The sequence below is a fragment of the Bradyrhizobium sp. ERR14 genome (assembly GCF_014198235.1).
Lineage (GTDB): Bacteria > Pseudomonadota > Alphaproteobacteria > Rhizobiales > Xanthobacteraceae > Bradyrhizobium.
Map to the genome: position 1 here is coordinate 1 of NZ_JACIHD010000022.1, position 57,671 is coordinate 57,671.

The window sequence follows — 57,671 nt, forward strand, 5'->3', positions numbered from 1 at the left end:
CTCGCACCTTCGCAAGGACTTGACCGTAGCAACGACGGCCAGGACCACACGGTTTTGCCGTACGCGCGGCCCGCCATTTCGCCGCAGTTTTCCCGGGCCCCGTCGACGAAGCCGGAAACTTACAGACGAGACGAAGCCTGGCAGCGCCGTCGTCCGCACGAAGCCTCGGGCTCACAGGGACTACCCGCCCTGCCCGCGCCTCTCGTGCCGACGCTGCCGCGTCCACCGCAGACCCGGCTCGCGACAGTGACGACCACATAGTCGCCCCTCTTGGGTGAGCCGGGATGGGCGACACATACGCCGAAACCGAATTTCGGTAAAGTGGAATATTTTTAGCGAAGCGGATTGACAGAGAGCGACACAGGTACCGTCCCGTAGCCCGGATGGAGCGCCAGCGTAATCCGGGACGGTGCGAAATGCGGGCGAGCGGCCCCGGATTGCGCTTCGCTCCATCCGGGCTACACGCAGACAGTCTGCACCGGTTCCAACGATCGAACGCAACGATCGAAGCGCGGCACCTCATGCGCACCACAGACATAAAGTCGCGACAATCGTCGGGCTTGTCGATCGCCCTGCCCCGCTTTCCCGGAGTTTCCATGTCTTCCGCCGACCGGCCTTCGACCCGCCTTGCGACCCGGCTTGCCTTCCTCGTTGCGGGTTTCGGCATCTCGTGCTGGGCGCCGCTGGTGCCGTTCGCGAAGACGCGGCTCGGCGTCGATGATGGCGTCCTCGGACTGCTACTGCTCAGCCTCGGCATCGGCTCGGTCATCGCGATGCTGGTGACTGGGATCGTGAGCGCGCGCTACGGCAGCAGGCCGATCATCATCGCGGGCGGGTTCGGTCTGGCGCTGGTTCTGCCCCTGCTCGCGATTGCGGCTACGCCCGCAACGCTGGCGCTGGCGCTTTTCGCATTCGGCGCCGCGCTCGGCTCGATCGACGTCGCCATGAACATCCACGCCGTGGAGGTGGAGCGCGCCGCGCACCGCCCGCTGATGTCCGGCTTCCACGCCCTGTTCAGCATCGGGGGCTTTGCCGGATCCGCGCTGATGACGGCGTTGCTCTCGCTGCAATTCGGAACGCTCGCCTGCACGCTGATCTGCTCCGTCCTGATGCTGATCGCGATGGTCGCGACCTCGCCGCGCCTGCTTCGCTCCGTGCAGGTGCAGGAGGGCCCGCTGTTCGTGCTGCCGCACGGATCGGTGCTGCTGCTCGCGCTGCTCGGCGCCATCACCTTCCTGGTCGAAGGTGCGATGCTGGATTGGGGCGCGCTGCTCGTCATCGGCGCAGGTCTGGTCACCGAGGCGCAAGGCGGCGCCGGCTACATCGTGTTCTCGATCGCGATGACTGCGGGCCGGCTCGGCGGCGACGCCGTCGTTGCGCGCATCGGCGATCGCGCGACATTGCTCTGGGGCAGCCTCATCGCGATCGCCGGTTTCGTGGTCCTGTTGACGGCGCCCATTGCGGCGGTCGCCATCGGCGGATTCCTGCTGATCGGGCTCGGCGCGTCGAATCTGGTGCCGGTGCTGTTCCGCCGGGCGGCGCGGCAAACGGTGATGCCCACCGGCCTTGCGGTCGCGGCGATCACGACCGCGGGCTACGCAGGGATTCTCATCGGGCCCGCCGGCGTCGGCTTCGTCGCACGTTTTGCCGGGTTGCCCTTGGCGTTCTGGCTGCTGGCTGCGCTGATGGGTCTGGTCACGCTATCGGCGCACATCGTCACGAAGGACCCGGGTAAGACCACGGCGACCTAACCCCTTCCATTTCCGGCATGATTCAGGCGGGGCCGAAGCCGACCCACGCCATCTGCGCAGGTCTGCCAGTCATGCTGCTTTCGGCCAGTTTACTGGACGCCTCGTTCTGCTAGACCACAACAATACCTTTTGACTCCCGTTGCGGGGGGCAATGGCACGTGCCAGCTCACAATAACAACCAAGACTCGGCCATTTCATTCGGGCCATTTCGGCTGTTTCCCAAGTCCCGGCTCCTGGAGAAGGAAGGGGAGCCGCTTCATGTCGGCGGCCGCGCGCTCGATATTCTCATCCTGCTTGCCGAGCGCCCCGGAGAAGTCATCGACAAGAGAGAGCTGGTCAAGCGCATCTGGGCCGACGTGAATGTCGACGAGGGCAGCCTGCGCTTCCATGTCGCAGCGTTGCGCAAGGTGCTCGGCGATACCGGTAAATCGGCCCGTTATGTCCTCAATGTGCCCGGCCGCGGCTATTGTTTTGTCGCCCCGTTCGCCCAAACCGCCTCGCAGGTCGCGCCAGCCGCCGCCGAGATCATTCCTCCTCGCTCGCTGCCCACGCAGCTTGCGAAGATGGTCGGACGCGAGGAGGTCATCGAGAAGATTTCAAACGGCCTGACGCTCTATCGCTTCATGACCCTGGTCGGCCCGGGCGGCATCGGCAAAACGGCGGTCGCCGTCACGGTCGGGCATCGGCGCTCGGCGGATTTCGACGGCCGCGTCTTCTTCGTCGATTTCGGTCCGCTGCGGGATGCGAGCCATGTCCCGACCACCATCGCCTCCGTCCTCGGACTGACCGTCAGCGCGGAGGATCCGACGCCGGCCGTGCTGACATTTTTGAAGACCGGGCCGGCCCTGCTGATCTTCGACAGCTGCGAGCATGTGCTTGATACGCTGGCGCCTCTCGTCGAGCGCATCGTTCGCGAAGCGCCTCAGCTTCGTGTTCTCGCCACCAGCCGCGAGTCGTTCCGGAGCGAAGGCGAGCGGATATTCCGGCTGTTTCCGCTGGATTGTCCGCCCGAGCGCGAGGGCCTCGACGTCGCAGAGGTTCTTGCCTATCCCGCCGCCCAGCTCTTCGTCGAGCGCATCGCGCAGAGCTCCGGGCCGTTCCAGCTCAGCGCGGAAGAGGCGCCGCTTGTCGCCAGCATCTGCCGGCGGCTCGACGGCATTGCGCTGGCGATCGAGCTCGCGGCGGGCCGTGTCAATGCGTATGGCATCGCCGGCACCGCCTCCCTGCTCGACAGCCGCTTCTCGCTGCAATGGCGCGGACGGCGCACCGCCGTCCCGCGGCACCAGACGCTCGCCGCCGCCCTCGACTGGAGCTACGACCTCCTGTCTCCGGCGGAAAGCGCCACCTTGCGACGATTGTCGGTGTTCGCAGGGCCGTTCGCGCCGGAGGCGGCCGCCGCGGTCGCGTCGGGCGACGGCCTCAGCACCTCGGAGACGCTGGAGGCGATCGACAGCCTGGTCACCAAATCGCTGATCTCGCCATCCGGCTCGCGGGCGCTGCGCTATCGCCTGCTCGACACCACGCGCACCTACGCGCTCGGGAAACTGAACGAGCTCGGTGAAACCAGGCAGTTCGCGCGGCGTCATGCGGAGCATTTTCGCGATTTCTTCGAGCGCGCGGGGGCCGACACGTCGACGCCGCTGCCCGAATGGCTCAGCACCTATGGCGGCGAGCTCGACAATGTGCGCGCGGCGCTGGATTGGGCCTTCGCGCCCGACGGCGACACCAGGCTCGGCATTGCGCTGACGGCCGCCGCCGTCACCCTGTGGGTGCGTCTGTCGCTGTTCGCCGAATGCCGCGAGCGCAGCAGAACGGCACTGGCGGCGCTCGGAGACGACGGCGACAACGACCGCATCCGCATGCAGCTCCTGTCGGCACTCGGCTGGTCGCTGATGTACGGCGAGGGTCGCGCGCGCGAGGCGCGCCCGATCCTCGAGACGACGCTCGAGCTGGCTGAGAGCCTCGACGACAAGGACTTCCGGCTGCGCGCACTCTGGGGCCTGTGCATCGACCAGTTCAACAACGGGCAGTTCGGCAAGGCCCGCGGGCTCGCCGAGCGCTTTGCGAACGTGGCAGCGAATTCGCCCGACAGCACCGATCTCATGCTGGGCGACCGCCTGATGGCCGTCGCGCTGCATTATCTCGGGGACCAGAACGACGCGCGGCAGCGCATCGACCGGGTGAACGCCTCGCTGCATGTGCTGGTGGCGAAGCCGAAAATCTTCCCGCTCGATCTCAGGATATCGACGCAATATTTCCGGGCCCGCATCCTTTGGCTTCAGGGCCTCGCCGATCAGGCCCAGGCGCTCGCCGCTGAGAACATCGAGGAAGGCCGCGCCAACGGCCATGCGCTGACCTTCTGCAGCGTGCTGGGACAGGCCGCCTGCCCGATCGCGTTCTGGTCCGGCGATTTCGAGGCCGCCGAGCGCCACGGCGCCGAGCTGCTCGAACACACCGAACGCCACGGAATCCGGCTGTGGGGCCTATGGGCACGCGCCTTCAACGCCGCGGTCGTGGCCAGGCGCGGCGACATCGCCACCGGCCTGCCGCTTTTGCGCGAAGAGCTCAACCGCGCCGGCGATGCGCGCTTCCTGCCGCGCTTTCTGCCGCTGCTCGGCGAGCTCGCCGCGTGCTTCCTCGAAGCCGACCAGGTCGACCGTGGCCTCGACACGATCGAGGACGTCCTGACCCGCTGCAACGACCGGCAGGAGCGCTGGTATCTGCCGGAGCTGCTCCGCATCAAGGGGGAATTGATGCTCAGGAGCGCGCGGCATTCAGCAGACGCCGAGGCGCACTTTCGCGAGGCCATCGACATTGCCGTCGAGCAGGGCGCGCGCTTCTGGGAGCTCCGCTGCGCGACCAGCCTCGCGCGGGCCATGATCGGAGCCGGCCGGGGCGCGGAAGCCCGGGTGGTTCTCGACAATGTCTGCAGGACGTTTGCCGAAGGCTCCGACATCGCCGACCTGCGCATGGCCCGCGATCTGATCGCGCGATCGCGGGCCTGACGGCGCCTGGCGTCTTGATCTAGCCTCCCACCGCAGCAGCGCGGCGCGGCAGCTTCCAGCCGGGCCGGATGAAGTGGCAGGTGTAGCCGTCAGGATAGCGTTCGAGATAGTCCTGATGCTCGGGCTCGGCCTCCCAGAACTCGCCTGCGGGCGCGACCTCGGTCACCACCTTGCCGGGCCACAGGCCGGACGCCTCGACGTCGGCGATGGTGTCTTCGGCGATCTTCTTCTGCTCGTCGCTCGCATAGAAGATCGCGGAGCGATAGCTGGTGCCTCGGTCATTGCCCTGGCGATCGAGCGTGGTGGGATCGTGGATCTGGAAGAAGAACTCCAGCATGGTCCGGTAGCTGGTCCTGGCGCGATCGAACATGATCTCGATCGCCTCGGCGTGGCCTTCGTGGTTGCGGTAGGTCGCGTTCTTCACCTTGCCGCCGGTGTAGCCGACGCGTGTGGAGATCACGCCTGGTTGCTTGCGGATCAGATCCTGCATGCCCCAGAAGCAGCCTCCGGCCAAAACTGCGCGTTCCGTCGTCATTTGTCCGCTCCCAATTGACCGCTCTGTCGGTCCTGCATCTGCCACATCCTATGCCTTCCGCAGCCCTGCCGAAAGCCGGGCATACCCTGTACGACCATCCGGGTCGTCCACCCGGATGGCACGAACTGTCCCTCGCCGCTAGCCCAGCTTGGCGTCGAGCGTGATCGCCGCGTTGAGCACCTTCGACACCGGGCAGTTCTTCTCGGCCTCGCCGGCGAACTTGGCAAAACCTGCCTCGTCGAGGTTCGGCACCTTGGCACGCAAGGTCAGCGCGGACTTGCTGATCTTGAAGCCCTTGCCTTCGGGCTCCAGGGTCACCGCGGCTTCGGTCGAGAGCTCGTCCGGCGTGAAACCTGCCATCTGAAGACCGAAGGCCAGCGCCATCGTAAAACAGCCGGCATGGGCCGCAGCGATCAATTCCTCGGGATTGGTGCCCTTCTCGTTCTCGAAGCGGGTCTTGAACGAATAGGGCGTCTCGGCCAGCACGCCGGACTCGCTCGTCAGATGGCCGGTGCCGTCGCGGCCGGTGCCCTTCCATACTGCTTTCGCTTTGCGGATCATCTCAACTCTCCTCGTTTGTTTTGCGCACCGGCGCTCTGTACCGGTGGAAGGCGGCATCGGCGTGACCGCCCGCCGCCGCTCCAACCGGCCGCGCGCCGCAACGGTTCCGTTAGCTGCCGATTTGACCAACGTGGAAGCCGAGCCGGTTCTCGACGTCCCCGGCGCGGTGGAAGCCCCGCGCCATCAGCGCCTTGATCCTGGTCTGGCTCGCGGGGCGGCCGAGCGAGGCCAGGAACGCGTCCCACTCCGGCTTGATTTCGGCGTCCGGCGGCAGGCTTGCGACATCGACAAGACGCTTGGTCTCGGCGATCGCCTCCTTGTCGAACGAGGCGATGCGCATCGCGAGTGCCTCGACGAAACCGTCGAGCTCGGCATCCGGCAACGACCGGTTGACGTAACCGTAGCGTTCGGCGAGATCGCCATGGATGTCGTCGGCGCCGAGCAGGACTTCGAGCGCACGGCCGCGGCCCATCAGGCGCGGCAGCCGCGCCATCGGCCCGCCGCCGGGCACGAGGCCCGCGCCGACCTCCCATTGCGACAGGATCGCCTTCTCGCGGCTGGCAAAACGCATGTCGCTCGCGAGCGCGAGCTCGCTGCCGACACCGGTCGCGCGGCCCCGGATCGCGGCGATGGAGACGACCGGCGCGCGGCTGAGGCGCACCAGCATGTCGGGCAATGCTTCGAGGCCGGTCGGCCCGGGCGGGATACGAAGCGAATCCTCCAACGGCGCGAGGAAATCGTAATGGGTGATGAAGAAGCCTTCGACGGCACTGTCGAACACCACGACCTTCACCTCCGGATCGGTCTCGATCCTGGTGACGATGTCGCCCAGCAGCGGCAGCTGCTTCGGACCGAAAATATTCACCGGCGGCATGTCGAAGGTGACACGCCAGTAGGACGGCAGGCGGCGATCGAGGTGGATGTCTTGGGTCGTGAAGGTGCGTTCGGGACGGTTCATTGCTTGCACTCCTGATGTATGGGTTCGCATCTCAGATCGATTGCCGCAGCGGACGGAACGCGGTCCGCACTTCCGCAGAGAACAGCGCCGGCTGCTCCCAGGCCGCGAAGTGTCCGCCCTTGTCGAGGCGGTTGTAGTGGATCAGCTTGGGGTAGGCCTTCTCGGCCCAGCTCCGCGGCGCGGCGTAGATCTCGTCCGGAAAGACGCTGACGGCGACGGGAATCTTGACCTGCTTGGGCGCGAAGAACACCAGCTTGTTCTCCCAGTACAGCCGCGCCGAGGAGACCGCGGTGTTGGTGAGCCAATAGAGCGTGATGTTGTCGACCACATCATCGCGCGACAGCCCTTCCGTCCGGCCATCGAACACGCGTGCGATCATCGCGGCGCTGCGCGCATCATGATCGAGCATCCAGGACGCGAGGCCCGCGGGCGAATCCACGAGGCCATTGAGCGTCTGCGGCCGGTTCGACATCTCGATCGCGTAGCCGAGGCCATGCTTGTAGAAATCATCGAGCTGGTCGTAGGCAAGGCGCTCCTCAGTCGAGAGGTTCGCCGGGCGCGTTCCGCCGGGTTGAAGCGCCCTGGCGATGTCGTCGGGGACGGTCGCGGGCATGTTGGTGTGGATGCCGAGCAATTCCGGCGGCGCGACCAGTGCCATCTGCTCCGTCACGGCATTGCCCCAATCGCCGCCTTGCGCGACATAGCGGCTGTAGCCGAGCCGCTTCATCAGCACGATCCAGGCCCGCGCGATGCGCTGGGGGTCCCAGCCGAGCACCGTCGGCCTGCCCGAGAAGCTGTGACCGGGGAGCGAGGGAATCACAAGATCGAACGCGTCCGCGGCCTTGGCGCCGTGCGCGGTCGGATCGGTGAGCGGACCGACGATCTTCATCTGCTCGATGATCGAGCCGGGCCAGCCATGCGTGACGATCATCGGCAGTGCATTCTCGTGCCGCGAGCGGACGTGGATGAAGTGAATGTCGACGCCGTCGATTTCGGTGACGAATTGCGGCAAGGCGTTCAACCGCGCTTCTACCTTGCGCCAGTCGTAGTCGCCCTGCCAGTAGCGCACGAGCTGTTGCACCGTCGTCAGCTGCACGCCCTGCGACTGATCGGTGACGATCTCGCGATCCGGCCAGCGCGTGGCAGCCAGGCGCCGGCGCAGGTCGAGCAGATCCTGCTCGGGCACGCTGACCTGGAAGGGCCGGATGGCGCCGCCTGCGGCAGCCTTGGCAGGATGCAGCGGCAACAGGCTCGACACGCTGGCGGCAACCGCGGTCATCGCGGCCTGGCTCAGCAATTGACGGCGGTCGGGATTGAGGCTCTCAGTTCGGGCTTGCGCGGTCATGTTGGATCTCCCTTGCTTTGGTCGGTGACGCTGACCGAGTTCGAAATCGACGCGTCGGTTGGCGTGCAGAGAGACTGGCGCAGGCCCCGGCAGTTTGCTCGTTATGCATTGTTAGCCTGCGTTAGCCGTTGCGAGACCGCGCACTGCAAGAGAGCGATGACATCCGCGCAATACGACACGGCGCGCGACGACCAGGTCATCGCGCGCCGTGTCGGCCAGGATCGGAAGATGCCTTTCGCTGCAGCTCAAGTCGGCAGCGGCTGGCCGGCCTGCTCGCGGACGATGTATTCGGCGTACCAGTCCGGCCAGTTCTCGTCGTGTCCGCCAGTCCGCGCCTCATGCTCGCCATGCGCCAGCGCCGCGCGACGCAGCGTTGCGGCTAGATCGGTCGCTGAGGCGAATGCCGTGCCGTCGCCTGCAATGCGTCCGGGCAATCGTGTCGTGACTTCCTGGAACAGCCAGCCATTGCCGTCGGGATCGCTGAACGCGGCGAATGAAGCATAGCTGCCGCGCTTCGGGTCAGCACCACTGACTCGGACGCTGCCGAACAGATATGGCTCGTCAGGCCCGGCATGAACGTCGCCGGCACCGTGGAACGGCTCGCTGACCTCGACGCCGCGGGCGAGCAGATCCTGACGTGCCGCCTCGAGATCGGAGACGACCAGATACAGGCCTCGCGCCGAGCCGGGCGCTGCCGCCGTGACGTTCGTGCCGAAGATCACCGAACAGGCCGAGCCCGGCGGCGTGAACTGGATCACGCGCCAGTCGTCGCCTGACGTGAAATCGGCATCCAGTCGCCAGCCGAGGCGCGTGTAGAACGCCTTGGCGCGGTCGACATCGGACACCGGGATCACGAGGACCTCGAGCTTCAAATCAACTCCATGAGATTTCGAGGGCTTGGTTTCAGCTTGGCGATTCAGCTCGATCACAGCCATGTCCAACTCCTTGTTTCAAGCCGCGGGTCCGGGATCGACACCCGCTCCGAACGTCAGGACTGTCGCGCAAACGAGAGATTTTTACCCGTTATGGGGTGTTAGAGTCCGCTAGCCGTTGTGAGGGAGGGCTCACGCCGCAGCGATCGGCATCACGATGGTGACCCGGGTGCCGCCCTCGCCCGCCTCGCCCTGCAGCCGCGCCTGGATGCTGCGTGCGAGCCCTTCGAGGATCCGGCTGCCGGTGCCCTGGAGCGGACCGGTCGCACCGATGCCGTTGTCGGCCACCGTGCAGAGCCAGGCGCCGCCGCGCCGGGCCAGGCCGATGCGGATCAGCGCACCCTTCTTGCTCGGGAAAGCATGCTTTGCCGCGTTCGTCACCAGCTCCGTCAGCATCAGCGCGAGCCGATGACACTGCGCCGCCGGCAATGTGCCGCTTTCGATCGCAGCCTCGCAGCGGATGCCTGCCGGTTCCAGCACAGCCTCGGAGATCGCTTCGCACAGGCTTTCGAAGAAGGCCGCTGCGGAAACGAACCGCAGATCGTCATGATCGGACAGAAGTTGATAGAGCCTGCCGAAGGCGACGATGCGCCGCTCGAACCGGTCCACCGCCAACGACATATCACCCGTGCCCGCGCGCGTGAAATCGCGACGGACTGACGCACCCAGCAGCGTCAGCGTGTTCTTCATGCGATGGTGGGATTCCCGCAGCACGAGCTCCCAGTCACGCGACTGATCATCGAGGCCGGGTACAAATTGAGATCGAACGACATGGTCGTTCGGCCGAGCGCCGATCGCGGACATCATAGCCTCCCGTTGAAAATTGCATCTAACGCGAATGTCATACTGGATGCTGTTCGCGTGCTTTGCTCGTTAGACGTTGCAAGATTCTGTTATGATCACCGTCGCGACGACCGAGATCCAGATCCGCCATCGCGGTCCAGCGCATTGCCGGATTGTCCCGATCGCTCGCTGGACCACTCGCGTTTAAGTTAGATTTGCGACGCTCCTCGCGTGATCGGCCGATTGCGATGATCGCCACGCGATTTCGCCACTTTCGGCCAGTTTACTGGACGTCTCGTTCTGTTAGACCAAAACTGCAGACTTCAGCCTTTTCACTGGAATTGTTGGCCCGTGCCGGACACTAACGAGCAAGATTCGGTCATTGCCTTCGGGCCATTTCGCTTGTTCACGAAGTCGCGGCTGCTCGAGAAGGACGGCGTCCCGCTTCACCTCGGCGGCCGTGCGCTCGACATCCTCATTTTTCTCGCCGAGCGTGCGGGTGAGGTCGTTGACAAGCGGGAGCTGATCAAGCGCATCTGGGCCGACGTGAATGTCGACGAAGGCAGCCTGCGTTTCCACATCACGACGTTGCGCAAGGCTTTGAACGATAAGGCTTTGAACGATAGGGCCTTGAGCGATGCCGGCGAAGGCTCCCGCTACGTGATCAACGTCCCCGGACGCGGCTATTGCTTCGCGGCCCCGCTGCTCCGGGCTGCGCCTTCGGAGAGCCGGACCAGCCTGCCCGACGCTTCGCCCCGCTCGCTGCCCGCGCCGCTCGCCAAGATGATCGGGCGGAACGATGCGGTCGAGAAGATCTCGGCCGAGCTTGCCCAGCATCGCTTCGTCACAATCGTCGGCCCGGGCGGAATCGGCAAGACGTCGGTCGCGCTTGCCGTCGCGCATCGCGAGCTTGCCGGCTTCGATGACCAGGTATGTTTCGTCGATTTTCGGCGCGCTGACGGATGTCCGGCTCGTTCCCGGCACCATTGCGGCCGCGCTGGGCCTGACCGTCAATGCCGACGATCCCGTGCCGAGCCTGCTGACGGTCCTGCGCAGCCGGCGCATGCTGCTGGTGTTCGACAGTTGCGAGCATATCCTCGACGAACTCGCCCCTCTGGCCGAACGCATGGTCCGCGAGGCGCCGAAGCTGCATATTCTGGCCACCAGCCGCGAATCCTTTCGCACCGAAGGTGAGCGCGTCCACCGGCTGTTTCCGCTGGATTGCCCGCCGCAGCGCGAAGGCCTCGGCATTGCCGACATCCTTGCCTATCCCGCAAGCCAGCTCTTCGTGGAACGCATTGCCGAGAGCCTGAGCGAATTCGAGCTCACCGAGGAGGATGCGCCGCTCGTCGCCGAGATCTGCCGACGGCTGGACGGCATCGCCCTGGCGATCGAGCTCGCGGCCGGACGTGTCAACGCTTATGGCATTGCCGGGACCGCATCACTGCTGGACAGCCGCTTCTCGCTGCTGTGGCGGGGACGGCGCACCGCGATTCCGCGGCACCAGACCCTGAGCGCGGCGCTCGCCTGGAGCTACGATTTGCTGCCGCCGACCGAGAGCGCGACCCTGCGCGGATTGTCGGTGTTCGTCGGGCCGTTCACGCTGGAAGCCGCGCTTGCGATCGCATCCTGCCAGGGCATCAGCGAGGGCGAAGGTGTGGAAGCCATTTCGAACCTGCTCTCCAAATCCCTGATCGCGACCTCGCCGGCGGAGCGGCGGCTGCGCTATCGCCTGCTCGACACCACCCGCGCCTTCATGGCGGACAAGCTCGTCGAGAACGGCGAAGCGGACCGCGTCGCGCGCGCCCACGCCGAATATTTCCGCGATTTCCTGCGCGACATTGCGCTGAAATCCACGGGCATGCAGAGCGCGGGCGGCTTCCTTCCCTATGCCGACCATTTGCCCAATGTCAGGGCTGCGCTAGTCTTCAGCTTTTCGGACGGCGGCGACCGGACGATCGGCGTGGATCTGGCGGCCTCGGCGGCGCAGTTCTTCCTCGAGCTGACATTGCTGACGGAATGCTACCGATGGACCCAGCAGGCGCTGGCGTCCCTCGACACGGGCGCCGTGGACAGCCGGCAGGAGATGACCCTGCAGGCCGCGCTCGGCGTCTCCGTGATGTTCACGCAAGGTAATACGGAAGCGGTCCGGTCGGCCTTCACGCGCAGTCTCGAGCTTGCCCGGCAGCTCGATGACCTGCACTGGCAGCTCTGGCTGCTGCGCGGATTGCACATCTACCTGACCAGGGTCGGCGATTTTCACGGCGCGCTCGACACCAGCGAACAGGCCGAGGGCGTTGCGCGCAAACTGAATGATTCCGCCGCCACGCTGAACGTGGATTGGATGCGCGGCGTCGCGCACCATTTGATCGGCAACCAGGACAAGGCGGTTCGGTTCTGCGAAAGCGCGATGGTGCACAATCCCGGCTCGCAACGGCTGAATATCGGGCATCTCGGCTATGACGACCGCATCGTCGCGCTGGTTGCGCTGGCGCGCGGGCTCTGGCTCACGGGCCGGCCCGAGCGAGCGATCGAGGTGGCCAGATACACGGTGCGCGAGGCCGAGCTGCTCGAGCAGCCGCTTACCCTCGGCATCTCCCTGATCTGGACGATCTACGTGTTCCTCTGGGTCGGCGACTGGGCTAGTGCCGAAATCCTGATCGAGCGGCTGATCGATCATTCCGCACGGCACTTTCTCGGCCCCTATCACGCGGTCGGCATCGGCCAGAAGGGCGAGCTGCTGCTGCGCCGGGGCGACGTCGCGGCAGGGATCGAGCACCTCCGGCGCAGTCAAGCGACGTTGTACGCGACACGGCACCGCATCATGACGACGGTGTTTGCGACGGCGCTCGCGGAGGGTCTCGCCTCCCAGAACCAGCCCGACGCGGCCTTGCAGACGATCAACGAGGCGATCGCCCAGATTCCCGATCATGGCGAATCCTTCGACATGCCGGAGATGCTCAGGATCAAGGGTGACATCCTCGCCGGGTCGGGCAACGCTGCGGAGGCGGAGAGCACCTTGCGCAAATCGCTCGATCTGTCCCGGCGTCAATCCGCGGTCGGCTGGGAGCTTCGCGGGGCGATCAGCCTCGGCCGCATCTGGGAGCGGGCCGGCAAGGCCGCTGACGCTAGCGCTTTGCTCAACCCCCTCGTTGCGCGCTACCAGGAGGGCCTGCAGACCCGCGATCTGATCGCTGCCAGAGAGCTGCTGGGCACCCTGAATTGAGAGTATCTTCAACGAGATACTGCCATGCTACTCGCTCGCAACTCCTAACAACTTCTAACACGCCAAGCCGCATGCGCCCCGCCATGGTGGAGACACTGGACGGTGGATGTGGCGGGACATGGCGCTTCTTGACGACGTAATCGATGCCAGCGGCGGAATGGCCCGCTGGAACAGCTTGAACCGGTTCACGCTCCACCTTTCCGTTGGCGGGACGCTGTTCTCCAGCGCCGGCCATGCCCGGGAATTCAAGGATGTGACCGCGGAAGGCTCGACCCGGACGCAATCGGTGCGCTTCACCGGCATCACCGGGGGTGAGCACTCCGGCTCCTTTCAACCGGACGCGATCACGATCGAGAGCCTGGATGGTGAGGTCCTGCGGTCCTGGCCTAATCCCGGCCTTGCATTTTCCGAGGTCGATCCACCGGCGCTCGCGGATGAGCTGCATCTCGTCTTCTTCTGCGGCGTCGCGATCTGGAGTTATCTGACGATTCCATTCCTGCTTGCCCACCCCGATGTCGTGATCGAGGAGCTGTCGCCCTGGCAGGAGAATGCCGAAACCTGGCGGCGGCTGCGGGCACGATTCCCGGCCCACCTGATGACGCTCGCGTCCGAGCAGATCTTCTATTTCGACGAGAGTGCCCTGCAGCGGCGGGCAGATCACGATCTCTTCGGGATGAAGGTTGCACACTCCTCCTGGGCTCATGACAGCTTCGGCGGCATCGTGGTGCCGACCCTTCGGCGCGCGCAGACATTGCGGCCCGATGGGACCGTGATTGCCAAGCCGGTGCTGATGGACGTCGAGATCTTCGACGCCGTCTTCGAATAGCGGCGGTACGGCTGACATGGCCGCTCTCAACGCCTAACAATACATAACGAGCCAACAGCGAAATCGCTGCGCTCGTTCGCGACTTCCTTGCGCACTGGACGGACACAGCGGCTGAACAGCAAGCCGCGTGGTGGATCGCTACGCTTCAGCCGTACAATGACGACATGAGCAGCACATGTCCGACAACATCGACCGTGAACAGCGCCGCCGCTGTTCGGCTTGATCAGGCGGAAGGCGGATTCAGCATGAGCCGTGCGGCCCTGAGATTGGCGGTGTCGAACCCCTCGGTGAACCGCGCATAGGTCTTGGCGAGCTGTTGGCGCGGATCTCGTACACCCTGCCGCTCGCGCAGCCGCGCCAGCGACATCTCGGTTCGCAGCCGCCAGGACAGCGCGCCCTGTTGCTCGGCGAGCTCCGCCGATGCGACAAGGCTTGCCTCGGCCGTGTCCAGGTTTCCACTCTGCGCCTCGAGCTCTCCGCGCAGACGCAGCAGCTCCGGCATGTCGAAGGCACCCCCTTCCTGCTCGACGCGGTCGATGGTCTCGTGCAGGACCTGAGTGCCTTCCGCCAAGCGCCCCAATGAGACCAGCCCGGAAGACAGATCCGCGGCGAATGCCGACATATAGAGCTCGTAGCGATCCGCGTGCAGACGCGGAAGCGCGCTCCGCAACAAGTCGATGCCGCCAATGGCCTCGCCATGGGCGATCATGGTCTGCGCCCGAAAGCCGGTCGCAACGGCCTCATAGGGGACGAGCCCGTGCATACTCGCATGCGTCGCCAGGCGAGCGCTCATGGTCTCGACGGCGGACCAGTCGCCGACCCAACCGAACACCGAGGCGGACCAGCACAGCGCGATACAATGCATCACCACGTCGCGCGGCGCTGACGCGCCGACGAGCGGGAGGACGCATTCGAGCGCGCGATCGGGATAGCCGCGCAGCCACAACACGCGTGCCAGCGGAATCTGCGGCGTGCGCGAATAGGCGAAATGTCCGGGTTGCGTGCCCCGCAGCGCCGCGTCGTCGCGCATGCCCTCGTCGAGATGAGCTTGCGCCTCGGCCTGGTCGCCGGCGAGGTGATAGGACACGCCGAGAAGCGCTTTGCTGCCGGCAATGCCCGCGGTATCGTCGATCAGGCGCGCAATCCGCTCGGCGTGACGCGCAGTCGGCACCAGATGCCGGTAGCCGCCGGTCCGGCGATAGAACATGTTCAGTCGCGATAGCAGCCTGAATGTGTTGGCGTGGTCGCCGAGCGCTTGCGCGATCTCCAGCCCGCGCCTGAGCGCCGCTTCCGCCTGCTCGCTGTTGCGCTCGGTGAACATGAAGGCGTGACCGAGCGTTGACTGAAGCTCGAGCTCCCATCGGCCGCCACGATCGGCGTCGTCGAGCATCGCGAGCGCGCGATCGGACCAGATGCGCGCCTCGTTCAGCAAATTCAGCTCGACGAACAGGCTCGTGCAACTGCCGGCAAGCGGCACGCGCAAGTCGGCGCCGTCATCGTTGGCGTAGCTCCATGCCAGCGCCGCGCGGGCATCGGCGAGCAGGCCCGCGCGCTCCTGCGAGCGGGACATCTGGCCGCTTCCACCCTGCGCCGTCAGGCCGGCTTCGAGCGTACGTTGAACATAGCAAGCGTGACGGCGCGCGATGACGCTTGCCTCACCGCCATTCGCCAGCTTCTGCATGGCATAGGCACGCGTTGCGTCCAGCAGGCGATAGCGCCGCGATGCGCCGTCCGGCTGCGAGGACACCAGCGACTTGGCCACGAGCTGCTCCAGCGCGTCGATGACGCGTTCCTCCGGCGTTTCCTCCTCGGCCGCCACCGCTATTGCGCCTTTCAGGGTGAAGTGACCTGCGAAGACCGCGAGCCGCTGGAACACGTTGCGCTCGTTCTCGCCGATCAAGCCGAAACTCCAGTCGAGCGTGGCACCGAGCGTCTGCTGCCGCGGCGGCGCCGTTCGCCGCCCGCGCCATTCGAGCTGCAGGCGGCTGTCGAGCAGCGCCGCCATCTCGCGCAGCCCGTAGAGCCCGACGCGCGCGGCGGCAAGTTCGATCGCGAGCGCGATGCCGTCGAGCTTGCCGCAGATCTGCACCAGGACTTCCGCATCCTCGTCGGTGAGATCGTCGCGGTGCCCCGCCGCACTGGCGCGATCGACGAACAGGCGCGCCGCCGGATAATTCAACACCTCGCCGGCGCTGAGGGGCGTGCCTTGCGGCGGGCCGAGCAGCGGAGCAAGCTCGAAAATCTGCTCGCCGGCCACCAGCAGCGACTCGCGGCTGGTGGCGAGGATGGCAACGCCGGGCGCCTCGCGATAGATGTCTTCCGCGAGACGCGCGACCGTGTCGATGACGTGCTCACAGCTGTCGAGAACGAGGAGCAGCCGCCGCCCGCGCAGGAAACTGACGATGCTGCCACTCGGATCATTGTGATGCACGACGAGACCCAGCGCGGCGGCAACCGTGCTCGCCACCAGCGCGGCGTCCTTGAGCGGTCCGAATTCGAGGAAATGGACGTTGCCCTCGAACCTGTCGCACAGGTCATGCGCGAGCGCGACGGCAATGGTGGTCTTGCCGATGCCGCCAGGCCCTCGCAGCGTGACGAAACGATCGCGGAGCAAGCGCGGCGCCAGCTCGGCCACGATTTCGTCCCGCCCGACCATCCGGTCCAGACGATGCGGCAGAGACGGTGACGACGTCGCCTTTTCGGCTGGCCGCGACGTGAGCGACGGCGGCTCCGCGCGTGGACCACGCTGCACCGGCGCGACGAAGCAATAACCCCGGCTCGGAATGTTGGCGATGTAGCGGACGCCGTCCTTGCCGTCGCCGAGCACCTTGCGCAGCTCGGCGACATGAACCCGCAGGCTGATCTCCTCGACGGAGAGGCCGGACCACGCGTAGCTGAGGATCTCGTTCTTTGGCACCACCTCGCCGGCACGGCTGACGAGCAGGCGCAAAATATCCATCGCACGGCTGCCGAGCTTGACTGGCACGCCGTCCTTCTCCAGCAGCCGCGACCGCAGCGAGAACGGCCCGAACGAGACGGCATCGAGATCAAGGATTGTTCCGGCGCCGCCGCTGCGGGAGCCATGTCCTGCCGAGAGGTCGGTCACATCTTGCTCATCTTGACGACTGCTTCCTCGAAACGCGCAGGGACTATACCCGGCACCGATGCGAGGTCCAGCGAAGGGCCTGCGCGCCACGCGATGCTCCTTGAGGTCCCCTCAAACAGGGGCAGCCGGGCAAATCTCTGACAAATTGGACTTAATCAAACGTCTGCGGCGGGCTGTCGCACCTGGTGCACGCGCACAAAATCTAACAGATCCTAATCACCACTAACGGGCGTCCTGGCCAGCTCACGCCTATCCTCCGAGCATGGACAGCATTGGCTTTGCGCGTTTGCCGGTCGTTGCAAACCGCGGCAAAGTCAGGAGAGGACGAGCGATGTCGAACAATTTGCACGCGGCCCATGCCTGGATCGATTTTCCGGCCGGCTCGGATCACGAGGTTCTTCGCCCGACGCAGGTGATCGCCCGGGAGAGCCACTGGCGTCAGATCGATCGCACTGTGGTCGGCGCGACCCAGGACATCACGATCTCGCGATGGGAGGACTCGCGGAGCAGCTCGTCGCACGAAACGACGACGCCGGACGATCGCTATTTCATCGGCATCGCCCTGAAGACCACGCGCGCGAAGCTGACACGGGACCGCCAGATCATTTTCGACGGCACCATGCCGGCGGGGACGCTCTATGTCACGGCTCCATCGAAATCTCTCGGCGTGCAATTCCAGTCGCCATGCGCCTTCCTCCACGTCCACATCTCCACGGATCATCTTCCGGCCCATGTCGTTGCGGCCGACGGGCTCAATGACCTCGTGCTGCTGCGCGATCCGCTCGCCGCCGAGCTTGCCAAGGCGCTGATCGAGCAAAGTGATGCCGCAGACCGGCATTTCACACAGTGCATCGGCCAGACCCTGGCGATGCATCTCACCCGGATCGAGTTGCCGCGCGCCAGGGTCAATGCCTTGCCGAAATGGCGGCTGCGGCGTGTCGAGCAATATATCGCCGATCATTTCCACCGCGGCATCAGCCTGTCCGAGCTTGCCAATGTCGCCGGCCTGTCCCGGATGCACTTTGCGGCACAATTCCGCGCTGCGACCGGTTACCGTCCCCGCGAATATCTGCTCAATCACCGCACCGAGCAGGCGAAGACGCTGCTTGCAAGCACCGAGCGGCCATTGGCGGAGATCGCGCTTGCCGTGGGCTTCAGCACGCAGGCGCATTTCTCGACCGTGTTCAAACGCATCAGCGGTCAATCACCGGCGCGCTGGCGCCTCGCCAGCAGGGGTGAGCGGCTCGAGGTCGAAGCGCCGCTGCGGCGTCGTCCTTCCCCGCAGATCGGTTGGACCGCCAGCGCGGCGGCGTAGGCATCCGGCGGCTCGCGCCCTCCTCCTCCCGGGGCCGGCGAGCCTCTCGGGGCCGTCCCTGCTCCCACACAGGACGGCCCCATTTTCTGGCGCAACGCTGCGCTCCATTCGGGCTACGACACCCTACACCGGATCGAACGCGCGGATCGGCGGCAGATTACCGGTGAACTTCTCCACCTCGACCACCGTCAGCTGCCCGGTGCAGCCTTGCGCGAACGACGAGGTCCCGATGTCGCGGGTGAGCACGTTCGGATTGCCGTGAACGCAGAGCGGCGTCTCGTCTTCCGGATCCATCGGATCGTACCAGGCGCCGGTCGGAAGCTGCACCACGCCGGGCGCGATGCCCTCGGTGAGGTGGACCGCGGCAAGGCACGCACCGCGATCGTTGAACAGGCGGATGATGTCGCCGTCCTTGATGCCGCGCGCGTCCGCATCGCGCGGGTTCATCCGCGCGACCTCGCGGCCGCGATGTTTCGAGCCAAGCGAATGCCCGCCGAAGTCGAGCTGGCTGTGCAGCCGCGTCACCGGCTGGTTGGCGACGAGGAAGCACGGCGCCCCGGGCCTGGGCATGTCGGTCTTGTCGAGCCAGACCGGATGCCCCGGACAATCCGCATCACCATGGCCGGCGATCTTCTGCGAGAAAATCTCGATGCGCCCGCTCGGCGTCGGCAGCGCGTGATTGACCGGATCTTCGCGGAAGCGGCGCAGCCGGCCGCCGTCATCGGGCTGCTGCGGAACGACCAGGCTGCCGCGCGCCCAGAAATCGTCGAAATGAGGGGCTTCCAGGCCACGCTTGGCGAGCGAGGCGCGGGTCGGCTCGTAGAGATGCTCGAGCCATTGCCGCGACGTGCGTCCCTCGGTGAAGGGTTCGCGGGCCCCCAAACGATCGGCGAGATCGGCAAAGATGTCGTAATCGTCGCGCGAAAGCCCGAACGGCTCGGCGATCCGGTGCATGGCCACCATGAGGGGGTCGTTGCTGGAATAGCCGATGTCCTCGCGCTCGAGCGTCATCGTCGACGGCAGCACGATGTCGGCATGACGGGCGGTGGCGGTCCAGGCAAGCTCATGCACGACGAACGTATCGAGTTTCGCAAACGCGTTGCGCAGGCGATTGATGTCCTGGTGATGATGGAAGGGGTTGCCGCCGGCCCAGTAGACCATGCGGATGTCCGGATAGGTCCGCGTCTCGCCATTGTAGCGATAGGTGCTGCCCGGCTTGAGCAGCATGTCGGCGATGCGCGCCACCGGAATGAAATCGGCGACGCCGTTGCGGCCCTGCCCCAGCGTCGGCCCCGGCACGTCGTTGACGCGGCGGCCGTAATAGCCGATCGCTCCGAGCGAATAGGCGTAGCCGCCGCCGGGAAGGCCGATCTGGCCGAGCGCCGCCGCCAGCACCATGCCCATCCATACCGGCTGCTCGCCATGCTCGGCGCGCTGCAGCGAATGAGAGACGGTGATCAGTGCGCGCTTTCCGGCGAGCCGGCGCGCGACTTTGCGGATCATCTCCGCCTCGACGCCTGAGATCGCGGCGGCCCATTCGGCATGCTTTGCCTGCCCGTCGCTCTCGCCGGTGAGATAGCGCAGGAAGACCGGCCATCCCTCGGTGTAACGATCGAGGAAGGCCTGGTCGTGCAGGCCTTCGCTGACCAGCGTGTGGACGAGGCCGAGCATCAAGGCGGTGTCGGTGCTCGGCACGCAGGTCATCCACTCCGCACCGGCCTCGACGGGCAGGTCTTCGCGAAGCGGGCTGACCAGGATGAACTCGCAGCCGCGCTTGCGGGCCGCTGCCATGGCGCCACGCTCGACATGCTTGCTGATGGAGCCGCCGGCCACCATGGAATTCTTCAGCGCCATGCCGCCGAAGGCCAGCACAATGTCGGTGGAATCGGCGATCTGCTCCCAGGTGACATTGCGCTTGGTGATGTCTTCGTAACCCGCCAGAATCTGCGGCAGCAGCACCGAGGACGCGCCGGAGGAATAGGTGTTGACCGAGCGCACATAGCCGCCCATCGCGATGTTGAGGAAGCGGTGCACCTGGCTCTGGGCGTGATGAAAGCGGCCGGCGCTCGACCAGCCATAGGAACCGCCGAACACGGCGCCCGGCCCGCGCGTGTCGCGGATGCGCGACAGCTCGGCGCCGAGCAGATCAAGCGCCTTCTCCCAGCTCACGGAGACGAATTCGTCGCGGCCGCGGCGATCGTCGGGACCCGGCCCGCGCTCGAGCCAGCCGCGGCGGATCGCCGGCTGGGCGATGCGCGCCTGATGGCGGAGCGCACCGGGGAAATTGTCGATGATGCCGTTCGGATCGGGGTCGCCCGCATAGGCCCTGACCTCCAGCCCGGCCGCGCCCTGGCGCGCGGAAAACACGCCCCAATGCGAGGTGTGCGGCTTGAAGCCATCCGACAGGTCGAGACCGGGATCGGGAAAGCCAATCGTATCGTCCATCGCGTGATCCTTGTTCCGGCGTCCGGCCTGCTAATCGGGGTGGTAATATACCGATCCGATCGTGAGGTCGTCGAGATCAGCGATGACGGAAACGCTGGGCTGCCCCGCGATGCCAGAGGTCGTTGCAGGAGGCGTTCGCCCAAGCCCGGAGCTATCGGCCGCACCGCGAGGAACGAAAGGCTCAGCGGTTTCAAAGGTGCCGCGGAGCGCCCGGGATCTATCTGACCACAACTATTCGACGGGCGCTTAAAGGGGGGACCACGACAGTTTGGCTTCGGCCCAAATCCGCCCGAGGCGGCATCACTCACCTGCGCAGCAATCCACCAACAGCTCCCAGATCCGCTGCGCCTCGCGTCTCTCGTGGCTCTCCGGCACCTTCTCGGCGCCGGACTGACCATAGCCGGCGATGGCGCGCGCTTCACGCGGCACGATCCACCGTTCCGAGATCGGGTCGTACCATTTTCCGATGTTTACCTCAGTCACGGCGATCGACTCACAAATTTTCAACCGGTCGAGCGATGCGCCTCCCGCGGCCCCATGCGAACCATTCGGCGACGCGTCACTCAGTTTACCAATCAGCGGCGCGTACGATCGTTCCACCCGCTGCATCATCCCGGCCGGGCCGGATGAAGCGTGCGCGGATGGCGCTCGTGCAGCAGCCGTGCGAGCTCCTCGCGCTCGCTCTCGCGTCCCTTCATGGCGGACTCGAACAGCGCTTCCTGGATGTCGCGAGGCATGTCGCCCCACACGTCCATCGCCGCGCGTCCGAGCAGGCCTGCAAGATGATCAATTCCATCGCTCATTCGGCTCTCCCGATCTGCACACGGGAATGGAACAGCTGCGGCCGCGCAGCGTTCCAGTGTCATCATTGTGAAAAGGAGGCGTCTTTTATGGGATTCTTCACTAAGGACATCAAATCGATGGAAGACCTGCTGCTACACGGGCTGCAGGACATCTATTACGCGGAGCAGCAGATCCTGAAGGCGCTGCCGAAGATGATTGACAAGGCGACCAACAGGGATCTCGCCGCCGGCCTGAAGGCTCATCTGGACGAGACCAACAAGCAGGTCGAACGGCTCGACAAGGTGTTCCCCAAGCTCGGCAAGGAGCCCAGCGGCACGCAGTGTCCGGCCATTGACGGCCTGATCGAGGAAGCCGACGCGACCGCCGGCGAGATCGAGGACAAGGCGGTGCTCGATGCCGCGATCGTGGCCAACGCGCAGGCCGTGGAGCACTACGAGATTTGCCGCTACGGCACGTTGATCGCCTGGGCGGAAGAGCTCGGCCACGACGACATCGTGCGCTTCCTCACGACCAATTTGAACGAAGAGAAGGCGGCCAACACCAAGCTGAACACGGTGGCGCTCCGCAAGGGCGTCAACGCCAAGGCGTCCAACGCCGCCTGATCGATCTGCTGGCCAGGACGTGGCGGCCCGGCCTCCGGCGCCGCCACGATTCTTGCGCTGCTCTCAACGTCGCAGACGCTGACGAGGCGCATCCAATCAGATGAACGGCTTCCCGCCGGTGACGGCCAACGTGGCCCCCGAGGTGTAGCTCGAGAGCGGATCGGCCAGCATGACGTAGGCGGTTGCGAGCTCGGCCGGCTGGCCGGCGCGCTGCATCGGGACCTGCTTGCCGAAATTCTTGACCCTTTCCTCCGACATCGTCGAGGGGATCAGCGGCGTCCAGATCGGACCTGGAGCGACGGCGTTGACCCGAATGCCCTTCTCGGCGAGCATCTGGGCCAGCCCACCCGTGAAATTCTGAATGGCGCCCTTGGTCGTGGCATAGGCCAGCAAGGTCGGGTTTGGCATATCCGAGTTCACCGACGCCGTGTTGATGATCGCAGCTCCCGGCTTCATATGAAGGACCGCAGCCTTGGTCAGATAGAACATGGCGTGGATGTTGGTCTCGAACGTGCGCTGCCACTCCTCATCGCTGATGTCGGCGATGTCCTTGAACGTGGCCTGATGCGCCGCATTGTTGACGAGGATATCGATGCCGCCGAGCTCGTCGACGGTGCGACGTACGATGCCGCGGCAGTGCTCGGGATTGGTGATGTCGCCGGGAATCAGGACGACCTTGCGTCCGGCCTGCTCCACCAGCGCCTTGACCTCGGCTGCATCCTCGTCCTCGTTCAAATAGGAGATGACGATGTCGGCGCCCTCTCGGGCATAGGCGATCGCGACCGCGCGGCCGATGCCGCTGTCGCCTCCGGTGATCAGCGCCTTTTTCCCGGCCAGGCGTCCGGCGCCCTTGTAACTCTCCTCGCCATGATCGGGACGTGGATTCATCGCACGCGTCGAACCGGGCATCGGCTGCTGTTGCGAAGGATAAGGCGGCTTGGGGTATTCGATCATGGACAACTCCAGCAATTTGCTCCGCTAACGGAGCCCCGCCGGAAGCGTTCCTGTGACCGTCTGTTGCACCGCGAAACCATTTGCGCCGCACCATTCAAAAATGAGACTGCCCGTCAAACCAAAGGGGGCGCCAACGCATGCACCGCATCCGACTTCGGTTAGCTTTCCCATCAAAGCCGCGGGCCGAGAGCCACGCGGCGACAAAAGACGACACACAGGGAGGAGCACAATGTCGAAATGCAGTGTGGGACTGCTCGCGCTGAGCAGCTTGTTTCTTTCAAGCGCAGCGATCGCCCAGGAAAAGATCAAGGTGGGCGTAACCGCAACCCTCGAAGGCACGTACACGGTGCTCGGCGAGGACGGCATGCGCGGCCACCAGACCGCCCTCAACGTCCTGGGCAAGAAGGTCGGCGACAAGGAACTCGAATTCATCGTCGCCTCGACCGACGCAACGCCGGACAGCGCGGTACGCGCCGTGCGCAAGCTGATCGAGCAGGACAAGGTGCAGATCCTGCTCTCGCCGCTCTCCGGCGACGAGGGCATCGCGGTGAAGAACTTTGCGAAAACCCATCCCGAGCTGACCTTCATCAACGCGGCCTCCGGCGCGCAGGAAACGACCTATGTCGATCCCGCCCCGAACTTCTTCCGCTACAACATGGACGGCGCGCAGTGGCAGGTCGGTCTCGGCAAATATGCCTATGAGGAAAAGAAGTATCGCAAGATCGCAACCGTGGGCGAGGACTATTCGTTCATCTACACGCAGGTGTTCGGCCTCGTGCTCGAGTTCTGCGGCGCCGGCGGACAGGTCACCAACCGGCAATGGGTGCCACTCGGCACCAAGGATTTCGCCTCGGTGATCGCCGCACTGCCCGACGATGTCGACGCGATCTATCTCGGGCTTGGCGGCGCCGATGCCGTCAACTTCCTCAACCAGTACCAGCAGGCCGGCGGCAAGGCGCATCTGATGGGCGGTTCCATCATGATCGACCAGACCATCCTGTCGTCGAAGGGCAACGCCAAGAACGCCCTGGTCGGCACCATCGCGGCGAGCGGCCAGGCCGATACCTGGGAGGATCCGGGCTGGCAGAAATTCGTGAAGGCCTATCAGGACGCTTTCCCGCCCAACAAACGCTTCCCGAGCCCGTCGCTGCTCGCCACCAACTATTATGACTCGACCATGGCGCTGATCCTGGCGTTGCGTCAGGTCAATGGCGATCTCTCCAACAACCAGGCCAAGTACAAGGAAGCCCTCGCCAAGATCGAGATCGACGCGCCGAACGGCAAGATCAAGCTCGACTCCAACCGCCAAGCGATCGGCACCAACTTCGTCACCGAGGTGGTCGACGACGGCAAGGGCGCGCTGTTCAGCAAGGTCGTGAAGGTGATCCCAAACGTGAACCAGACACTCGGCTACGACCCGGCCGTATTCTCCAAGATCGGGCTGCCGAGCCGCACCGTGCCGGAATGTAAGAAATACTGACGCATCACCCCTGCGATGCGCAACCCGGGGAGCGACTTGCTGACGCGGTCGCTCTCCGCTCTTGCAATCTCGTCGGCATTGTTGAACGCTGAGCGAAAAGACAAGAACATTCGGGAGGGGAAGGCATGAGCCGTGCGCTCGCCGTCTTCCACGGCCGGTTCGGCCGGGCGACGGTTTATCAGTTGAACCGCCCTTTCAATATTCACGCCCATCGTGAAGGTCACCTGATCTTCCATGTTGGCGGCATGCCCGCATGCATCGACGTCTCCGAGGGACACCACGATCTCAACGAGACGTCCGTCGTCGCGGTCAATCCCTGGGAGCCGCACAATTTCCTGCCCGCCGATCTCGACGGCGGCGCGATCTTCTTCGTGCTCTATGTCAACGCCGAATGGTTTGCGCCCGATGCCTCCGGCACCCACCGGATGCGTTTCGGCCGCACCCAGTTCCGGCGCACGCCGGCGCTGGACAAGCACATCAGGCGGACGGCCGCGCTCGTGTGCGGCGCACCATCACTCTCCAGCCTGGATTCCGAGCTGCGGCGGCTGATCGACATCTGTTACGACGAAAGCTGGCAGCAGGCGGAGATCGCGCGCGATCCACGCGCAAACGGCTCCGTCACCGATTTCCGCGTGCGCAAATGCATCAAGATGATGTCGGAGAGCCCCGGCGCCGAGATCGAGCTCGATACGATCGCGCGGGAATCAGGACTGTCGCGACCGCATTTCTACCGGCTGTTCCGCGTCCAGACCGGCGTGACGCCGAACCTCTATCTCAACACGCTGATCATGGAACATGCGCTCGAAGCGCTCGTGGCCAGCGAGACGCCAATCGCCGATATCGGCTTCGATCTCGGCTTCTCCTCGCAGAGCGGCTTCACCCGCTTCTTCGCCGCCAATGTGGGAATGGCCCCGACCGATTATCGTCGCGCGGCCAAGATTTTGCGCGCCTGAGCGGGCCACGAAAAGATACTCACAATCAAACGTCGTCCTCGCAGCCCCGCTAGGATGCGGGCAACGCGATCCCGAAAGAGGGTCGCGACCGACGGGAGCGCACGTTCATGGCGAGGCTAGCGGCCGGCGCAAGGCTGCCTGACCTGTATTTGGTGGACCTTCGGGATGCGCCCTGGCCAAGCGGGTGGCGCACATGAGCCGCTTTGTCGAACGCCACCCGGCCTGGGCGCTGATCTCGATCATTGCCATTGCCGTCGCGCTCTGGCTGGTCTTCGCGGTCTGGCCGCCCGGCCTCGAAGAAGCCATCGGCCGCAAGCGCGTCTTCCTCAACGCGGTCTTCAACGGCATCACGCTCGGCGGACTCTACTTCCTCGTCGCCAGCGGCTTCACGCTAATCTTCGGCCTGATGCGCAACGTCAACCTCGCGCACGGCTCGCTCTATCTGTTCGGCGGCTATGTCGGTTACGCCATCAGCACGGCAACCGGCTCCTGGCTGCTCAGCTTCATCGTCGCCTTCATCCTCACCGCCCTGGTCGGCGTCCTGCTCCAGCTGATTGTGTTCCGCCGGATGGAAGGCCAGGACCTCAGGCAGACCATGGTGACGATCGGGCTCTCGATCGTGTTCGCCGATCTCATGCTTTGGGCCTGTGGCGGCGACTTCTACCAGATCCAGACGCCGAACTGGCTGATCGGCCCCATCGAGCTGCCGCTGGTCACGGCGATCAAATCCTCGGGCGAGCCGGTCTATCTCCGGTATCCCCTGGTGCGGCTGGTGATCTTCGCCGCCTCCGTCGTGATCGGCGTGGCGATGTGGCTCGCGCTCAATCGCACCCGCGCCGGCATGATCATCCGCGCCGGCGTCGACGACCGCGATATCCTCGCCGCGACCGGGGTGCGCATCCAGCTCGTTTTCGTGGCGGTGTTCGCGTTCGGTGCGGGACTTGCGGGCATCGCCGGCGTCGTCGGCGGCACCTTCCAATCACTATCCCCGGGCGAGGACATCCGCTTCCTGCTCGCCTCCCTCGTCGTCGTGATCGTGGGCGGCATGGGCTCGATCCCCGGCGCGGCGCTGGGCGCGCTGATCATCGGCCTCGCCGAGCAGCTCGGCTCGGTCTACATCCCGACCTATGCCATCGTCGTGACCTTCCTGATCATGGTGCTGGTGCTGGCGATCCGGCCGCAAGGCCTGTTGGCGAGGCGCTGACATGTCGCTCACCCACGATGCCCGCATTGCCGTTCGTCCCGCCGATGCAGCGCAGCGCCCCGCGCGGACATGGCCGGAGATCAACAATCCCGCCGCCTGGATCGTCGCGATCATTCTCCTGATCATGCCGCTGATCGCGAGCGGCTTCTTCCTGATCGAGATCTTCGCGACCACGCTGATCCTCGGCATCATGGCGCTCAGCCTGATGTTCCTCGCCGGCTATGGCGGCATGGTCAGCCTGATGCAGCTCACCATCGCGGGTTTCTCGGCCTACATGGTCGCCGTGTTCGGCGTCAGCGGCAACGCCAATATCAGCCTGGGCTGGCCGTGGTGGCTCGCGGTGCCCATGGCGCTGGCGCTGGCGACCGCCTTCGGCACGCTCGGCGGTGCGCTCGCGGTGCGCACCGAAGGCATCTACACCATCATGATCACGCTCGCGATTGGAGCTGCCTTCTATTATTTCACCAACCAGAACTGGGCGATCTTCAACGGCCATACCGGCATCAACACCGTGGCCACGCCGCACTTCTGGGGCGTGAACTGGCGCGCCGACATTCCCTTCTATTATGTCGTACTCGCGGTTGCCGCGCTCTGCTACTTCGCCGTCGAATATATCTCGCGTGCCCCCTTCGGCCTAGCGCTGCAGGGCGTACGCGACAATCCGCGCCGCATGGCGGCGCTCGGCTTCAACGTCAATGCGCACCGTGTCGCCGCCTATGCCTTCGCCTCCTTCGTGGCCGCACTTGCCGGCGTGCTCCAGGTCTGGAACTACCGCCAGATCTCGCCGGGCTCGGTCAGCGTCGGGGCCTGCATCGACGTGCTGATCATCGCCGTCGTCGGCGGCATCACGCGTCCGATCGGCCCCTTCATCGGCGCGCTGATCTTCGTGCTGCTGCGCACCTTCGCGCTCGACTTCCTGGTCAGGCTCGGCCTCGACGGCAACCGCTTCCGGCTGCTGATCGGGCTCGGGTTCCTCGCCATCGTGTTCTGGTCCTCGGACGGCGTCATCGGCCTATGGCAGCGCTGGCGCCAGAGCCAACGCCCCCGCACCGACCGCCAAAGCGGAGGACGCGGTCATGGATAGCGTCGCGCAGCGCCTCTCGGCCGTCGGCGCCGGTGCCGCGCTGGAGCTGCGCGGCGTGACAAGGCTGTTTGGCGCGCTCGCGGCGCTGACCGACGTCACCATCACCGTGCGCCCCGGCGAACGCCGCGCCGTGCTCGGCTCCAACGGCGCCGGCAAGACCACGCTGTTCAACTGCATCACCGGCGACTTCGCGCCCTCCTCCGGCACCATCCGCTTCTTCGGCGAGGACGTCACCCACTTCCCGCCCTATGAACGCATCCGCCGCGGGCTGCGCCGGACCTACCAGATCTCAGCGTTGTTCCCCGGCCTCACCGTGCAGGACAATGTCTATCTCGCCTGCCGCGGCGTCTCGCGCGGACGGTTCTCGTTTCTGCGGCCGGGACAGAACGATGCCCTGATGCATGCGGCCGACAACCTCGTCCAGGCCGTGCATCTGGCCGCCGTAAAGGACCAGCGCGTCGCCGAGCTCGCGCACGGCCAGCAGCGCCAGCTCGAGATCGCGCTCGCGCTCGCCGGCGCCCCGCGCTTCGTGCTGTTCGACGAGCCGGCCGCGGGCCTGTCGCCGACCGAGCGGGCCGAGCTGATCGAGATCCTGACCTCGCTGCCGGCGCATATCGGCTACATCATCATCGAGCACGACATGGACGTCGCCTTGCGCGTCGTCGAGAGCGTCACGATGATGCACAACGGCCGCATCTTCAAGGAAGGCCTGCCGGAAGAGATCCAGTCCGACCCCGAGGTGCAGGAGCTTTATCTCGGAGGCGGCCATGAATGAGGCCCGCCGCTCCGCCGCCGCGCTCGAGGTCCGCGGGCTCGACGTCTATTACGGTCACTCGCACGCCCTGCAAGGCGTCGACCTGACGCTGGAGAGCGGCGTGTTCTCCGTCGTCGGCCGCAACGGCATGGGCAAGACCACGCTGTGCAAGGCGATCATGGGACTGGTCGGCGTCAGCGGCGGATCGATCCGGGTTCGCGGCGAGGACATCACGCGGCGGCCTTCCGCCCAGATTGCGCGGCTCGGCGTCGGCTACGTGCCGCAGGGCCGCCGCCTGTGGCGCTCGCTCAGCGTCGACGAGCATTTGCGGCTGGCCGGCGGCATGCGCTCCGGAGCATGGACGGTCGAGCGCATCTACGACACCTTCCCGCGCCTCGCCGAGCGCAAAGATCACGGCGGTGGCCAGCTCTCCGGCGGCGAGCAGCAGATGCTGGCGATCTCGCGCGCGCTGCTCACCAATCCGCATTTGTTGATCATGGACGAGCCGACCGAGGGACTTGCGCCCGTCATCGTGGCGCAGGTCGAGGAGATGCTGCTGCGGCTCGGTGAGGACGGCGACATGTCCGTGCTGGTGATCGAGCAGAACATCGGCGTCGCCACCGCGATCTCGCGCAACGTCGCGATCATGGTCAATGGCCGCATCAATCGCATCATCGACTCCGCGCGGCTCGCCGCCGACCGCGAGCTCCAGCAGCGCCTGCTCGGCGTCGGGCTCCACGCCGAGCTCGAGCCGGATCTCGAGATCTCAGTAAATCCGGTGCCGGCGCCGCGCCGCGACGGGCCGATCCGCATCTACGTCTCCAACCCAACGCTGCCGACGCGATGGTCGCAGCCGGTGCCGATCGCCCGCATCGAGGCGGCGGCGCGCACACTCTCGACCCAGGTCGCGCGGCTCGACGAGACGGCCCGGCGCAAGCGCGAGCCGCTGGCGGCGCAGACCGCCGGCCCGCCCGTCGTGCTGGTCGTCGGCACGCTCGACACCAAGGGCCTCGAGCTGCGCTTCATCCGCGACATCATCGCCGAAACCGGCCTGCGCACGCGGCTGGTCGACGTCTCGACCAGCGGCAAGCATTCCAGTTGCGATGTCTCCGCGCAGGAGATCGCGCTCAACCACGGCCGCGGCGGTGCCGCGGTGTTCGGCCCCGACCGCGGCGCTGCCGTGACCGCGATGGCCGACGCGTTCGCCAGCTGGCTGCGGCGCCAGGGCAATGTCGCCGGCGTGATCTCGGCCGGCGGCTCGGGCGCGGCGTCGGTGGTTGCCCCGGGCATGCGCGCGCTTCCCGTCGGCGTGCCGAAGCTGATCATCTCCTCCGTCGCCGCCGGCGATGTCGGGCCCTATGTCGGTCCGGCCGACATCACGATGATGCACTCGGTCACCGACGTGCAGGGGCTGAACTCTATCTCGCGCGCGGTGCTCGCCAACGGTGCCAATGCGCTCGCCGGCATGGTCAAGGCGCGGCTGGATGTGCGGGCCGCGACGGCGCGGGAGGCCGGCGGCCTGCCTGCGGTCGGCATCACCATGTTCGGCGTGACGACGCCGGCGGTGCAGAAGATCGCCGCCGAGCTGCGCGACGATTTCGAGTGCCTGGTCTTCCATGCCACCGGCGTCGGCGGCCGCTCCATGGAGAAACTCGTCGAATCCGGCCAGCTCGCCGGCGTCATCGACCTCACCACAACGGAGGTCTGCGATCTCCTGATGGGCGGCGTGTTTCCGGCAACCGAGGATCGCTTCGGTGCGATCATCCGCACGCGCGTCCCCTATGTCGGCTCGGTCGGCGCACTCGACATGGTCAATTTCGGCGCGCCCGACACCATTCCCGAGCGCTACCGCGGCCGCAAATTCCACGTCCACAATCCGCAGGTGACGCTGATGCGGACGAGCGTGGAAGAGAACGAGCGCATCGGCCGGTGGATCGGCGAGCGCCTCAACCAGATGGACGGCCCGGTGCGCTTCTTCCTGCCCGAGGGCGGCGTCTCCGCACTCGATGCGCGGGGCCAGCCGTTCTGGGATCCGGACGCCGATGCCGCGCTGTTCCGCACGCTGGAGCGCACCGTGCGGCAGACCGGCAATCGGCAGCTCATCCGCACGCCCAAGAACATCAACGATCCCGACTTCGCCGCCGCCATCGTCGGTGCGTTCCGAACCCTGTTCGGCCGCGCCGGCGCGCGGCGGAGACTAGCGAGGTGAGCGATGCCAAGGTTTGAACGCGCAGCACTCCTGAGGCGGTTCCGCGAGATGGCGAAGCGCGGCGAGCCGATCGTCGGCGGCGGCGCCGGCACCGGGCTGTCAGCCAAATGCGAGGAGGCCGGCGGCGTCGATCTCATCGTGATCTACAATTCCGGACGCTACCGCATGGCCGGGCGCGGCTCGCTCGCGGGCCTGATGGCTTACGGCGACGCCAACGCCATCGTGCTGGAGATGGCCGGCGAAGTGCTGCCCGTGGTCACCCGGACGCCGGTGCTCGCGGGCGTCAACGGCACCGATCCGTTCCGCGACATGGACGCGTTTCTCGACCAGCTGAAGGCGCTTGGCTTCGCCGGCGTGCAGAACTTTCCGACCGTCGGCCTGATCGACGGCACCTTCCGCGCCAATCTCGAAGAGACCGGGATGTCCTACGCGCTCGAGATCGACATGATCGCCAAGGCGCACGACAAGGACATGCTGACGACGCCCTATGTGTTCAGCGAGAAGGAAGCGGCCGCGATGGCGATCGCCGGCGCCGACATCGTCGTCTGCCACATGGGGCTGACGACCGGCGGGTCGATCGGCGCGCAGACCGCGTTGAGGCTGAAGGATTGTCCGGCGCAGATCGACACCTGGGCCTCCGCCGCGCTCAGCGTCAACCCGGATATCCTGGTGCTGGCGCATGGCGGCCCGATCGCTGATCCCGCCGATGCCGATTTCATCATGAAGAACACCCGCCATTGCCACGGCTTCTACGGGGCCTCCTCGATGGAGCGGCTTCCCGTGGAGCGGGCGCTGACGGAGCAGGTACGTCAATTCAAGGCGATCGGCGCGCGGTAACGCCTGAAAGTTCGAGGGAGGAAAAGATGTCGGGGATGTTGGTCGGTGAATTGATCCTCTGGCTGATCGTCGCAATCGTCGTGATCGTGGTCGGCGTCTATATTGTGAACTGGCTCTACCATCGCTCCTCCAAGGAGACCTCGTTCGTCCGGACCGGCTTCCTCGGCGAGCGCGTGGTGATCAATGGCGGCGCGTTCGTGCTGCCGTTCATCCACGATTACACGCCCGTCAACATGAACGTGCTGCCGATGGGCATCGTCCGCTCCAGGCAGGACGCCGTGATCACCCGCGACCGCATGCGCGTCGACATCGAAGCCGATTTCTATGTCCGGGTGCAGCCGACCCGCGAGGCCGTCTCGATCGCGGCTGCCACGCTCGGCCGCCGCACCATGGAGCCCGGGCAGCTCCATGCGCTGCTGGCCGGCAAGTTCATCTCCGCGATCCGTTCGGTCGCCTCCGAGATGACCATGGAGGAGATGCACGAGCGGCGCGGCGACTATGTCGTGCGAGTCAAGACCAACGCGGCCGAAGCCCTCGCCCAGAACGGCCTCGAGCTGGAATCGGTCGCCATCACCGATCTCGACCAGACCGATCTCGAATTCTTCAACCCGTCGAACCGGTTCGACGCCGAAGGCCTGACCCAGCTGATGCAGGACATCGAGGCCAAGCGGAAGCTGCGCAACGACATCGAGCAGGATTCGATGATCAAGATCCGCGCGCGCAATCTGGAGGCCGAGCGGCAGGCGCTGGAGATCGAGCGCGAGAGCGAGACAGCACGCCTGGAGCAGGAACGCGACATCGAGATGCGCCGTGCGCTTCAGCGCACGGAAGTGGCCCGCGAACGGGCGCTGCGCGAAACCGAGGCCGAGCAGGCGCAGATCTCCGCGCGCGAGGCCATCGAGCGCGCCCGCATCGCCAACGACCAGGCGATCGCGGAAGCCCGCATCGCCTCGGAGCGCGAAACCCGCCAGAAGGAGATCGAGCGGACCCGCACCATCGAGGAGAAGGAGCTGCTGGCGCGCGAGGAGATCGAGAAGACCAGGATCGCCAACCAGCGCTCGATCGACACCACCCGCATCGCATCCGAGCGCGACGTGCGCCAGCGTGAGATCGAGCGGATGCGCACGGTCGAGGAAGCAGAGATCGCGGCGCGTGAAGCCATCGAGAAGGCGCGGATCCAGCAGGATCGCGTCGTCACCGACGCCCGCATCGCCAACGAGGAGGAAACCAGGCGCCGCGAGATCGAGCGCACGCGTGCCGTCGACGAGGCCGAGATCGCTGCCCGCGAGGCGACCGAGAAAGCCCGCATCGCCCAGACGCTGATCGTCAATGTCGAGCGTATCTCTTCCGACGAGCGCACCCGCGCGCTGGAGATCCAGCAGGTGCGCACCATCCAGGAGGCCGAGATCGAGGCCCAGCGCGCGGTCGAGGCCGCCCGCATCGCCCGGGAGCGGACGCTCGCCGCCGAACGCATCGCCGCCGAGCAGAACACGCGGCAGCTGGAGATCGAACGCAACCAGGCACTCGACGTCGCCGGCATTGCGGCGCGCGAGACCACGGAGGCCAGCCGGATCGCCCAGGAGGAGCGCGTGCGCTCGCTGGAGATCGCCCGCAACCGCGCCGTCGAGGAGGCCGACATCGCCTCGCGCGAGGCGATCGAGGCGGCCCGCATCGCCCAGGAGAAGGCGGTCGCGGCCGAGCGGATCCAGGCCGAGCGCGACACCCGTTCGCTCGAAATCGAGCGCACCGGCGTGCTGGAGGCGGCCGAGCTCAAGCGGCGCGACGCCATCGAGCGCCAGCGCATCACGGTCGACCTGGCGCTGGAGGCCGAGCGCATCAACTCGTCGAAGAAGCGCGAAGTTCTCAACATCGAGCAGAAGAAGGCGATCGAGATCGCCGACGAGGACCGCGTTATCGCGCTGTCGACCAAGAAGTCCGAGCGGATCGATGCCGATCGCCAGGTCCGGCAAGCCGAGATCGTCGCGCGCAAGGAGGTCGAGACCACCGACGTCTCGCGCGAGCAGGCGCTGGAGGCCGCCCGCATCGAGCGCCGCCGCGCCATCGAGCAGCTCGAGGTCGCCCGCGTGCAGTCGCTGCAGGAAGCCGAAATCGCCTCCCGCGAGGAGGTCGAGCGCGCGCGCATTGCATCCGATCGCGGCCTCGACGAAGCCCGCGTCGGCCGCGAGCGCGAGCTACGCAAGCTCGAGGTCAACCGCGAAAAGGACGTCGAGACTGTGCTGATGGAAAAGGCCATCGCCATCCATCAGAAATCGCTGGAAGAGTCCGCGGCCCGCGCTGCCGCCGAGGAAGCGCGGATGCGCGCGACCGAAGCCACCGAGCGCGTCATCACCGCGCGCGAGAGCGAGATCGCCAAACGGCGCAAGACGGTCGAGGTGCTGCTCGCCGAGAAACAGGCCGAGGAGACCCGGATCGCCGCGGAAGCTGAGCGCGTGCGCGCGGCCGTCGAGGCGGAAGCGCAGCGGATGCTGAATGAGGCCGAGAACGTGCTGACCGATCAGGCGCGCTACTCGCTGTTCCGCCGCAAGCTGCTCGACCGGATCGAGGGCATCGTCCGCGAGAGCGTCAAGCCGATGGAGAAGATCGAGGGCATCCGCATCCTCCAGGTCGATGGCCTCAACGGCAACGGCCATGGTGGCAATGGCGGCCGCAGCGCCACCGACGAGGTGATCGATTCCGCCCTGCGCTACCGCGTCCAGGCACCGCTGATCGATTCCATCCTTTCCGACATCGGCGTCGAAGGCGGCAGCCTCGCCAAGATGCCGGGCCTGATCCGAGAGGCGCGTGACATGCAGGGCATCAAGGAGTCCGCCCGCAAGAGCGGTGGTGGCGGAGGTGGCGGCGACAAGCCGGCGGCCGCCCCGCCCGCGGCCGAGGGCGGCGAGCCGCCGGCCGAGCGCGGGCCGCGGAAGAAGAGCTGAGGTCGCGCCATGGCCCGCGTCTACGTCTCCACTGTCGTCAATGCCCGCAACGACCGCGTCTGGGCGCGGGTGCGCGATTTCAACGGCCTGCCGAACTGGCATCCGGCCATCGCCGAAAGCCGCATCGAGGGCGGCGAGCCCGCCGACAAGATCGGCTGCGTCAGGGATTTCCGCCTGCGCAACGGCGACCGCATCCGCGAGAAGCTGCTCGGCCTCTCCGACTACGACATGTTCTGCACCTATTCGATCCTGGAATCTCCGATGGGCGTCGAGAACTATGTCGCAACCCTGCGGCTGACCCCCGTCACCGACGGCGACCAGACCTTCATGGAATGGACCGCCGAATTCGATTGCGCGCCGGAGCGCGAGACCGAGCTCGTCAGCAATATCGGCGGCGGCGTATTCCAGGGCGGATTTGATGCGCTCAAGCGCGTGTTCGGAGGCTGACCGTGCCGCATGTCGTCAAGAGCACGATCCTGGACGCACCGACCGATGCGGTGTGGACCGTGCTGCGCGATTTCAACGGACACGATCGTTGGCATCCGGTTGTCGCGACGTCCTCGATCGAGCGCGCGCAGTCTTCCGACAAGATCGGTTGCATCAGGCGGTTCAAGCTCAACGACGGCTCCGAGCTGCGCGAGCAATTGCTGGCACTGTCGGACCTGGAACAGTCCTTCAGCTATTGCCTGCTCGATACGCCGGTGCCGATGTTCAACTACGTCGCCCATGTCCGGCTGCTGCCGGTCACCGACGGCGACCGCACCTTCTGGCACTGGGAGTCCCGCTTCACCACCAAGCCGGAAGATCGCGACCGCATCACCCACATGGTCGCGGAAGACATTTACCAGGCCGGGTTCGAGGCGATCCGCCGGCATCTGAGGGAGGCCGCATAGTCATGGCCGTGACAGTGAAGACGTTTGGAAGCGCCAGCGAGGCGGCGGGAGCATTGTCCTCGGACCGCACCGCGCGGTATCTCGGCGGCGGCACGCTGGTGATGCGCGCGCTGAACGAAGGCGATGTCGCGATCTCGACCGTGGTCCGCGCCCAGGACCAGGCGCTGACCCGGATCGACGCCTCGGGGCCGCGCATTACGCTCGGCGCAGGCGTCACCTTCGCGCGCATCCTTGCCGAACGGGACCTTGCCTTCCTGCACGCGCCCGCCCGTTCGATCGGCGGTCCCGCCGTGCGCAACATGGGCACGGTCGGCGGCAATCTTTTCGCGCCGAGTCCTTACGGCGATTTCACCGTGGCGCTGCTGGCGCTCGACGCGACCGTCGCCGTCGCGGGCGGCTTTGGCGCGCGCGATATCCCGATCGAAGAGTTACTGCAGGCGCGCGAACGGCAGGCCGGAACCCTGGTGCTGTCGGTCTCCTGCACCCGGCCAGCGAGCAGCGACGCATTCCGCTACCGCAAGATCGCGCGCATCAAGCCGAAGGGCGGCTCGGTCGTCACGCTCGCCGCGCATCTGCCGATCAGCGGCGGACGGATTGCGGGCGCCCGGATCGCGCTGGGATCGATGGCGCCGACCCAGATCCGCGCCCGTGCCGCCGAGCGCGCGCTGGAGGGCCGCTCGCTCGATGCCGCGACCATCGCGGCCGCCGCATCCGCGGCGACAGAGGGAACATCGCCATCCGACAACGCGCTCGGCAGCGCCTGGTATCGCCGCGAGATCGTCGGCGTGCATCTGCGGCGCCTGCTGTCAGGCCAGGAATAGATCGCCATGTCAAAAATCCCCCTGCAGTTTCGTCACAACGGCCGCGATGTCGCGATCTTCGTCGACGGCGGCACCAATCTCCTGGTGGCGCTGCGCGAGCTGATCGGCGACATGACGCCAAAATTCGGCTGTGGCCAGGGCGGCTGCGGCACTTGCAGTGTGTTGATCGATGGCGAGCTTCATCTTTCCTGCCTGACGCTGGCGGAGACGGTGGCCGGCCGTTCCATCGAGACGCTCGACGGCATGAAGCAGGGCCCGAACCTGCACCCGCTGCAGCGCGCCTTCGCCGACCATTTCGCGGCCCAGTGCGGCTATTGCACCCCAGGCATGCTGATGGCCGCCAAGGCGCTGCTCGACCGCAATCCCTCGCCGAGCCGCGACGAGGTCATTGAGGCCATCTCCGGCAACATCTGCCGCTGCACCGGCTATGAGCCGATCATCAATGCCATCCTTGCCGCCGCGAGCGGCCGGGTCAGCGCCTGAGGTAGATCATGCTGGAACTGCGCAAGGACATCTTCGCCGACGAGCGCGACGATAACCTCAAGGAAATCGGCAAGGGCACCCAGCGTCAGGATATGCTCGGTCATGTCACGGGCACGTCGAGCTACTTCAACGATCACAAGCTGCAAGGCATGCTGCACCTGAAGGTCGTACGCTCGACGCAGGCCCATGCAAGGATCCGTCGCATCGATACCACCGAGGCCGAACGTTCGGCCGGCGTACGCCGCATCATCCGCGGCACTGATGTGCCGGTTAATCTGAACACGCTTCTCAGCCTGATCAACTTCGGCAAGGATGACGAGCCGTCGCTGGCTGTCGACAAGGTCCGCTACAAGGGCGAGCCGATCCTCGCCATCGTCGCCGACAGCGAGCGTGAGGCGTTCGAGGCGATCGCGAAGGTCAAGGTCGATTACGAGCCACTCCCGGCTGTGTTCGATGTCGAGGACGCGCTGAAGCCCGGCGCGCCCGTGGTCAACGAGACCTATCCGAAGAACGCCTTCATCTATCACGACGTCTACGACCACCAGCGCCTGCGCTTCGGCGATGCCGACGCGGCGCTCGCGAGCGCCGACCACGTGCTGGAGCAGCGCTATCAGATGTCGCCGATCGAGCACGCCCCCACTGAGACCAACGGCGCGATTGCGGCGCCCGACACCAATGGCCGCTACGTCGTCTACACCTCGACCCAGGCGCTGTTCTTCTCGGTGGACACCTGCGCCAAGATTCTGGACGTGCCCTCCAACACGTTCCACTTCATCGGCGGTACCGTCGGCGGCGGCTTCGGCGGCAAGGTCGACACCTTGACTGAGCCGCTCGCGATCCTCGGCGCCATGCTGACGGGACGGCCCGTCCGCTACGTATTCGGGCGCGAGGAGGAGATGCAGTACGGTCCGCCGCGCGGCGCCGAACGCATCTACATCAAGGACGGCGTGATGCGCGACGGCCGCGTCGTCGCCCGCAAGATCCGCGCCTATTTCGACAGCGGCGCCTATACGCGGCTGTCGAGCTATGCCGCGGTGAAATGCGCCGCCCACCTGCCCGGCCCCTACACCATCCCGAACGTCTATGGCGACGTCTATTGCGTCTTCACCAATCGGACGCCCGCGACCGCCATGCGCGGCTTCGGCGTCACCGCGATGGACTTTGCGATCGAATGCCAGATGGACAAGCTCGCAAACCTCGTCGGCATGGACCCGATGGAGTTTCGCATTCTCAACGCCTATCGCGACGGCGACATGAAGGCGCACCGGCGCGAGGCCAAGAACACCGCGCTGATCGAATGCGTTCAGGTCGCGGCCGAGAAGGCCAAATGGCCGATCCGCGACGAGTTCAAGCGCGCCTCCTCGCGCAAGGACGGCGGCGGCAGCCGCGCCGCGATCCCGCCGACGCCAACGGAGTCGCGCGCGCGTCCGGCTGCGCCTGCACAGCAGCGCACGAGCTATGACCGCGCGCCGGTGACCGCGACACGGGAGCCGCCGCGCGATCCGCCTCCGCCGACGCCGCCGCCTCCCCCGCCGCGCCCGGCCGCGCCATCGCATGGCGCAACACGGTTCTCGTCGGTGTTCGGCACCAGGAGACGCTGATATGACCAGGCATCGCGGACGCGGCATGGCGTCGATCAATTATCCCATCGGCATGAACCTTGGCGGCGACCCGAGCCAGGCCCTGGTTCACTCCAATCCCAGCGGCAAATTCACAGTGGCGCTGTCGTCGATCGACCTCGGCCAGGGCATGAAGTCGGTGACGCGGCAGATCTGCGCCGAGACGCTGGGCGTGCCGGTCGAGGACGTCTATGTCGACACGGCGGATTCCGACACCGGCCCGCACTGCATGGGCTCGTTCGCCTCGCGCGGCACCCACCGGGTCGGCAACGCCGTAATGGCTGCGGCGCGAGAGGCCCGCGGCGTGATGATGGAGGCGGCGGCCGAGGAGCTTGAGGTCAATGCCGCCGATCTCGAAACTGACGGCCGCGGCAATATCCACGTCAAGGGCGCGCCGCATCGCTCGATCTCGACCAAGGATGTCGCGATTGCCGCGCAGTTCAAGCAGGGCAAGACGATTTCGGGCCGCGGCATTTTTCTCGTTCCCCTTTCCGAAGTTAATCCGGAGACCGGCGAGATGTCGCCGGCAACTTGTTACGCCCATGCCTGCCTCGTCGCCGAGGTCGAGGTCGACGACGAGACCGGCGATGTCGCGATGGTTCGGATGGATTCCGCCTATGAGCTCGGTCGCGCGCTGAACCCGCGTCTGGTCGAGCAGCAGCTGGTCGGCGGCGCCTGGATGGGCGTCAGCCACGCGCTCTACGAGACCCCGGAGCCCTATTATCCCGATCCCGTTCACGGCCCCCGCGACTTCGTCGAATATCTGATGCCCGGCCCCGGCGACATCTGCCCGCACGATATCGCGGTGCTGGAACGCCCCGCTCCCGACGGTCCGTTCGGCGCCAAGGGCCCCGGCGAGATGTGCGCCAATCCGGTGCTGCCGGCCGTCGCGAATGCGATCTTCAACGCCGTCGGCGTGCGCATCGACGACCTGCCGATCACGCCCGAAAAGGTGCTGCGCGCGATCAAGGCCCAGGGCGGCGCGCGGCCGCAGGCGCGGCGTTAGAGGATCGGCCGTGGCGGTTCGCAGCAACATCGTCGGCATCGACAGCCCCGAGGCGCTGGAGAGAGCGCTTCGGGCAGCCTATTACCTCGCCGACGAAGGCCTTGCGACATCAGCCTATCTCGGCCTCGCGCTCGGCAAGCCCCTGCTGCTCGAAGGCGCGCCGGGCGTCGGCAAGACGGAGGCGGCAAAAGCGATCGCTGCCGTGCTCGGCCGCCGCCTGATCCGCCTGCAATGCTACGAGGGCATCGACGCCTCCGCCGCACTCTATGAGTGGAACTACCCGCGCCAGATGCTGGCGATCCGCCAGGCCGGCGACGAAAGCATCGACATCTATGGCGAGACCTTCCTGATCGAGCGGCCAATGCTGGCCGCGCTCCGCGCGCCCGATTCCACCGTGCTGCTGATCGACGAAATCGACCGCGCCGACCAGGAGTTCGAGGCCTTCCTGCTCGAGTTCCTGTCCGACTTCCAGATCTCGATTCCCGAGCGCGGCACGGTGCGCGCGGCCGAACGCCCTGTGGTCGTGCTGACCTCGAACCGGACGCGCGATCTGCATGAGGCCCTCCGCCGGCGCTGCGTCTATCACTGGATCGACTATCCGACCGCCGAGCGCGAGGCCCGGATCATCATGATGCGCGCCTCCAGCGTCGCCGAAGCCACGGCACGTGCCGTCGTCGCAGCCGTCGAGAAATTGCGGCGCGAGCCCCTGAGCAAGGCGCCCGGCATTGCCGAGGCCGTCGACTGGGCCGAGGCCGCGACGCTCCTGCACAAGGGCGGCGCGCGCTGGCCGGACGCGTTCAAGCGCTCGATCGGCGTGGCGCTGAAGGACGAAGAGGACCTGCATTTCATCTCGCCGCGGCTCGATGCCATGCTCGCGGAGGCGACCGCATGAACCCCGAGCCGCAGCTTCCGCGCGCCGCGCGCATGTTCGTCGCGTTCGTCCCGCTGCTGCGCGCGAACGGCTTTGCGGTGGCGCCGGAGCAAACCACGACATTCCTCGCCGCGATCGAGCTGCTCGGCCCGCGCGACATCGAGCAGGTCAGGCAGGCCGCCCTGGCGACGCTGGCTCCGCCGCCCGAACGCCGCGCGACCTTCGACCGGCTGTTCGATCTCCACTTCCGCGGCAGCGAGGCCATCGCACGAGACGACGAGGGCGAGGATGACGAGACAGTCCGCCTCCAGGAGGAGGGCCGCGGCGACGAGGCGCCCCTGCTCTCCGACGAGGCCAACGAGTCAGGCCTCGCCGCGAGCCGAAGCGAGGCGCTGGTCGAGCGCCACTTTCGGATGACCTCAACCGCCGACGCCCTACGCCGCCTGGCGCGCGAGGCACCGCGCCGCCTGCCGCGACGGCGCGGCCATCGCCGCATGCGCGCACGTCGCGGATCGTTTGCCGATCTCCGCCGCACTTTACGCGACTCTGTCCGCAGCGACGGCGAGATCCTGCGGCTCCGTCACATGAAGCGGCGCCAGCGTCCGCGCAAGATGCTGCTCCTGATCGACGTGTCCGGCTCGATGAAGAGCCGCACCGAGGAGAACATGAAGCTCGCGCATGCGCTGGTGCAGGCCGCGCCTGGTGTCGAGGTCTTCACCTTCGGCACGCGGCTGACCCGCATCACCCGCCCGCTGCGGCTGAAGCGCCGCGAGCAGGCCATGAACGCCGCCGCGCACCTGGTCAGCGACTGGGACGGCGGCACCCGCATCGGCGACGCGCTGCAGGCGTTTCTCGCCGTGCCCCGCTTCGGCGGCTACGCCCGTGGCGCCGTCGTGGTCATCGTCTCCGATGGACTCGAGCGCGGCGAGACCGACGCACTTCGCGACGCCGTCGCGAAATTGTCGCGGCGGGCCTGGCGCTTGAGCTGGCTGACGCCGCTGGCGACAAGCCCCGGCTTCCGCCCGCAGACCGAAGCGCTCGTCGCCATCGAGCGCTTCGTCGACGACCTCGTGGATGGCGGTTCGAGCGCGTCGATCGTCGCGCATATTCTGGCGCTGGGACGAAGGAGAGCGGCGTGACCGATATTGTCGACGGCCATCATCACATCTGGCGGCAGGCCGACCTGCCGTGGCTGATCGGCCCCATGCAGCCGCGCATCTTCGGACCTTACGAGCCGATCCGGCGCGACTACCCGATCCAGGAATATCTCGACGACCTCAAGGGCACCGGCGTCACGCGCTCGGTCTATGTGCAGACCAACTGGGCCAACGACCGCTTCGAGGACGAGGCCGCGTGGGTGCAGCAGACTGCGGACGAACACGGCTGGCCGCACGCGATCGTCGCCTATGCCAATTTCGCCGTCGACGACGTCCGGCCGCAGCTCGATCGCCTGAAGCGCTACAGGCTGGTGCGCGGCGTGCGCATGCAGCTGCACTGGCATGAGAACCCGCTGTACCGCTTTGCGGCCCGGGCGGATCTCTGCGCCGATCCGATGATCCGCCGCAACGTCGCGCGTCTTGCCGGCTATGGCTGGAGCTTCGACCTGCAGGTGTTCACCCCGCAGATGCCGGACGCCGCAGCGCTGGCCGAGGCCTGCCCCGACGTGACCTTCATCCTCCAGCATGCCGGCATGCTGGAGGATCTCTCGCCTGGCGGTCGCGCCGCCTGGCGCGGTGGCATGGCCCGGCTCGCGGCCTGTCCGAACGTGGTCTCAAAGCTCTCCGGGCTCGGCACTTTCATCCATCGCAACGATCCCGCACACATCGCTGCCGTACTCGCGGATACCGTCGCGATCTTTGGCGCCGAGCGCTGCCTGTTCGGCTCCAATTTCCCGATCGAGAAATTGTGGACCACCTATCGCGAGCTCGTCGGCGCCTTTCGCACGGCCGCAGCGCCGTTCAGCGCGGAGCAGCAGGACGCCATCTTCAGGACTACGGCGACGCGCGTCTACCGGCTTTGACAGACAAGAAACAGATGAGGGAGGGCAACGAATGGCGCTGGAGATCAAGATCCTGGACTATGGCGATATCGAGCTGGAATCGAGCTTTCTGGTTCTCGGCCGCGACTGCGGTCGCACCCGCCGCGTCCTCACCCTCGGCTTCCTGATCCTCGGGGGGAAATATCCGGTCGTGGTCGACACCGGCTACCGCTCCAACCAGATCATGGAGACGCTGGGCATGCGCGGGCTGCAGTACCACGAGAACATGATCGAGAACCAGCTCGCGCGCCACGGCGTGCGCATGGGCGACGTCCGCTTCGTCTGCCACACCCATCTGCACATCGACCACGCCGGCAAGGACGATCTGTTCCCGATGAACACGACCGTCGTGCTCAACCGCAAGGAGCTCGAATATTCCGTCTCCGGCCTGATGCATCCGCAGTATCCGGCGCCCGACATCAAGCACCTGATCGACCGGCTTCACACCAAGAGCGCGCTGCGCTTCCTCGACCTCGAGATCACCGGCCCGATCGAGCTGATGCCCGGCGTCTATTGCGACGCCGCCAATGCGCATACCGAGGGCTCGATGAACGTCATCGTCGAGACGGCCGACGGGATTGCGACCATCTGCGGCGACGTGATCTACGATTTCAACGACCAGATCGTGACGCCCTTCAACGAGATCCACGATTGGGAGCCGCGCACGACGGGCAACCACGGCACCAGCAAGCGCGCCGAGAAGGCCTCGATCAAGAAGCTGCTGAGCAATTCGCGCTATCTGCTGCCGGTGCACGACCGCCCCGCCAAGATCGAAGGCGGCAACGTCGTCGGGCGCCTGCACGATCAGGTCCCCGGACCGATCGTGCAGTCCCTGCCCGCACGCAACTGGTTCCCGGCTTGAGATGATCTTGGGGATCGACCGATGACGCACGTCACCTTGCGAAGCGAATTCGAAACCCTGATCGACCCCTATGCGCCGGTCGCGCAGGTCGGCACCGGCTTTGACTTCACGGAGGGGCCGATCTGGCATCCGGTCGATCACTATCTGCTGTTCTCGGACATGCCGGGTGACGTGCGCCGGCGCTGGGATGCGCGGCGCGGCGTGGTCGAGGTCAAGCGTCCCTCGAACAAGTGCAACGGCATGACCTATGATGCCGAGCTCAATCTGATCGTCTGCGAGCACGCGACATCGTCGCTGATCCGCGAGCGGCCGGACGGGCGGCGCGAGGTGCTGGCTTCGCACTTCCAGGGCCAGGAGCTGAACAGCCCGAACGACGTCTGCGTGCACTCCTCCGGCGCGATCTATTTCTCCGACCCCTGGTACGGCCGCATGCCGGTCTATGGCGTCGAGCGGCCGCGTCAGCTCGGCTTCCAGGGCGTCTATCGCCTCGTGCCCGGCGGCGAACCGAAGCTCGTGGTCGAGCGCAATCTGTTCGACCAGCCGAATGGGCTGTGCTTCTCGCCGGACGAGAAGCTGCTCTATGTCAACGACACCGTGCAGGCGCTGATCCGCGTCTTCGACGTCAACGCCGACGGCTCGCTGTCGAATGCGCAGGTGTTCGCAGGCGGCATCCGCTCCGAGCTCGAGGCCGGCCTGCCCGACGGCATGAAGTGCGACCAGCACGGCAATGTCTGGGTCACCGCGCCCGGCGGGGTCTGGGTCTATTCGCCGCGCGGCGAGCTGCTCGGCAAGGTCCGCGTGCCCGAGATGGTCGCCAACCTCGCCTGGGGCGGGCCGGATTTCCGTACGCTTTATCTGACCTCGACACATTCGGTCTATGCCATTCCGACCAAGGTCGGTCCGCGGCACGAACCTTACATGAGCGGCCGGCGAAGCGGCGGCGGCGCGACGCCAAGCGCCTCGCCGGCGGCGCCTATCCTTGCTGACGGCGACATGCGGCTCGATCCGCAGCGCTGTGCCATGATCATCCAGGACCTCCAGAACGACGTCGTCATGGACGGCGGCGCGTTCGCCGACTCCGGTGCGCCGGGACATGCGAAGCAGCAGCATGTTGTCGAGAATGTCCGCCGTCTCGCGGAGACCGCGCGGGCACGGGGCGTTGCGATCATTCATGTCTGGTTTGTCGTCGAGCCGGGCGCGCCCGGCGTCACGCTGAACGCACCGCTGTTCGAAGGCCTCGTCGACAGCAAGGCGATGGTGCGCGGAAGCTGGGGCGCGGCGCCCGTCTCCGGCCTCGAACCCCGGCCCGGCGATTTCGTCGTCGAGAAGATGCGGATGAGCGCGTGGGAGGGCACGCGGCTGGAGACAATCCTCAAGGCGACCGGGCGCGACATGATCATCAACACCGGCGCCTGGACCAACATGTCGGTCGAGCACACCGCCCGCACCGGGGCGGACAAGGGCTACTTCATGATCGTCCCCGAAGATTGCTGCTCGACCATGAATGCCGACTGGCACCACGCGTCGATCAATTTCGCCATGCAGAACGTCGCGATCGTCACGAGGGCAGATGCCGTCATCAGGGCGTTGGGATGAGCGGTGGCAAAGATTTTGCACCTCTCCTGCTCGCCACGTCCTGACTCCGAGTCAAGTGCCGGCGCGCGCGTCTTTCTTGACGGCTTTCGCCAGGTCCGGCCGGACTGGGACCTCGATGTCGTGGACCTCTGGCGGGAGCGGATGCCGGAATTCTCGGGCCCCATCGCCGAGGCCAAATATGCACGGATGAACGGGCAAGCCTTCAACGACACGCAACGCGACAGCTTTGCCGAGGCCGAGCGCATGGCGCTGCGGTTTTCGTTGGCCGATCGGGTGCTGATCTCGACGCCGATGTGGAACTTCAGCATTCCCTACAAGCTCAAGCAGTGGTTCGACATCATCGTGCAGCCCGGACTGACGTTCCGGTTCGACCCGTCACAGGGCTATCTGCCACTGCTCAAGGACCGGCCGACGCTGGTGATTCTCGCCAGCGGCAGCGACTTTGCCACCGGCATGAACCGCGGCCGCATCGACATGGCAACGCCTTACCTGCGAGACATCCTGCGCTTCATCGGTATCGACAATGTCCGCTTCGTGCCGATCGGGCCAACCACGGGACCGCAGCAGCCGATCGACGCTGCGCGGGAAAGGGCCCATCGACGTCTGGCCGCAATGGCCGCGAATTTCTGAGCGCTCGCCAACGCCGAACCCGTTCAGAGAGGCCCGATTTGCGCTGAGCCTTGCGCGTCGCCTGATCGGGCCTGACGATAGACGTGCCCTGGCTCTGCCCACAGAAACCCATTCGAGAACGGCACACCAGGATAGGCCGCCGCAAGCCGGCGGTTGCCGCCCTCGACATCGTCACGGCCGTTCAGCACGTCGCGAAAGGTCCTGGCGACGACGACCATGTCGCAATCCTGCGGCGACAGGCGAAGTGAGCCGACGTTGCTCTCACGCAAGATGCCGGCCTCGCCCAGCAGATTGGCGCAGGTGTGCGACAGGGTCTGCACCCCGTTGATGGTCAGGAAGTCCTGCTGCTCCAGCGTGTTCAGAAGGAGACCATCCGTGTCCTTCTCACAGACGAAGCGGCAATTGTCCTTGGCGAGCTTGTGCAGGCGCGCATGATAGCAACGGGCCGAGATGGCCAGCGGCACCCTGCCGAACGCGAGCACTTCGATCGTGGCATCGGGAACAGCCCTTGCGATGGTCGCCACCGAGGCCAGCGGCAGCTCCGGCGGCAGGCAGATGCGCCTCGCCCCGCGCGCGGCGTGAAAGGCCGCGCTCGCCTCGTTGTAGATGTTGACGAACGGCCCGATCGCGTGCGGCCGGCCTGCGAGCGCCCTGAGACAGGTCAGGTCATTGACCTCGACCAGCCCGCCTTCGGCCGCCGCAAGCTCCTCGGTCTGGCGGCGCTCACGCCGCAGCGAAACCAGGATCAGCGAACCCAGCAACACCTGCTTGCCCGCGCTCTGCAGCCGTTCGACCACGCCCGGAATGAAGTCTGCGAAGAACGGCGAGCGCTTCGAGCAGACGATCTCGCCGACGGATACGACGTCGACCGGCGCTTCGTCGGCGATCCGGAAATAGAAGTCGCGCCAGCGTTCCGGCGCCCAATTGTAGAGAACTGGACCGAGGCTGAGTTGCATCTTCCGGACCTCACCTATTCGAAAAGATTAGCGCCAGGTCTTGCGATAGGCGCCGACCGTGGAGGCCTGCCCTTCGGTGAACGGCTTCAGGCTTGCGATGTCTGCCTCACTGCCGCTCTCGAGCGCGGCGAGCGCATAGCGGAAATGGCGCACCACGCTCTCGACATAGGCACGGCCGCGCTGGCGGCCCTCAATCTTGAGCGCGGTCACGCCGGCATCGCGCAAGCCTTTGAGCAGCGTCGTGGCATCCAGACTGACGGGGTCCTCGAAAATATAGCCGGCGCCCTGCGCGGTCGAGAAGCGCCCCTTGCACAGCGTCGGATAGCCCGCAGGCTCGCTCGACCCGAACCGGTTGATGGTGAAGCCGCCCAGACTGGACTTCGTCCCCTCCGCGGTCTGTTCGTAGGTCACATGGCTCGGCGGCGAGCAGACGCCCTGCATGTTCGGTGACTTGCCGGTTGCATAGGACGACAGCGAACAGCGCCCCTCGGCCATCACGCAGAGGCCGCCGAACACGAAGACTTCGGTCTCGCAGGCCGATTCCCGGGTGATCTCGGCGATCTCCGGCACACTCAGGACGCGGGGCAGCACTACGCGCCGCGCCCCGAAATTCTCGGCGTAGAAGGCGATAGCATCGGGATTTGCGGCCGCGGCCTGAACCGAGACGTGCAAGCGCTGGTTAGGATGGCGCCGCGCGGCGTAGTCCATCAATCCGATATCGGCGAGGATCAGCGCATCGGCCCCCGCACTCGCCGCATCGTCCACCGCGCGATGCCAGATGTCGACCGCGGAGGCGCGCGGGAAGGTGTTGACGGCCACCAGGATCTTCGCACCGCGGCCATGCGCCAGCGCGATCCCCTTGCGCAGCTCGTCGCGGCTGAAATTCAGCCCCGGAAAATTGCGCGCGTTGGTCTCGTCGTTGAAGCCGCAATAGATCGCATCGGCGCCGGCATCGATGGCGCTCTTCAACGCCGCCGGCGTGCCGGCAGGACAGATCAGCTCCATCATCTCGATTGCCCGCCATGGCCGGATGAGGCGATCACGCGGCCACGGGTAGCCTCGAAGGCCCGCCTCGCCGGCGCGCCCAGCGGACCGAACAGCGAGGACAGCTCTTCGGCCAGATCGAGCTGGGCGTCGTCGATCGCATTGCGCAGCGCCAGCACCGCCTCGACATCGCCCTCGACCACGAGCTCACGCGAGAACATCAGGGCATCGCCATCGACCCTGCCTTCGAGCAGCGCCAGAAGATTGGCGAGCGAAGCCGAGATCCGCGCATCCAGACCACGCGGCAAGTCACGCACCACCGACAGGCGCGGCGGCCTGGCCTCGACCACGAAGGCGAACGGCAGATCGATCGGCTTGATACCGAACCGCGCGCGCGCGTGATCCCCGAGCCTGTCGAATATTGCGGGGTTGCGCCGATGGATCCGCTGCAGGACACCGCCGAGAGCGAGCTGCAGCGGCAGCAGAGGCAGCGGACGCATGGCCAATGCGACAAGCGGCGGAATCGTCGGCAACGGGCCGGGCGATGCGGCGGACGGATCATTCATGGCCACACATCTGGACGGATTGCACGCCGCTGTATTTGAGCGGGAACAATGAAGACCGAAAACAACCCGGCTAGCTCTCATTTTTTAGGAGCTTGTCCAGTTGCAACGTGATGTGCCGCGCTTTCGCGACTTGTCCGACTTCCTGCGCTTCATCGAAGGCCGGGGACAGTTGCGACGCATTCGCGAGAAGGTCTCCGTCGTCCACGAGATCACGGAAATTCACCGGCGTGTGCTCGAGGCACACGGACCGGCATTATTGTTCGAGCAGCCCATCAAGGCCGACGGCCGCCTCTCGGAGATGCCGCTCCTCACCAATTTGTTTGGAACGGTCGAGCGGATCGCATGGGGCATGGGCATCGCGCCCGACCGTCTTGGAAAGCTCGGCGAGTTGATGGCCGAGCTCCGCGCACCGCGACCACCGCACGGCATCAGGGATGTCCTCCATAAGCTCCCGCTCGCGCGCGCCGCGCTGGCGACGCGCCCGCGCACGCGCGCGGCGGCCCCGGTCCAGGACTGCGTCGCGATGGGACCCGACATCGATCTCGCAAAATTGCCGATACAGATCTGCTGGCCCGGCGAGCCGGCGCCGCTGATCACCTGGCCAATCGTGATCACCGTGCCTCCGGAATCCGCGACGGCGGACCAGGAGGAGAATGTCGGCGTCTACCGCATGCAGGTGCTCGGCCGCGACCGCGCCATCATCCGCTGGCTGGCGCATCGCGGCGGCGCCAGGCATCACCAGCAATGGAAGGCGCTCGGGCGCGACATGCCGGTCGCGATCGTCATCGGCGCCGATCCCGCCACGATCCTTGCCGCCGTGCTTCCGCTGCCCGAGACGCTGTCCGAGCTGCGCTTTTCCGGCATCCTGCGCGGCGAGCGGCCTGACCTCGCACCATGCCTCACCGTCCCGCTCGCGATCCCGGCCGAGGCCGAAATCGTCATCGAGGGCTTCGTCTCCGCGACCGAAACCGCGCCCGAGGGGCCGTATGGCGATCACACCGGGTACTATAATTCCGTCGAGGAATTCCCGGTGATGCGCGTGACGGCGATCACCAGCCGGCGTCAGCGTGTGTACCTATCGACCTTCACGGGCCGGCCGCCGGACGAGCCGTCGCGGATCGGCGAGGCGCTCAACCAGCTCTTCGTGCCGCTGATCCGGCAGCAATTCCCCGAGGTGACCGACTGCTGGCTGCCGCCGGAGGCCTGCTCCTACCGTGTCGCGATTGCGGCGATCAAAAAACGCTATCCCGGCCAGGCGCGGCGACTGATGCTGGGCCTGTGGTCGATGCTGCCGCAGTTCAGCTACACGAAGCTGCTGATCGTGGTCGACGACGACATCGACATCCGCGACTGGCGCGCGGTGATGTGGGCCGTCTCGACGCGCAGCGATTCCTCGCGCGATCTCGTGACGCTTACCGATACGCCGATCGACTATCTCGACTTCGCCTCGCCGAAATCCGGTCTCGGCGGCAAGCTCGGCATCGACGCCACCACGAAGATTCCGCCGGAGACGGATCGCGAATGGGGCGTTCCGCTGGCCATGGATCCCGCCGTGGTCGCGCGTGTCGATGCGATGTGGTCGAGCCTCGGCCTGTCGGGCACGCCCATGCGCGCGCTGGTCCTGACATGAGCGGGCGGCAAGGCATCATCGTCGGCATCAGCGGCGCCTCGGGTGCTGCGATCGGCATGCGCATCGTCGAGCTTCTGGCCGATGATCCACACTACGCGGTGCACCTCGTGGTTTCGCCCGCGGCAGAGCGTACGCTGAGCGAGGAAGTGGGAAGCGATGCGCTCGCGCGGCTGCGCGCCCTCGCCTTCCGCCATCATCTTCATTCCGATATCGGCGCCGCGATCGCCAGCGGCTCGTATCCGGTCGCGGGCATGATCGTGGCGCCGTGCTCGATCCGTACGCTCTCGGCCATCGCCTGGGGGCAGCTCGACAACCTTCTGACGCGCGCGGCCGACGTGCAGCTCAAGGAACGGCGCCGGCTGGTGTTGCTGGTCCGCGAAAGCCCGCTGCATCTCGGCCATCTCAGAGCGATGCTGCAGGCGACCGAGATCGGCGCGATCATCGCGCCGCCGATGCCAGCCTTCTATCTCAAGCCACAGTCGCTGGACGAGGTGATCGACCAGATCGCCGCCCGGGCGATCAACCTGCTCGACCTCGCCAACCTTCGAATACCGGCAAGGATCTGGTCCGGCCCGGGCGCCGAAGGCGTCTAGCCGGCCGCCTCGGCGGATCAGTTCACCTCGGCAAATCCGAGCGACGCCTTGACGCCCGGCGCGATCATCCAGGGTTGCCAGGGCGGCTCGAACGTCATGGTGACGTCGACCGATCGCATGCCAGGAACCAGGCACGCGCTGTTGGCGACGCCCTCCTTGAGAAAGGACGCGGCGGGGCAGCCGCGTGTCGTCGCCGTCATGGTGATGTGCGCGGCACCGTCCTCGACCGACACATCATAGATGAAGCCGAGATCGACGATGTTGTGGCCGAGCTCGGGGTCGATCACAACCTTCAGCGCCTGCCTGATCTGCTCCACGAGATCATCATCGTTGAAATTCATGCGCGCACCCTCACGGTCAGTTGATAGGAATCCTTCTGCGGCGTGAAGCCGCCGCGCCACTGATGGCCGCGCTTGGTCAGCTCCCGAAACAGGAAGACCGGCTCACGACTGAGCAAGGCGCAGAGCGTCTGCCCGGGGGCGAGCCGCTCCATTGCAGCCAGAATCCGGACCATCGGCTCCGGCGGATCGAGGTCGCGGTTGTCGAGATGAACCGCGGGCTCCGGCCAATCGCCACCACTCGCCGCCGCGGGCGCCGGTTCAGCCGCATCGGGCGAGCCGTCGTCCGGCAGAAACCGGATCTCCCATTCGCCGCCTTCGAGCTCGGCCTCCCGATGCGCAAAGCCCTTGCTCGCCATGACGTCGAACAGGGGAACCGGCTTGAAGGGGGCATAGAGCCGCAGCCCCTCCCCGGGCGCGAGCCGCGCGAGCGCGGCCATGATGATCGAGAACGGCTCGCCGCCTGCACGCAGGATCGGCCGGACATCGACGTCGATGAACTCGGTCATTGCAGTCTCCTTTCAATTTCGCGAGACCAACAGTTGGGGCACGACTGCTCCGGTCGGCAGACGCAGCGGCTCCGCCACGTCCGCAAGCCGCCTTGCCCTGATGAGCTCCTCGCTCAGGCCGAGCGTCGCGAGTGTCACGGCGGCGACGGCGACGCGGAAACCGAGCGCCGCGTCGACCAGGAGCATCAAGGTTGCCGCCCAGCTTCCGGCAAAGAACAGCACGAACCATTTCAACGCGCGGCGCTCGTCGACGAGATCCTGCACGCGGGGCGTCGGCACTCTGCCCATCACCGGACCGTAGGTCTCGAGCCAGGTCAGGAACGGGACGATCTTGTAGAGATTGGCGAGCACGAGGCCAGTGAGCCAGCCGAACGCGCCGAGAAAGGCGAGCGCTCCGACATGCGACGGGAGAGAACCGGTCGCAACAAACGCGGCGCCGAGGATTGCGACCGCAACCAGGCTCGCCAGCGCAACGAGGCTCATGCGCGTATTGAGCTCGAGCGCGCGGCGCTTGCGGGCTCTGTACAGGCCGAGCATGTCGCGGCCGTAGGCGATTAGCGACAGCAGCGCCGCAACTCCTGCCAGCAGAAGCGCCAAATTCACCCCGGTCGCGCGCCAGAGTGCGAGCACGCCGCCGACAGCTCCGACGGCCAGCGCGGCAACGCCGGCAAGCCAGGCCAGCCGGCCCAGCCGCGCATCGCCGTCGGGCGTGAGCATGAACATCGCCAGCAGGCGATAGCTGACGCCCATGGCCGTGAATGTCAGCCATCCGCCAAGCCCGGCAATCGCGTGGATCGGAACGCCGGACACCAGCAGGTCCGGCCATTGCGCGCCGACGGCGGTTCCGGACAGCACCAGAGAGAACATGCCGCCGAATGCCGCCGTGACGCAAATGCAGGCAAGCCCGGCTGCGACGAACCGCGCCGGCCCCGGCAGCGGACGGGCCGACCAGAGCGTCATGCCGAGATTGGCAACGACCAACGCGAAACCGGCAATCAGCAGGCTCGCGCCGACCGGAAGCAACCAGGGCGGCCCGGTGAAGTGCCCGCCAAGCGTCAGGAAGCCCGCGAGCAGGATGGTCAGCCCAAGCGTCAGCAGCGCCAGAGCCGGCAGTATCCAGCGCTCCGCATAGAGCGGCCTTGCGACCAGCACCGGCACGAACTGGAACAGCGCGCCACACAGGACCGTGCTCAACCAGCCGATGCTGACCATGTGCACGATGACGAGCGTGTCCGGGCCGCCGATGTCGTGGTTCGGAAAGCCGAACCCGGCGGCAACAAGCACTTCCGCGAGCAGCAGCCATACGATTGCGACCGCGAAGTAGCTGATGGCCCATTTACAGAGGCTGGTTCCAATCACGGCTTGCTTCCCATCGCGTGCGACACGAAACCCGTGTCAGCACCCCGAAAAGGTAAGCAGTTGCAGTCACGACCACTTTGTCGAGGCGCAAACTCCGGCGCCTTTGGCGACTGCCGACATCAGCATCTGTTCAGGGCAAGACCAACTTCTTGCGGATCGCATAGCGGACGAGCTCAGCGGTGGACGACATCCTGAGCTTGCGCATGGCCGAGGCGCGATGGGTCTCGACGGTCTTCACACTCAATTTCAGGATGGAGCTGATCGACCTGTTGGTATGCCCCTCCGCGATCAGCTGGACCACGCTCTGCTCGCGCGAAGTCAGCAGCATGTCGGTCCGATTCTCCTTGTTGCCCTGGTAGTCGTGCAGCAGCCTCTCCAGCAAGATGCTGGTGAAGTAGGGCCTGCCGTCCAGCAGGGCCTCGATGGCGGAAATGAGGTGCTTGCGTGCGTCTGACTTGAACAGAAACCCGCGTACCCCGGCCAGAATGGCTTCAGTCAGAAGCTCTTCGCTCTCGTGCATCGTCAGGATCAGGACCTGCGCGCCAAGGTGGAGCGCCTTGAGGCGGCGACTGACCTCCAACCCGTTCATGACCGGCATGGAATAATCGACGATCACGATGTCCGGCCTGGTCTCGAGCGCCAGCGCGACCGCCTGCTCGCCATCGGTCGCCACGCCGCTCACGATCCAGCTGGAATGCGCTTCGATGATTGCACGCAGCCCGGAACGCACAACTTCATGATCATCCGCAATCAAGATGCGTTTCACCGTGTCGTTCCCGTTGGCCGACCCTTGCGCTTCCGGGCCGATACCGGCAGCAAACCGGCAGCACAGTCGAACGATCATAGGGAGCGTGGCTGGAATCGTTATCCCACAAAACCCTGATATCTCCGGGCGAAGGTACCGACGCCCCTATTGCTCGCCAATATCGCCGTTTCAAGCCTCGACCAGCCCGGTCCGAACGGCGTACCGGACCAGCCCCGCCGTCGAGTTCACCTCCAGCTTGCGCATCGCGGCTGCCCGATGGGCCTCGGTGGTCTTGACGCTGAGGTCGAGGATCGCACTGATGCCCTTGTTGCTGTATCCTTCCGCGACCAGCTTGACGACCAGTTGCTCGCGGGCCGTGAGTTCGTGATGCCGCTCGCCGTTGGTCCGCGGCGCATGGTCGAGTTCGGTCTTCCGGGGCCAGAATGGCCGGTGCAGCAACAAGGCTTCGACAGCTGCGACAAGCAGCTTGTTGGCGTCGGACTTCACCAGGAATGCACGCGCCCCCGCCTCGAATGCTTGCTGGGCAAGCAAGCCCGAATTGTGCACCGTGAAGATCAGCACTTCGGTCTGCAGCGGATACTCTCTGATCCGCCGCGCCACCTCGACGCCGGTCATGCGCGGCATCGAGAAGTCGACGATGGCAACATGGGGCCGGCTTTCGATCGCGGCTGCTACCGCCATGCCGCCGTCATTCACCTCGGCGACCACCTCCCAATCCACGCGTTGCTCGAGCACCGCCCGCAAGCCCGACCGTACCGCCTCATGATCATCCGCGATGAGAATTCGCTTCATGGCAGAGCACTCCGAATCCGCATCGGCGATGGGCCGTGACCCCGGCCCGCCGCCCCGCGGTTAGTGTTTTTTCGCTGATTGTGCGCCTGCGCGGGCCCTTGCATTTGTCGTGGCCCCGCGGCGATTGGCCCTGTTCGCCGGGGGAGCATAGGGAAATACTGCACACAGCACCGTGCCGGCATGCCGCGGCGCGCGACTGGATTGGATGTCGAGCGTACCTCCGATCTCGTGCAGCCGCGCTTGCATCGCCGGAATTCCGACACCAACAGACACCGCGCTCCTGCCGAAACCCGGCGGGAGCCCAATTCCATTGTCGCTGAGCGTCAGGTGAAACCGGCCGTCCGCGGTATCGATGACGATGGCCACCTCGGTCGCGTTCGCATGACGGAAGACGTTCGTCAGCGCTTCCTGGACGACCCGCAGCAACGTTCGTTTCGTCTCGTAAGGCAACCGATCCACATCCGGCACGATGTCGACACTCGCGCGCAACGACGTGCGCGCCGCAAATCCCTCCGCGTACCGCTCGATCGCAGCCTTCAGGCCCTCACCGGCGAGGTTCCGGGGATGCAGCAGATAGGCAAAAGCGCGGATTTCCCGGAGGGCTTCATCGATTGATGCATCGATCTCGTCGCAGAGCCGCTCGGCCAAGTCCGGTTCGCCGATGCTGCTTCGGATCCGCATGAGACCGAGACTCGCGGCAATCAGGTGCTGACAGGTCGAATCATGGAGATCGGACGCTATCCGCTGCTGGATGCCTTCCTGGATCGATACCAGGCCGAGATTCACGTCGAGCCCGTTGCCCTGTCCGACCCCGCTCTCGAACGCGCGGCTGCGCAGGGCGCGGTGGCTGCCGATCAAGCGAACCGCACCACCACACGAAGATTGAACGACCGGAGTTACTACCGTTTCGACGTTCCGGGGCGAGCCGCCGAACGCGAGACGCTGCCGGATCCTGATTTCCGCTCCTTCCGCAACGCACGCCCCCAGCGCCTGGCAGACGATTCTAGCGTCGTCCGCGTTCATGCAATCGAACACATCCATGTCGTAGACGTCTTCCGGCGAGAGACCGAGCCGGGACCCGAACTCCGGATTGATCGCCTCATAGACGAAGCGCCCTTCAGGAGACGGACGCACGACGAAGAGGAGATCAGCCGAAAACGTCCAATAGAGCGCTTCGATTGATTGTTCCGAACCTGTCCGCGGCCAGTTCCCGAGGCCGGTTCGATGCGACTCGCTGGCGGGGGAGACATGTACCTTCACGATACGCACTCACTCTTCTCCGGCGACATCGCGACGCTGACAACAGCATCGCCTGTGTCCGCTCGCCTGTTCGGGGACATCTCCCCTCGCCGGCTCGCGGACGCGCCTTGGAGCCGATCCGACTATACACCCTGGAATTGACCCACAACAAGAGGTAGCATTTCCACGGGATTAAAATCTTGAATCCGCGACGCGACGTCTGCGCTGCGCGACGAAAGCGGTTCTGCGCGTTCGAATTTGGCGCAATAGAGATTAAAAATGCGGAGTTCCGAGGCAGCGGAGTTCGGAGACAGCGGAGTTCCGAGACAACGAACTCCCGCGCCGATAGGCGGCCATGCCTACCAACGTACCGATGACGCTAGCGGCTGCCTCCACCATTTGCGCCGGACTTCCTCCTGCGTTCCGTCCTTGCTTTCGGAGCCGTTGGAGGCGGTGCAATCTGCAGAGGATGCGATGGCGGCGTCAGACGGTTTGTCGCGGCATCGTCCCGAAGCGCATCGGTATCAAGACGCTGGCTTCGATCGACGGCGTCACGCGGATCGGCAGCGGCAACGGATGCCGCCGCGATGCCCACAACAATGCCGATCAACAGCGACAAGCTTCTTGCGTGCATTGATCGGATACCTCTCAGAATGCGAAGTCCAGACGAGGGCCGATGCGAACGTCCCGATATCGCCGTAGCGGCACGTTCGACGTTCGCGCCTCGTACAGCACGGTCGTCGTGAGCGACACATTGCTCGCAAAATTATACTTCAGACCGACGTCCGCCGAATAGAGCTGATCGCGCCGCCCGCTATTGAGTCCATCGGTGAACCAGTAAGCTTCGAACAACGGCGTGCTCACAATCGACCATTTGGAATCGAGCTTGACCTCGATACCGAGCACGGCGTCAAAGCGCCAGCGGCGCGCCTCCGCCAGGTCGGAAAATCGATAGGTCAGGAGCAGCAATGGCGAAAACGTCGCGTTGTTGAAGTGGAAGTCGCGCGCAACCGAGCCCATCACATCGTTCGAGGTGAAGGCGAGGTCGCGGTAGATTCCGTCAAAATCGTAGCGATGCTCGTAAATGGCGGAGAAACGCCAGCCGTCCCAATTTTGGGTCAGGCGCCCGCCCATCCGCGCGACGGCAAAGTTGCCGTCCTTCTCCCGCGAAAACGCTTCATATTGCGCGCGTGCATAGAGGCGGTACGACAGGTCATTGCTGAGGTTCCCGTCCAGCCGGACGCTCACGTCGGGCACGTAGTAAACGTCCGACTTGCGGTTGTCGCGGGTAAACAGGGCGTTGTCGGTGAAGGTGGGCGCGATGGAACCGACGACGCTCCAGGATGGTACTGAGGTGTACGGGACAGGAGCCGCGATCGTCTTGAACTCGGTGACATCAAGGTCGGCTGCACCTGCCGTGCTCGCGCCGAGCAGACCAAAGATCGGCAGAAGAATTCTGGATCTTCGCATGGCGTCCCTCGATGGCTGTCGCGTGCATCGGGATTCGCGTCAGGCTGCGACACGATTGTGGCGTGTTAATGTTCTCGGACTAAATCATGGGTTGATCAGATCGATCATCGTTTCGTAACAGGCCGCATTGACCGCTGATGCGGGCCTAATAGTCGACCGCGTCCCTGGTGATCGGACAGGTCATGCAATGACCGCCGCCGCGACCACGTCCGAGTTCCGCACCCACGATGGTGACGACCTCGATGCCTTCCTTGCGCAGCAGCGTGTTGGTGTAGGTGTTGCGGTCATAGGCGAACACGACGCCAGGGGATGCGCAGACGAGATTGGCACCGCTATCCCACTGGGTGCGCTCGCGCATATAGGCATTTCCGCCCGTCTCCACCACGCGCAGCTTCTTCAGCCCAAGCGCCTCTGCGACGACCTCGACGAAGGGCTTTTCGTCCTTGCGCAGCTCGATGCCTGCGGAGTTGTCGGCCGGACGGTAGGAAAATGCCGCGATATTGTTGACGATGTCCGGATAAAGCAGCACGCAATCGCGATCGGCGAATGTGAAGACCGTATCCAGGTGCATCGCCGCTCGAAGCTTGGGCATGGCAGCCACGATCACGCGCTCGGCCGCCTTCTTCTTGAACAGGGCGGCAGCGAGCTGGCTGATGGCCTGCCGCGAAGTACGCTCGCTCAATCCGATCAACACGTTGCCTTTTCCGATCGGCATCACGTCGCCGCCCTCGAGCGTCGCAAGGCCGTGATCCTGTGTCGGATCGCCCCACCAGACATTGACCTTGCCGGCGAAATCCGGATGGAACTTATAGATCGCGGCGGCGAGGATAGGCTCTTCGTGGCGCGCCGGCCAGAACAGCGAATTCAGCGTAACGCCCCCGTAGATCCAGCAGGTCGTATCGCGCGTGTACAGGGTGTTGGGAAGGGGCGGCAGAAGATACTCGGTCATGCCGGCCGCTTCCCGGATGAGCCTGAGCGTCTCGCCGCCGCGGGCTTCTGGAAAGTCCTGGGTCGACAATCCGCCGATCAGCGTCTCCGCCAA

At 65.8% G+C, this 57,671-nt stretch carries 49 protein-coding genes and 1 pseudogene (1 of these 50 running past the window's edge); 28 read left to right on the plus strand and 22 right to left on the minus strand.

Going from position 1 to position 57,671, the window contains the following annotated elements:
* Nucleotides 1-596: 596 nt before the first annotated feature.
* Nucleotides 597-1,751, plus strand: coding sequence for an MFS transporter (locus GGD62_RS34350; RefSeq protein WP_092253103.1), 1,155 nt, complete (start codon nucleotides 597-599; stop codon nucleotides 1,749-1,751).
* 158 nt (nucleotides 1,752-1,909) lie between these two features.
* Nucleotides 1,910-4,756 carry a winged helix-turn-helix domain-containing protein gene (locus tag GGD62_RS34355; protein WP_183712718.1) on the plus strand — a complete coding sequence of 949 codons (2,847 nt, stop codon included), beginning with the start codon at nucleotides 1,910-1,912 and terminating at the stop codon, nucleotides 4,754-4,756.
* A 19-nt stretch (nucleotides 4,757-4,775) separates the two neighbouring features.
* Here the strand turns inward: GGD62_RS34355 and msrA are convergent, their stop codons facing one another.
* The 6 genes from msrA to GGD62_RS34385 form a co-directional block, all read right to left on the minus strand.
* A complete protein-coding gene (msrA, locus tag GGD62_RS34360; RefSeq protein WP_183712721.1) occupies nucleotides 4,776-5,291 on the minus strand; it encodes a peptide-methionine (S)-S-oxide reductase MsrA in 516 nt (171 codons plus the stop codon).
* 138 nt (nucleotides 5,292-5,429) lie between these two features.
* Entirely contained in the window at nucleotides 5,430-5,852 is a 423-nt protein-coding gene (locus tag GGD62_RS34365; RefSeq protein ID WP_092253109.1) for an OsmC family protein, read from the minus strand.
* A 109-nt stretch (nucleotides 5,853-5,961) separates the two neighbouring features.
* The gene (locus GGD62_RS34370; RefSeq protein WP_179735872.1) at nucleotides 5,962-6,810 is read right to left on the minus strand and encodes an enoyl-CoA hydratase/isomerase family protein; all 849 of its coding nucleotides are present in this window, start codon (nucleotides 6,808-6,810) and stop codon (nucleotides 5,962-5,964) included.
* Nucleotides 6,811-6,841: 31 nt separating this feature from the next.
* A complete protein-coding gene (locus tag GGD62_RS34375; protein WP_183712724.1) occupies nucleotides 6,842-8,155 on the minus strand; it encodes an epoxide hydrolase family protein in 1,314 nt (437 codons plus the stop codon).
* 245 nt (nucleotides 8,156-8,400) lie between these two features.
* On the minus strand, nucleotides 8,401-9,090 hold the full coding sequence (locus tag GGD62_RS34380) for a VOC family protein (RefSeq protein WP_183712726.1): 690 nt from the start codon (nucleotides 9,088-9,090) through the stop codon (nucleotides 8,401-8,403).
* Between the two features lie 129 nt (nucleotides 9,091-9,219).
* Nucleotides 9,220-9,891: a sensor histidine kinase gene (locus GGD62_RS34385; protein ID WP_183712729.1), complete on the minus strand. Its 672-nt coding sequence runs from the start codon at nucleotides 9,889-9,891 to the stop codon at nucleotides 9,220-9,222.
* Nucleotides 9,892-10,221: 330 nt separating this feature from the next.
* On the opposite strand from GGD62_RS34385, the pseudogene GGD62_RS34390 reads away from it, so the two are divergent.
* Nucleotides 10,222-13,096, plus strand: a pseudogene (locus tag GGD62_RS34390) (ATP-binding protein).
* A gap of 118 nt (nucleotides 13,097-13,214) precedes the next feature.
* Nucleotides 13,215-13,922, plus strand: coding sequence for a hypothetical protein (locus GGD62_RS34395; protein WP_092253946.1), 708 nt, complete (start codon nucleotides 13,215-13,217; stop codon nucleotides 13,920-13,922).
* A 223-nt stretch (nucleotides 13,923-14,145) separates the two neighbouring features.
* On the opposite strand, the gene GGD62_RS34400 is transcribed toward GGD62_RS34395, so the two are convergent.
* A complete protein-coding gene (locus tag GGD62_RS34400) occupies nucleotides 14,146-17,028 on the minus strand; it encodes a winged helix-turn-helix domain-containing protein (protein ID WP_183712732.1) in 2,883 nt (960 codons plus the stop codon).
* Nucleotides 17,029-17,359: 331 nt separating this feature from the next.
* On the opposite strand from GGD62_RS34400, the gene GGD62_RS34405 reads away from it, so the two are divergent.
* Nucleotides 17,360-18,343: a helix-turn-helix domain-containing protein gene (locus GGD62_RS34405; protein WP_183712735.1), complete on the plus strand. Its 984-nt coding sequence runs from the start codon at nucleotides 17,360-17,362 to the stop codon at nucleotides 18,341-18,343.
* Nucleotides 18,344-18,466: 123 nt separating this feature from the next.
* Here the strand turns inward: GGD62_RS34405 and GGD62_RS34410 are convergent, their stop codons facing one another.
* From GGD62_RS34410 to GGD62_RS34420, 3 genes are all read right to left on the minus strand, one after another.
* Nucleotides 18,467-20,788: a molybdopterin guanine dinucleotide-containing S/N-oxide reductase gene (locus tag GGD62_RS34410; protein WP_183712737.1), complete on the minus strand. Its 2,322-nt coding sequence runs from the start codon at nucleotides 20,786-20,788 to the stop codon at nucleotides 18,467-18,469.
* A gap of 300 nt (nucleotides 20,789-21,088) precedes the next feature.
* Nucleotides 21,089-21,400 carry a hypothetical protein gene (locus GGD62_RS34415; protein WP_246800382.1) on the minus strand — a complete coding sequence of 104 codons (312 nt, stop codon included), beginning with the start codon at nucleotides 21,398-21,400 and terminating at the stop codon, nucleotides 21,089-21,091.
* Nucleotides 21,397-21,591 (minus strand): hypothetical protein, encoded by a 195-nt coding sequence (locus tag GGD62_RS34420; RefSeq protein WP_018318056.1) that lies wholly within the window; start codon nucleotides 21,589-21,591, stop codon nucleotides 21,397-21,399. Before GGD62_RS34420 ends, GGD62_RS34415 begins: the two co-directional genes overlap by 4 nt.
* Nucleotides 21,592-21,678: 87 nt before the next feature.
* Here GGD62_RS34420 and GGD62_RS34425 point away from each other — a divergent pair, with 87 nt between their 5' ends.
* Nucleotides 21,679-22,194: a ferritin-like domain-containing protein gene (locus GGD62_RS34425; RefSeq protein ID WP_183712739.1), complete on the plus strand. Its 516-nt coding sequence runs from the start codon at nucleotides 21,679-21,681 to the stop codon at nucleotides 22,192-22,194.
* Nucleotides 22,195-22,290: 96 nt separating this feature from the next.
* Here GGD62_RS34425 and GGD62_RS34430 read toward each other — a convergent pair whose 3' ends face one another.
* On the minus strand, nucleotides 22,291-23,148 hold the full coding sequence (locus tag GGD62_RS34430; protein ID WP_183712741.1) for an SDR family oxidoreductase: 858 nt from the start codon (nucleotides 23,146-23,148) through the stop codon (nucleotides 22,291-22,293).
* Nucleotides 23,149-23,377: 229 nt separating this feature from the next.
* Here GGD62_RS34430 and GGD62_RS34435 point away from each other — a divergent pair, with 229 nt between their 5' ends.
* The 20 genes from GGD62_RS34435 to GGD62_RS34530 all read left to right on the plus strand — a co-directional run bounded on the left by GGD62_RS34435 (nucleotide 23,378) and on the right by GGD62_RS34530 (nucleotide 45,427).
* Nucleotides 23,378-24,628: an ABC transporter substrate-binding protein gene (locus tag GGD62_RS34435; RefSeq protein WP_018318059.1), complete on the plus strand. Its 1,251-nt coding sequence runs from the start codon at nucleotides 23,378-23,380 to the stop codon at nucleotides 24,626-24,628.
* Between the two features lie 125 nt (nucleotides 24,629-24,753).
* On the plus strand, nucleotides 24,754-25,581 hold the full coding sequence (locus GGD62_RS34440; RefSeq protein ID WP_028143759.1) for an AraC family transcriptional regulator: 828 nt from the start codon (nucleotides 24,754-24,756) through the stop codon (nucleotides 25,579-25,581).
* Nucleotides 25,582-25,774: 193 nt separating this feature from the next.
* Nucleotides 25,775-26,785 (plus strand): branched-chain amino acid ABC transporter permease, encoded by a 1,011-nt coding sequence (locus tag GGD62_RS34445; RefSeq protein ID WP_183235254.1) that lies wholly within the window; start codon nucleotides 25,775-25,777, stop codon nucleotides 26,783-26,785.
* Nucleotide 26,786: 1 nt separating this feature from the next.
* Nucleotides 26,787-27,869, plus strand: a complete 1,083-nt coding sequence (locus GGD62_RS34450) for a branched-chain amino acid ABC transporter permease (protein ID WP_183712743.1) — start codon at nucleotides 26,787-26,789, stop codon at nucleotides 27,867-27,869.
* Nucleotides 27,862-28,644 carry an ABC transporter ATP-binding protein gene (locus GGD62_RS34455; RefSeq protein ID WP_018318063.1) on the plus strand — a complete coding sequence of 261 codons (783 nt, stop codon included), beginning with the start codon at nucleotides 27,862-27,864 and terminating at the stop codon, nucleotides 28,642-28,644. The genes GGD62_RS34450 and GGD62_RS34455 overlap by 8 nt, the downstream gene beginning before the upstream one ends.
* Nucleotides 28,637-30,832 carry an ABC transporter permease gene (locus tag GGD62_RS34460; RefSeq protein WP_183712745.1) on the plus strand — a complete coding sequence of 732 codons (2,196 nt, stop codon included), beginning with the start codon at nucleotides 28,637-28,639 and terminating at the stop codon, nucleotides 30,830-30,832. Before GGD62_RS34455 ends, GGD62_RS34460 begins: the two co-directional genes overlap by 8 nt.
* A 3-nt stretch (nucleotides 30,833-30,835) precedes the next feature.
* A complete protein-coding gene (locus GGD62_RS34465) occupies nucleotides 30,836-31,669 on the plus strand; it encodes a phosphoenolpyruvate hydrolase family protein (protein ID WP_104463699.1) in 834 nt (277 codons plus the stop codon).
* Nucleotides 31,670-31,695: 26 nt separating this feature from the next.
* Nucleotides 31,696-34,608 (plus strand): flotillin family protein, encoded by a 2,913-nt coding sequence (locus tag GGD62_RS34470; RefSeq protein WP_183712747.1) that lies wholly within the window; start codon nucleotides 31,696-31,698, stop codon nucleotides 34,606-34,608.
* A gap of 9 nt (nucleotides 34,609-34,617) precedes the next feature.
* A complete protein-coding gene (locus GGD62_RS34475) occupies nucleotides 34,618-35,055 on the plus strand; it encodes an SRPBCC family protein (protein WP_018318067.1) in 438 nt (145 codons plus the stop codon).
* A 2-nt stretch (nucleotides 35,056-35,057) separates the two neighbouring features.
* Nucleotides 35,058-35,501 carry an SRPBCC family protein gene (locus tag GGD62_RS34480; protein WP_092253134.1) on the plus strand — a complete coding sequence of 148 codons (444 nt, stop codon included), beginning with the start codon at nucleotides 35,058-35,060 and terminating at the stop codon, nucleotides 35,499-35,501.
* Nucleotides 35,502-35,503: 2 nt separating this feature from the next.
* Nucleotides 35,504-36,322 (plus strand): xanthine dehydrogenase family protein subunit M, encoded by an 819-nt coding sequence (locus GGD62_RS34485; protein ID WP_183712750.1) that lies wholly within the window; start codon nucleotides 35,504-35,506, stop codon nucleotides 36,320-36,322.
* A gap of 6 nt (nucleotides 36,323-36,328) precedes the next feature.
* Complete coding sequence (locus GGD62_RS34490) at nucleotides 36,329-36,805, plus strand: (2Fe-2S)-binding protein (protein WP_028143768.1); 477 nt, start codon at nucleotides 36,329-36,331, stop codon at nucleotides 36,803-36,805.
* Between the two features lie 8 nt (nucleotides 36,806-36,813).
* Nucleotides 36,814-38,406, plus strand: a complete 1,593-nt coding sequence (locus GGD62_RS34495; protein ID WP_183712753.1) for a xanthine dehydrogenase family protein molybdopterin-binding subunit — start codon at nucleotides 36,814-36,816, stop codon at nucleotides 38,404-38,406.
* A gap of 1 nt (nucleotide 38,407) precedes the next feature.
* Entirely contained in the window at nucleotides 38,408-39,430 is a 1,023-nt protein-coding gene (locus tag GGD62_RS34500) for a xanthine dehydrogenase family protein molybdopterin-binding subunit (protein ID WP_246800384.1), read from the plus strand.
* Between the two features lie 10 nt (nucleotides 39,431-39,440).
* Nucleotides 39,441-40,322, plus strand: coding sequence for a MoxR family ATPase (locus GGD62_RS34505; protein ID WP_018318073.1), 882 nt, complete (start codon nucleotides 39,441-39,443; stop codon nucleotides 40,320-40,322).
* Complete coding sequence (locus tag GGD62_RS34510; protein ID WP_183712759.1) at nucleotides 40,319-41,440, plus strand: VWA domain-containing protein; 1,122 nt, start codon at nucleotides 40,319-40,321, stop codon at nucleotides 41,438-41,440. Before GGD62_RS34505 ends, GGD62_RS34510 begins: the two co-directional genes overlap by 4 nt.
* Nucleotides 41,437-42,321, plus strand: a complete 885-nt coding sequence (locus GGD62_RS34515) for an amidohydrolase (RefSeq protein WP_183712762.1) — start codon at nucleotides 41,437-41,439, stop codon at nucleotides 42,319-42,321. The genes GGD62_RS34510 and GGD62_RS34515 overlap by 4 nt, the downstream gene beginning before the upstream one ends.
* 31 nt (nucleotides 42,322-42,352) lie before the next feature.
* Nucleotides 42,353-43,201 carry an N-acyl homoserine lactonase family protein gene (locus GGD62_RS34520; protein ID WP_018318076.1) on the plus strand — a complete coding sequence of 283 codons (849 nt, stop codon included), beginning with the start codon at nucleotides 42,353-42,355 and terminating at the stop codon, nucleotides 43,199-43,201.
* A 21-nt stretch (nucleotides 43,202-43,222) separates the two neighbouring features.
* Nucleotides 43,223-44,797: an isochorismatase family protein gene (locus GGD62_RS34525; protein ID WP_183712765.1), complete on the plus strand. Its 1,575-nt coding sequence runs from the start codon at nucleotides 43,223-43,225 to the stop codon at nucleotides 44,795-44,797.
* A 3-nt stretch (nucleotides 44,798-44,800) separates the two neighbouring features.
* Complete coding sequence (locus GGD62_RS34530) at nucleotides 44,801-45,427, plus strand: FMN-dependent NADH-azoreductase (RefSeq protein WP_183712768.1); 627 nt, start codon at nucleotides 44,801-44,803, stop codon at nucleotides 45,425-45,427.
* Nucleotides 45,428-45,450: 23 nt separating this feature from the next.
* On the opposite strand, the gene GGD62_RS34535 is transcribed toward GGD62_RS34530, so the two are convergent.
* From GGD62_RS34535 to GGD62_RS34545, 3 genes are read right to left on the minus strand one after another with little or no spacing between them, the layout of a single operon-like run.
* Nucleotides 45,451-46,383, minus strand: coding sequence for a U32 family peptidase (locus GGD62_RS34535; protein ID WP_183712772.1), 933 nt, complete (start codon nucleotides 46,381-46,383; stop codon nucleotides 45,451-45,453).
* Between the two features lie 27 nt (nucleotides 46,384-46,410).
* Nucleotides 46,411-47,388 (minus strand): peptidase U32 family protein, encoded by a 978-nt coding sequence (locus GGD62_RS34540; RefSeq protein WP_183712882.1) that lies wholly within the window; start codon nucleotides 47,386-47,388, stop codon nucleotides 46,411-46,413.
* Entirely contained in the window at nucleotides 47,388-47,933 is a 546-nt protein-coding gene (locus GGD62_RS34545) for an SCP2 domain-containing protein (protein WP_018318081.1), read from the minus strand. The genes GGD62_RS34540 and GGD62_RS34545 overlap by 1 nt, the downstream gene beginning before the upstream one ends.
* Nucleotides 47,934-48,033: 100 nt before the next feature.
* Between GGD62_RS34545 and GGD62_RS34550 the strand changes: the two genes are divergently transcribed.
* A complete protein-coding gene (locus GGD62_RS34550; protein ID WP_183712775.1) occupies nucleotides 48,034-49,563 on the plus strand; it encodes a UbiD family decarboxylase in 1,530 nt (509 codons plus the stop codon).
* Nucleotides 49,560-50,156: a UbiX family flavin prenyltransferase gene (locus tag GGD62_RS34555; protein WP_183712778.1), complete on the plus strand. Its 597-nt coding sequence runs from the start codon at nucleotides 49,560-49,562 to the stop codon at nucleotides 50,154-50,156. The genes GGD62_RS34550 and GGD62_RS34555 overlap by 4 nt, the downstream gene beginning before the upstream one ends.
* A 17-nt stretch (nucleotides 50,157-50,173) precedes the next feature.
* On the opposite strand, the gene GGD62_RS34560 is transcribed toward GGD62_RS34555, so the two are convergent.
* The 8 genes from GGD62_RS34560 to arcA form a co-directional block, all read right to left on the minus strand.
* Entirely contained in the window at nucleotides 50,174-50,497 is a 324-nt protein-coding gene (locus GGD62_RS34560) for a metal-sulfur cluster assembly factor (protein WP_183712781.1), read from the minus strand.
* Nucleotides 50,494-51,003 carry a DUF2249 domain-containing protein gene (locus tag GGD62_RS34565; RefSeq protein ID WP_183712784.1) on the minus strand — a complete coding sequence of 170 codons (510 nt, stop codon included), beginning with the start codon at nucleotides 51,001-51,003 and terminating at the stop codon, nucleotides 50,494-50,496. The genes GGD62_RS34560 and GGD62_RS34565 overlap by 4 nt, the downstream gene beginning before the upstream one ends.
* Nucleotides 51,004-51,015: 12 nt before the next feature.
* A complete protein-coding gene (locus GGD62_RS34570; RefSeq protein ID WP_183712787.1) occupies nucleotides 51,016-52,362 on the minus strand; it encodes a hypothetical protein in 1,347 nt (448 codons plus the stop codon).
* A gap of 130 nt (nucleotides 52,363-52,492) precedes the next feature.
* Nucleotides 52,493-53,128 (minus strand): response regulator transcription factor, encoded by a 636-nt coding sequence (locus tag GGD62_RS34575; RefSeq protein WP_026201965.1) that lies wholly within the window; start codon nucleotides 53,126-53,128, stop codon nucleotides 52,493-52,495.
* Nucleotides 53,129-53,296: 168 nt separating this feature from the next.
* Nucleotides 53,297-53,920 carry a response regulator transcription factor gene (locus tag GGD62_RS34580; protein WP_018318087.1) on the minus strand — a complete coding sequence of 208 codons (624 nt, stop codon included), beginning with the start codon at nucleotides 53,918-53,920 and terminating at the stop codon, nucleotides 53,297-53,299.
* 60 nt (nucleotides 53,921-53,980) lie between these two features.
* Nucleotides 53,981-55,189, minus strand: a complete 1,209-nt coding sequence (locus tag GGD62_RS34585; protein WP_183712790.1) for an ATP-binding protein — start codon at nucleotides 55,187-55,189, stop codon at nucleotides 53,981-53,983.
* Nucleotides 55,190-55,807: 618 nt separating this feature from the next.
* The gene (locus GGD62_RS34590) at nucleotides 55,808-56,629 is read right to left on the minus strand and encodes an outer membrane beta-barrel protein (RefSeq protein WP_018318090.1); all 822 of its coding nucleotides are present in this window, start codon (nucleotides 56,627-56,629) and stop codon (nucleotides 55,808-55,810) included.
* 145 nt (nucleotides 56,630-56,774) lie between these two features.
* Nucleotides 56,775-57,671, minus strand: partial view of an arginine deiminase gene (gene arcA, locus GGD62_RS34595; RefSeq protein ID WP_179735924.1) — the 3' portion only. It continues 366 nt past the right edge of the window; only the last 897 of its 1,263 coding nucleotides appear in the window; its start codon lies beyond the right edge, outside the window; it ends in the stop codon at nucleotides 56,775-56,777.

Bases quoted from the DNA above. Each gene is read 5' to 3' on its own strand.
- GGD62_RS34395 (WP_092253946.1), top strand. From the start codon at position 13,215: ATGGCGCTTCTTGACGACGTAATCGATGCCAGCGGCGGAATGGCCCGC.
- GGD62_RS34460 (WP_183712745.1), top strand. From the start codon at position 28,637: ATGAATGAGGCCCGCCGCTCCGCCGCCGCGCTCGAGGTCCGCGGGCTC.
- GGD62_RS34365 (WP_092253109.1), bottom strand. From the start codon at position 5,852: ATGATCCGCAAAGCGAAAGCAGTATGGAAGGGCACCGGCCGCGACGGC.
- GGD62_RS34510 (WP_183712759.1), top strand. From the start codon at position 40,319: ATGAACCCCGAGCCGCAGCTTCCGCGCGCCGCGCGCATGTTCGTCGCG.
- GGD62_RS34580 (WP_018318087.1), bottom strand. From the start codon at position 53,920: ATGAAGCGAATTCTCATCGCGGATGATCATGAGGCGGTACGGTCGGGC.
- GGD62_RS34590 (WP_018318090.1), bottom strand. From the start codon at position 56,629: ATGCGAAGATCCAGAATTCTTCTGCCGATCTTTGGTCTGCTCGGCGCG.
- GGD62_RS34370 (WP_179735872.1), bottom strand. From the start codon at position 6,810: ATGAACCGTCCCGAACGCACCTTCACGACCCAAGACATCCACCTCGAT.
- GGD62_RS34485 (WP_183712750.1), top strand. From the start codon at position 35,504: ATGGCCGTGACAGTGAAGACGTTTGGAAGCGCCAGCGAGGCGGCGGGA.
- GGD62_RS34380 (WP_183712726.1), bottom strand. From the start codon at position 9,090: ATGGCTGTGATCGAGCTGAATCGCCAAGCTGAAACCAAGCCCTCGAAA.
- GGD62_RS34455 (WP_018318063.1), top strand. From the start codon at position 27,862: ATGGATAGCGTCGCGCAGCGCCTCTCGGCCGTCGGCGCCGGTGCCGCG.
- GGD62_RS34535 (WP_183712772.1), bottom strand. From the start codon at position 46,383: ATGCAACTCAGCCTCGGTCCAGTTCTCTACAATTGGGCGCCGGAACGC.
- GGD62_RS34470 (WP_183712747.1), top strand. From the start codon at position 31,696: ATGTCGGGGATGTTGGTCGGTGAATTGATCCTCTGGCTGATCGTCGCA.
- GGD62_RS34555 (WP_183712778.1), top strand. From the start codon at position 49,560: ATGAGCGGGCGGCAAGGCATCATCGTCGGCATCAGCGGCGCCTCGGGT.
- GGD62_RS34440 (WP_028143759.1), top strand. From the start codon at position 24,754: ATGAGCCGTGCGCTCGCCGTCTTCCACGGCCGGTTCGGCCGGGCGACG.
- GGD62_RS34350 (WP_092253103.1), top strand. From the start codon at position 597: ATGTCTTCCGCCGACCGGCCTTCGACCCGCCTTGCGACCCGGCTTGCC.
- GGD62_RS34450 (WP_183712743.1), top strand. From the start codon at position 26,787: ATGTCGCTCACCCACGATGCCCGCATTGCCGTTCGTCCCGCCGATGCA.
- GGD62_RS34500 (WP_246800384.1), top strand. From the start codon at position 38,408: ATGACCAGGCATCGCGGACGCGGCATGGCGTCGATCAATTATCCCATC.
- GGD62_RS34410 (WP_183712737.1), bottom strand. From the start codon at position 20,788: ATGGACGATACGATTGGCTTTCCCGATCCCGGTCTCGACCTGTCGGAT.
- GGD62_RS34385 (WP_183712729.1), bottom strand. From the start codon at position 9,891: ATGTCCGCGATCGGCGCTCGGCCGAACGACCATGTCGTTCGATCTCAA.
- GGD62_RS34565 (WP_183712784.1), bottom strand. From the start codon at position 51,003: ATGACCGAGTTCATCGACGTCGATGTCCGGCCGATCCTGCGTGCAGGC.
- GGD62_RS34560 (WP_183712781.1), bottom strand. From the start codon at position 50,497: ATGAATTTCAACGATGATGATCTCGTGGAGCAGATCAGGCAGGCGCTG.
- GGD62_RS34545 (WP_018318081.1), bottom strand. From the start codon at position 47,933: ATGAATGATCCGTCCGCCGCATCGCCCGGCCCGTTGCCGACGATTCCG.
- GGD62_RS34520 (WP_018318076.1), top strand. From the start codon at position 42,353: ATGGCGCTGGAGATCAAGATCCTGGACTATGGCGATATCGAGCTGGAA.
- GGD62_RS34495 (WP_183712753.1), top strand. From the start codon at position 36,814: ATGCTGGAACTGCGCAAGGACATCTTCGCCGACGAGCGCGACGATAAC.
- GGD62_RS34490 (WP_028143768.1), top strand. From the start codon at position 36,329: ATGTCAAAAATCCCCCTGCAGTTTCGTCACAACGGCCGCGATGTCGCG.
- msrA (WP_183712721.1), bottom strand. From the start codon at position 5,291: ATGACGACGGAACGCGCAGTTTTGGCCGGAGGCTGCTTCTGGGGCATG.
- GGD62_RS34540 (WP_183712882.1), bottom strand. From the start codon at position 47,388: ATGGAGCTGATCTGTCCTGCCGGCACGCCGGCGGCGTTGAAGAGCGCC.
- GGD62_RS34430 (WP_183712741.1), bottom strand. From the start codon at position 23,148: ATGATCGAATACCCCAAGCCGCCTTATCCTTCGCAACAGCAGCCGATG.
- GGD62_RS34375 (WP_183712724.1), bottom strand. From the start codon at position 8,155: ATGACCGCGCAAGCCCGAACTGAGAGCCTCAATCCCGACCGCCGTCAA.
- GGD62_RS34435 (WP_018318059.1), top strand. From the start codon at position 23,378: ATGTCGAAATGCAGTGTGGGACTGCTCGCGCTGAGCAGCTTGTTTCTT.
- GGD62_RS34405 (WP_183712735.1), top strand. From the start codon at position 17,360: ATGTCGAACAATTTGCACGCGGCCCATGCCTGGATCGATTTTCCGGCC.
- GGD62_RS34465 (WP_104463699.1), top strand. From the start codon at position 30,836: ATGCCAAGGTTTGAACGCGCAGCACTCCTGAGGCGGTTCCGCGAGATG.
- GGD62_RS34425 (WP_183712739.1), top strand. From the start codon at position 21,679: ATGGGATTCTTCACTAAGGACATCAAATCGATGGAAGACCTGCTGCTA.
- GGD62_RS34415 (WP_246800382.1), bottom strand. From the start codon at position 21,400: ATGATGCAGCGGGTGGAACGATCGTACGCGCCGCTGATTGGTAAACTG.
- GGD62_RS34525 (WP_183712765.1), top strand. From the start codon at position 43,223: ATGACGCACGTCACCTTGCGAAGCGAATTCGAAACCCTGATCGACCCC.
- GGD62_RS34445 (WP_183235254.1), top strand. From the start codon at position 25,775: ATGAGCCGCTTTGTCGAACGCCACCCGGCCTGGGCGCTGATCTCGATC.
- GGD62_RS34475 (WP_018318067.1), top strand. From the start codon at position 34,618: ATGGCCCGCGTCTACGTCTCCACTGTCGTCAATGCCCGCAACGACCGC.
- GGD62_RS34420 (WP_018318056.1), bottom strand. From the start codon at position 21,591: ATGAGCGATGGAATTGATCATCTTGCAGGCCTGCTCGGACGCGCGGCG.